At 34.8% G+C, this 57671-nt stretch carries 44 protein-coding genes and 1 tRNA gene (1 of these 45 running past the window's edge); 27 read left to right on the top strand and 18 right to left on the bottom strand.

Features of this window, described 5'->3' with window-relative positions:
* The 3 genes from FGF67_RS05850 to FGF67_RS05840 all read right to left on the bottom strand — a co-directional run.
* A protein-coding gene (locus FGF67_RS05850) for a phospho-sugar mutase (RefSeq protein ID WP_199240661.1) crosses the window boundary here: on the bottom strand, positions 1-128 show its 5' end (the start). The gene continues 1603 nt to the left of window position 1, outside the view; the window shows 128 of its 1731 coding nt (coding positions 1-128); it begins with the start codon at positions 126-128; its stop codon lies beyond the left edge, outside the window.
* A 119-nt stretch (positions 129-247) separates the two neighbouring features.
* On the bottom strand, positions 248-1198 hold the full coding sequence (locus FGF67_RS05845) for a glycosyltransferase family 2 protein (protein ID WP_139695670.1): 951 nt from the start codon (positions 1196-1198) through the stop codon (positions 248-250).
* Between the two features lie 40 nt (positions 1199-1238).
* Entirely contained in the window at positions 1239-1769 is a 531-nt protein-coding gene (locus tag FGF67_RS05840; protein WP_139695669.1) for a DUF4199 domain-containing protein, read from the bottom strand.
* 158 nt (positions 1770-1927) lie between these two features.
* On the opposite strand from FGF67_RS05840, the gene FGF67_RS05835 reads away from it, so the two are divergent.
* Positions 1928-2179, top strand: coding sequence for a type B 50S ribosomal protein L31 (locus tag FGF67_RS05835; protein ID WP_139695667.1), 252 nt, complete (start codon positions 1928-1930; stop codon positions 2177-2179).
* A 99-nt stretch (positions 2180-2278) separates the two neighbouring features.
* Positions 2279-3454, top strand: coding sequence for a GlmU family protein (locus FGF67_RS05830; RefSeq protein ID WP_139695665.1), 1176 nt, complete (start codon positions 2279-2281; stop codon positions 3452-3454).
* A gap of 22 nt (positions 3455-3476) precedes the next feature.
* On the opposite strand, the gene FGF67_RS05825 is transcribed toward FGF67_RS05830, so the two are convergent.
* Positions 3477-3908, bottom strand: coding sequence for a YybH family protein (locus FGF67_RS05825; protein ID WP_139695663.1), 432 nt, complete (start codon positions 3906-3908; stop codon positions 3477-3479).
* Positions 3909-4138: 230 nt separating this feature from the next.
* Between FGF67_RS05825 and FGF67_RS05820 the strand changes: the two genes are divergently transcribed.
* Positions 4139-4417: an STAS domain-containing protein gene (locus FGF67_RS05820; RefSeq protein ID WP_139695661.1), complete on the top strand. Its 279-nt coding sequence runs from the start codon at positions 4139-4141 to the stop codon at positions 4415-4417.
* 9 nt (positions 4418-4426) lie between these two features.
* Here the strand turns inward: FGF67_RS05820 and FGF67_RS05815 are convergent, their stop codons facing one another.
* The gene (locus FGF67_RS05815; protein WP_139695659.1) at positions 4427-5527 is read right to left on the bottom strand and encodes a DUF4407 domain-containing protein; all 1101 of its coding nucleotides are present in this window, start codon (positions 5525-5527) and stop codon (positions 4427-4429) included.
* Positions 5528-5781: 254 nt separating this feature from the next.
* Positions 5782-6642 carry a DMT family transporter gene (locus tag FGF67_RS05810; RefSeq protein ID WP_139695657.1) on the bottom strand — a complete coding sequence of 287 codons (861 nt, stop codon included), beginning with the start codon at positions 6640-6642 and terminating at the stop codon, positions 5782-5784.
* Between the two features lie 265 nt (positions 6643-6907).
* Here FGF67_RS05810 and FGF67_RS05805 point away from each other — a divergent pair, with 265 nt between their 5' ends.
* A complete protein-coding gene (locus FGF67_RS05805; RefSeq protein ID WP_139695655.1) occupies positions 6908-7666 on the top strand; it encodes a hypothetical protein in 759 nt (252 codons plus the stop codon).
* 43 nt (positions 7667-7709) lie between these two features.
* Here FGF67_RS05805 and FGF67_RS05800 read toward each other — a convergent pair whose 3' ends face one another.
* Positions 7710-9098, bottom strand: coding sequence for a dipeptidase (locus tag FGF67_RS05800; RefSeq protein ID WP_139695653.1), 1389 nt, complete (start codon positions 9096-9098; stop codon positions 7710-7712).
* A 102-nt stretch (positions 9099-9200) separates the two neighbouring features.
* Between FGF67_RS05800 and FGF67_RS05795 the strand changes: the two genes are divergently transcribed.
* A tRNA-Leu gene (locus FGF67_RS05795) sits at positions 9201-9282 on the top strand.
* Positions 9283-9394: 112 nt separating this feature from the next.
* Here FGF67_RS05795 and FGF67_RS05790 read toward each other — a convergent pair.
* The 4 genes from FGF67_RS05790 to FGF67_RS05775 form a co-directional block, all read right to left on the bottom strand.
* Complete coding sequence (locus tag FGF67_RS05790; RefSeq protein WP_139695651.1) at positions 9395-9835, bottom strand: hypothetical protein; 441 nt, start codon at positions 9833-9835, stop codon at positions 9395-9397.
* Between the two features lie 60 nt (positions 9836-9895).
* The gene (locus FGF67_RS05785; RefSeq protein ID WP_139695649.1) at positions 9896-10420 is read right to left on the bottom strand and encodes an Hsp20/alpha crystallin family protein; all 525 of its coding nucleotides are present in this window, start codon (positions 10418-10420) and stop codon (positions 9896-9898) included.
* Positions 10421-10567: 147 nt separating this feature from the next.
* On the bottom strand, positions 10568-11941 hold the full coding sequence (locus tag FGF67_RS05780; RefSeq protein WP_139695647.1) for an MBL fold metallo-hydrolase RNA specificity domain-containing protein: 1374 nt from the start codon (positions 11939-11941) through the stop codon (positions 10568-10570).
* Positions 11938-12789: an ATP cone domain-containing protein gene (locus FGF67_RS05775; protein WP_139695645.1), complete on the bottom strand. Its 852-nt coding sequence runs from the start codon at positions 12787-12789 to the stop codon at positions 11938-11940. The genes FGF67_RS05780 and FGF67_RS05775 overlap by 4 nt, the downstream gene beginning before the upstream one ends.
* A 342-nt stretch (positions 12790-13131) precedes the next feature.
* Here FGF67_RS05775 and FGF67_RS05770 point away from each other — a divergent pair, with 342 nt between their 5' ends.
* Together FGF67_RS05770 and fsa are read left to right on the top strand one after the other, a co-directional pair.
* Positions 13132-15180, top strand: coding sequence for a transketolase family protein (locus FGF67_RS05770; RefSeq protein ID WP_139695643.1), 2049 nt, complete (start codon positions 13132-13134; stop codon positions 15178-15180).
* 11 nt (positions 15181-15191) lie between these two features.
* The gene (fsa, locus tag FGF67_RS05765; RefSeq protein ID WP_139695641.1) at positions 15192-15848 is read left to right on the top strand and encodes a fructose-6-phosphate aldolase; all 657 of its coding nucleotides are present in this window, start codon (positions 15192-15194) and stop codon (positions 15846-15848) included.
* A gap of 88 nt (positions 15849-15936) precedes the next feature.
* Here fsa and FGF67_RS05760 read toward each other — a convergent pair whose 3' ends face one another.
* The 4 genes from FGF67_RS05760 to FGF67_RS05745 all read right to left on the bottom strand — a co-directional run bounded on the left by FGF67_RS05760 (position 15937) and on the right by FGF67_RS05745 (position 25089).
* A complete protein-coding gene (locus FGF67_RS05760) occupies positions 15937-18837 on the bottom strand; it encodes an alpha-amylase family glycosyl hydrolase (protein WP_139695639.1) in 2901 nt (966 codons plus the stop codon).
* A 65-nt stretch (positions 18838-18902) separates the two neighbouring features.
* A complete protein-coding gene (locus tag FGF67_RS05755; protein WP_139695636.1) occupies positions 18903-20426 on the bottom strand; it encodes a SusE domain-containing protein in 1524 nt (507 codons plus the stop codon).
* A gap of 17 nt (positions 20427-20443) precedes the next feature.
* The gene (locus tag FGF67_RS05750; RefSeq protein WP_139695634.1) at positions 20444-21997 is read right to left on the bottom strand and encodes a RagB/SusD family nutrient uptake outer membrane protein; all 1554 of its coding nucleotides are present in this window, start codon (positions 21995-21997) and stop codon (positions 20444-20446) included.
* Between the two features lie 11 nt (positions 21998-22008).
* Positions 22009-25089, bottom strand: a complete 3081-nt coding sequence (locus FGF67_RS05745) for a SusC/RagA family TonB-linked outer membrane protein (RefSeq protein ID WP_139695631.1) — start codon at positions 25087-25089, stop codon at positions 22009-22011.
* A 346-nt stretch (positions 25090-25435) separates the two neighbouring features.
* Between FGF67_RS05745 and FGF67_RS05740 the strand changes: the two genes are divergently transcribed.
* The 10 genes from FGF67_RS05740 to FGF67_RS05695 all read left to right on the top strand — a co-directional run bounded on the left by FGF67_RS05740 (position 25436) and on the right by FGF67_RS05695 (position 43506).
* Complete coding sequence (locus tag FGF67_RS05740; protein WP_139695628.1) at positions 25436-26509, top strand: LacI family DNA-binding transcriptional regulator; 1074 nt, start codon at positions 25436-25438, stop codon at positions 26507-26509.
* Positions 26510-26640: 131 nt separating this feature from the next.
* Positions 26641-27990, top strand: a complete 1350-nt coding sequence (locus FGF67_RS05735; RefSeq protein WP_139695626.1) for an MFS transporter — start codon at positions 26641-26643, stop codon at positions 27988-27990.
* Between the two features lie 14 nt (positions 27991-28004).
* The gene (pgmB, locus tag FGF67_RS05730; RefSeq protein ID WP_139695624.1) at positions 28005-28661 is read left to right on the top strand and encodes a beta-phosphoglucomutase; all 657 of its coding nucleotides are present in this window, start codon (positions 28005-28007) and stop codon (positions 28659-28661) included.
* 11 nt (positions 28662-28672) lie between these two features.
* Positions 28673-30982: a glycoside hydrolase family 65 protein gene (locus FGF67_RS05725; RefSeq protein WP_139695622.1), complete on the top strand. Its 2310-nt coding sequence runs from the start codon at positions 28673-28675 to the stop codon at positions 30980-30982.
* A gap of 141 nt (positions 30983-31123) precedes the next feature.
* Positions 31124-32968, top strand: a complete 1845-nt coding sequence (locus FGF67_RS05720; RefSeq protein ID WP_233244022.1) for a glycoside hydrolase family 13 protein — start codon at positions 31124-31126, stop codon at positions 32966-32968.
* A gap of 18 nt (positions 32969-32986) precedes the next feature.
* On the top strand, positions 32987-35047 hold the full coding sequence (locus tag FGF67_RS05715) for an alpha/beta hydrolase (RefSeq protein WP_139695617.1): 2061 nt from the start codon (positions 32987-32989) through the stop codon (positions 35045-35047).
* Positions 35048-37435 (top strand): glycoside hydrolase family 31 protein, encoded by a 2388-nt coding sequence (locus FGF67_RS05710; protein ID WP_139695615.1) that lies wholly within the window; start codon positions 35048-35050, stop codon positions 37433-37435.
* Between the two features lie 2 nt (positions 37436-37437).
* A complete protein-coding gene (locus tag FGF67_RS05705; RefSeq protein ID WP_139695613.1) occupies positions 37438-39321 on the top strand; it encodes an alpha-amylase family glycosyl hydrolase in 1884 nt (627 codons plus the stop codon).
* A 1-nt stretch (position 39322) separates the two neighbouring features.
* Positions 39323-40975 carry an alpha-amylase family glycosyl hydrolase gene (locus tag FGF67_RS05700; protein WP_139695611.1) on the top strand — a complete coding sequence of 551 codons (1653 nt, stop codon included), beginning with the start codon at positions 39323-39325 and terminating at the stop codon, positions 40973-40975.
* 149 nt (positions 40976-41124) lie between these two features.
* Positions 41125-43506, top strand: coding sequence for a GAF domain-containing protein (locus FGF67_RS05695; RefSeq protein WP_139695609.1), 2382 nt, complete (start codon positions 41125-41127; stop codon positions 43504-43506).
* Here FGF67_RS05695 and FGF67_RS05690 read toward each other — a convergent pair.
* On the bottom strand, positions 43503-44774 hold the full coding sequence (locus FGF67_RS05690) for a Pycsar system effector family protein (protein ID WP_139695607.1): 1272 nt from the start codon (positions 44772-44774) through the stop codon (positions 43503-43505). The genes FGF67_RS05695 and FGF67_RS05690 overlap by 4 nt on opposite strands.
* A 151-nt stretch (positions 44775-44925) precedes the next feature.
* On the opposite strand from FGF67_RS05690, the gene msrB reads away from it, so the two are divergent.
* From msrB to FGF67_RS05665, 5 genes are all read left to right on the top strand, one after another.
* Positions 44926-45384, top strand: coding sequence for a peptide-methionine (R)-S-oxide reductase MsrB (msrB, locus tag FGF67_RS05685; protein WP_139695605.1), 459 nt, complete (start codon positions 44926-44928; stop codon positions 45382-45384).
* Positions 45377-45913: a peptide-methionine (S)-S-oxide reductase MsrA gene (msrA, locus tag FGF67_RS05680; protein WP_139695603.1), complete on the top strand. Its 537-nt coding sequence runs from the start codon at positions 45377-45379 to the stop codon at positions 45911-45913. Before msrB ends, msrA begins: the two co-directional genes overlap by 8 nt.
* Entirely contained in the window at positions 45910-47472 is a 1563-nt protein-coding gene (locus FGF67_RS05675) for a protein adenylyltransferase SelO (RefSeq protein WP_139695601.1), read from the top strand. The genes msrA and FGF67_RS05675 overlap by 4 nt, the downstream gene beginning before the upstream one ends.
* A gap of 89 nt (positions 47473-47561) precedes the next feature.
* Positions 47562-51263 carry a metallophosphoesterase gene (locus FGF67_RS05670; RefSeq protein ID WP_139695599.1) on the top strand — a complete coding sequence of 1234 codons (3702 nt, stop codon included), beginning with the start codon at positions 47562-47564 and terminating at the stop codon, positions 51261-51263.
* 3 nt (positions 51264-51266) lie between these two features.
* Positions 51267-51956 carry an ion channel gene (locus FGF67_RS05665; RefSeq protein ID WP_139695597.1) on the top strand — a complete coding sequence of 230 codons (690 nt, stop codon included), beginning with the start codon at positions 51267-51269 and terminating at the stop codon, positions 51954-51956.
* An 11-nt stretch (positions 51957-51967) separates the two neighbouring features.
* Here FGF67_RS05665 and FGF67_RS05660 read toward each other — a convergent pair whose 3' ends face one another.
* The gene (locus FGF67_RS05660) at positions 51968-52993 is read right to left on the bottom strand and encodes a S1C family serine protease (RefSeq protein ID WP_139695595.1); all 1026 of its coding nucleotides are present in this window, start codon (positions 52991-52993) and stop codon (positions 51968-51970) included.
* A 255-nt stretch (positions 52994-53248) separates the two neighbouring features.
* Between FGF67_RS05660 and FGF67_RS17600 the strand changes: the two genes are divergently transcribed.
* The 5 genes from FGF67_RS17600 to FGF67_RS05640 all read left to right on the top strand — a co-directional run bounded on the left by FGF67_RS17600 (position 53249) and on the right by FGF67_RS05640 (position 56635).
* A complete protein-coding gene (locus FGF67_RS17600) occupies positions 53249-53383 on the top strand; it encodes a hypothetical protein (protein WP_262709369.1) in 135 nt (44 codons plus the stop codon).
* Positions 53384-53632: 249 nt separating this feature from the next.
* Positions 53633-54142, top strand: coding sequence for a hypothetical protein (locus FGF67_RS05655; RefSeq protein ID WP_139695593.1), 510 nt, complete (start codon positions 53633-53635; stop codon positions 54140-54142).
* Between the two features lie 147 nt (positions 54143-54289).
* Entirely contained in the window at positions 54290-55315 is a 1026-nt protein-coding gene (locus FGF67_RS05650) for a sensor histidine kinase (protein ID WP_158293182.1), read from the top strand.
* A gap of 5 nt (positions 55316-55320) precedes the next feature.
* On the top strand, positions 55321-56085 hold the full coding sequence (locus FGF67_RS05645; RefSeq protein ID WP_139695589.1) for a LytR/AlgR family response regulator transcription factor: 765 nt from the start codon (positions 55321-55323) through the stop codon (positions 56083-56085).
* Between the two features lie 127 nt (positions 56086-56212).
* On the top strand, positions 56213-56635 hold the full coding sequence (locus FGF67_RS05640; RefSeq protein WP_139695587.1) for a hypothetical protein: 423 nt from the start codon (positions 56213-56215) through the stop codon (positions 56633-56635).
* Positions 56636-56679: 44 nt separating this feature from the next.
* On the opposite strand, the gene FGF67_RS05635 is transcribed toward FGF67_RS05640, so the two are convergent.
* Positions 56680-57483 carry an SdiA-regulated/phytase-like domain-containing protein gene (locus FGF67_RS05635; RefSeq protein ID WP_139695585.1) on the bottom strand — a complete coding sequence of 268 codons (804 nt, stop codon included), beginning with the start codon at positions 57481-57483 and terminating at the stop codon, positions 56680-56682.
* Between the last annotated feature and the right edge of the window lie 188 nt (positions 57484-57671).

Below are 57671 nucleotides of genomic sequence, written 5' to 3'. Positions count from 1 at the left end.
AAGCTCTCTTGAATATCTTTCGGACTATTAGCGATGCTTTCTTTTATAGTGGTTTGGGTTTCTTCATCAAAAGTTGGAGTTAACCACGTGTTTATTCTTTCTAAAATTTTAGGTTCAATGTGTATCATAATGCTAAAAAAAAATGGATAACAAAAGTAAGCAATTCGTTCATTTTTCGCGGAATAAATCTTGAAAACCTTCGAAATCGTTATAGCTTACCAAGTTTGATTTTTTGTATTACTTCTGTTTATTTTAAATTCAATGTTTGTTTGATAAAATATCGTTGTTTGTCAGGTCGGTTTCTTAAAATGAGCTCCCCTAAAAATCCGGCAACAAAAAACTGGGTGCCAATAATCATAGTTGCCAGTGCGATATAAAATTGAGGACGTTGGGTGATGAGCCTTCCAAACGGATTAAAATAAAGTTTATCTATGCCCAAATAAGCTGAGAAAGCAAAGCCAATGGTAAACATTATAACGCCTAAGGCTCCAAATAAATGCATAGGTCTACGGGCAAAACGAGACAAGAACCAAATGGTTATTAAATCTAAAAAACCATGGATAAAACGGTCTATACCAAACTTAGTTTCGCCGTATTTTCTAGCTTGATGCTGAACCACTTTTTCCCCAATATTTGTAAAACCAGCATTTTTTGAAAGTACCGGAATATAGCGATGCATTTCACCATTAACATCAATATTTTTTACAACATCAATGTTGTATGCTTTTAGCCCGCAATTAAAGTCATGAAGTTTGACGCCTGATGTTTTTCTGGCAGCCCAATTAAAAAGTTTAGATGGTAAATTTTTAGCAATAACAGAATCATAGCGCTTTTTTTTCCAGCCCGAAACTAAATCGAATCCTTCCTGTTTAATCATTTGGTATAATTCAGGAATCTCATCTGGGCTATCTTGAAGATCGGCATCCATGGTAATAATCACATCGCCTTGCGCTTCATCAAACCCTGCATGAAGGGCTTGAGATTTTCCAAAGTTTTTTAAAAAACGAATGCCCTTTACGTTTGGGTCTTTTGCTGATAATTGGGTGATGGTATCCCATGATTTATCGGTGCTACCATCATCAATAAAAAGAATTTCATATGAAAAATGATTGGATTTCATAACGCGCACAATCCAATCATGAAGTTCTGTTAATGAGTCTTGTTCGTTTAGTAGTGGTATAACTACAGATAGGTCCATTTAGTATTTTGTCAAAAAATAATATCCAAAAATACTGAATTTATTCGGCGTCGGGGTTACTTTTTTTCATTGCAGCTGCTACAATTAATCCTATAATACTGAAAAATACTAAATAACCAGCTAAACCTTTTGCGATATTACCTAGCGCATATTGATTTTGAGATTCAATTTGTTTAACAGCTTCATCTATTTTATCTGATGGACTGTTAAAGCCTTCCATCATTTCAACCGTAGTTTCAATGGTTTTTTCTTTTAAAATCTCGGCTGCTTCGGTATCAATTATATTAAATAGTAGATAAGAGACAAATGTGCTGATTAAAAGCCCTATTAAAACGGTAATAAAATAAGCTGTAAAAGCTTTTTTAAAAGATGCAAAACCATTTTGGGCCTGTTTTACTTTAGCGACTGAAACAATGCCTAAAACAATAATAGCAATTAAAATGAAGATGCCAATCCACATATTCGTGAGCAATTCAATGTTTATGGCATATGATAAAACGGTGATTAGAGCCAGTAAAATGCCAAGATAAAGCCCGTAATTGGTTGCAATTGACTTTAAAGATTTTTCCATAATAAAACAATTAATTTGTTGGTTGCCTAGTTAGTATTCAAAGATATGAAAACGTTACAATTAGAATTAAAATAAAAAAAATTAAAAACTATTGTGCATTTGTAAAAAAAGCTTAAATTTGCACTTCCAAAATTGAAAAGAATAAAAAGCATTTAGCGATGAGAAAAGGTATACATCCAGAAAATTATAGAGTAGTGGCATTTAAAGATATGTCAAATGATGACGTGTTTTTAACTAAATCTACTGCTGATACTAATGAAACTATTGAGGTTGATGGTGTTGAGTATCCATTAGTTAAAATGGAGATTTCTAGAACATCTCATCCATATTATACTGGTAAATCTAAATTAGTTGATACAGCTGGTAGAATTGATAAATTCAAAACTAAATACGCTAAATTTAAGAAATAAATATAGCGCAAATAATATTTTTAAAAAGCCTTTCTTCAAAAGAAAGGCTTTTTTATTTTTACATCGCTATTAATTCAATACCAACTAACGCTATTTATTATGAACTACATTCTCTTTGATGGTCCTGCAAGAAACAGTTTGTTGCCTTTTACTTATACAAGACCTGTTGCTGATATTCGTGTGGGTATCATGACTATTAGGGAAAAATGGGAGTCTTATTTAGATTATACTACCACTACGGTAACAGAAGAATATCTATCAGATAAATTCCCTATGGTAGAGATGGAGGAAAATATCATGATTAATGCCTCTTATTTGCCAAACTTTGAGTTGGTAGAAATGATAAAAGACCTAAAGGAGAATCAAGCTATTTTTAAGGACGAGAATGTTGTCGCTTTTTTTACGAAAGAAGCTCAGGAAGATATTGATTTTGAGGCTTACGAAGCTATTGAATTTCATGAAGATGTTATTGAAATTAATAATACCTGGGATATTTTTTCAAAAAATGGTGAAGCCTTGGTTGACGATTTTAATTTTTTAACACAAGGTAGACGTTCGCAACCTATGCCGTCTAGCAATAACGTTATAGCTTCCGAAAATGTGTTTATTGAAGAAGGCGCGAAACTTGAATTTGTAACACTTAATGCAAGTAAAGGTCCTATTTATATAGGAAGAAACACTGAAATTATGGAAGGTTCCATCATTCGTGGCCCCTTTGCACTTTGTGAAGGCGCTATTGTTAAAATGGGCGCTAAAATTTATGGCCCTACTACTGTAGGACCTTTTAGTAAAGTAGGCGGTGAAATTAATAATGCTGTGTTGTTTGGGTATTCAAATAAAGGTCATGATGGATTTTTGGGGAATTCTGTATTAGGTGAATGGTGTAATCTTGGCGCTGATACAAATACCTCTAATTTGAAGAACAATTATGCCGAGGTGCGTCTTTGGGATTATGAAACGGAGCGTTTTGCACGAACAGGGTTGCAATTTTGCGGACTTATGATGGGAGATCATAGCAAATGTGGTATCAATACCATGTTTAACACGGGAACCGTTGTGGGGGTTAGTGCAAATATTTTTGGAAGCGGATTTCCAAGAAACTTTATCCCTAGTTTTAGTTGGGGCGGTAGTGGCGGATTTACCACATTTTTAACCAAGAAAGCTTTTGAAGTTGCCGAAGTGGTCATGTCTAGACGTCATCTTGAGTTTTCAGATCAAGATAAAGCCATTTTAGAGCATGTCTTTGAAGAAACAAAAAAATACCGCAGAGACTAGACTAATCTTTATATCATATGAATCAGGTTGAAGTGTCTGCAATGATTTTCCATTCCCCATTTATTTTTTTGAAGACCAGCATGAAAATGCCATCTGCGTTTCCAATCTCGCGTTTAATATGATATTCTCCCAAAACAAAATAGGCGCCGTCGTTAATCTTTGAGACATCATTGATTCTAAAACTTAATTTTCCAGTGTGCTCTTCACTGGGATATGCTTTTTGGTAGCGTTCTAAGGTGTTTTTCCAGCCATAGGTTACACCACTTTGACTATAAAATTTTAGTGAATCGCTTTTCCAATAGCCTTCCATATAGGTTTCTAAGTCGTTATTTGACCAAGCTATACGTTGTTTTTTCAAAACTTTGTTTATGGCTTTTATGTCGGCTTCTTCAGAACTTTGAGCATAATTTAGGGAGGCTAAAAGGAGGCAAATTATTAGAGCATGTTTTTTCATAATAAATGCAGGTATTTAATAGGTCATGGTTTTAGTTCTAGTAAATGTAGTAAAAACTATGTTTTAATTGCAATTCATCGATGAAATCCAGTTTAATATTTCGTTGGTCTGATGTTGCAATAGATTAATCGAAAAAAATGATTATTGTTTTATTTATTTTATACTTTAGTGAAAGTCAGAATGATGAACTCCCTAAAACTTCATTTATTTAACCTTTAAAATACATTGTTATGAATTTAAAAATTACTAATTGTAATAACTACTTTAAAGTTAAGGGTATACTTGACAAAGAAAGTGTTTCGTTATTTAACAGCGAATTTGAAAACATTTTTGAAAGAACCAATGCGATAACTATTAGTGTGCAATATGTTGAAAGTATGGATAAATATGGTGTAAACGCTATTGCTAAGTTATATGAGGAGGCTACACGTAAGAACAAAAGCTTATCTATAGTGGGTTACGGCTGTAAGGAGTTGTACCAACACTTTAATACCAATACGGCTGCATAATAGCTTGTATTATAGAGCATTTTTTTGTTGATTGTAAAACGCATCGGCTTGTAGTTGCATGATGACTTGTGACTTTTTGTGTTTGTAAGCATAAAGGGTGGCATCATGCTCAATATCTTGATAGATTTTGTCATTCATGGCATGATTTGTTTTTAGCATAAGATTGCGTTGATAAATGTTTTGTTTTACATGGGTTTTTATGGCTGTTTCCGCATCTTCTAATTTTAAATCATAGGCACTTTTTGGGCTGAGAAGTTTAGCAAGAATGGGTGCTGTTTCAATGGTTAAAAATAGCAGGAAAATAAAAAACGAAGGGAGCCAAGGGAGTTGATTTAAAGCGCTGATGCGAGCCATTAAGCCGTCAAAATTATCTATAACAGGTTGTGTGTTTTTTAGTTGTTGTTTAAAAGCATCTTCTAAGTTAGAAATTTGCGATTCAATGTCTGAAATTTTTAGATGGTTCTTAGCTTTTAATTGATTAAGCTCGGCTAAAAGCGCGTCATGCTTATCACGTTTTTCTTGGTAAACAGGGCCTTTTCCTAAACGTTTGGTTCCTGCGGTGCCTTCTGCTTCGGCAATATAAGTGTTGTATAGGTTGTTTACTACAGTTTCTTTTTCACTAATCTCTTGATTTAGTGTGACAATCTTGTTTTTCAAATCGTTAATGTCAGGCGAATATTGTGTTGCGATTTGCTGTTTATTTGCCAGTGTGAGTGTATGCTGTTTTTCTAGTAAAACCTGATTGATTTCTTTTTCAAAAATTTTCAATTCTAGAGGTTTTGATATGGTTACAGCTATAATGATAGCTAATACTATTCTGGGAGAAGCTTGGATACATTCAACAGAAAAGCGTTCAGACTTTTTTAATGTAGAAACAATATAACGATCTAGATTAAAGATTAATAGGCTCCAAATGAGTCCAAAAAACATAGAGGGAAGTATAGTGTTAAACACGGTGTTAAGGGCATAGCTAGCGGCAATGCAAGCCATTATTGCGGTAAAAAATACGGTAGCTCCTATACCTGCATATTTGTTTTGCTCACCTTTAGAGCAGTGTTCCAATATATCGGTGTCAGCCCCAGAGCAAATGATGAAGAATTGCTTTAACATGATTTGTGATTTTGATTGATGAACTATTAGAACGCAAATAGCACGGAATTGTTACATAATTTGCTGTTTAATTGTTTAGATATCATGTTTTTGTGTAACCAATGTTACGGTGTAAATTTTTAATTTTAAGTAGCTTTATGGCAATTACGTTTTTTAAAAGAGGGATGTACGCATAACGTCATTACCTTGAAAAAATGATATAGTTGGTTTTGGTTTGATTATATATAAGTCAGATTTAAGTTTTTAAATCTGGCTTATTTGTTTCTAGATCTTACACTCTCAATGACTACGGTAAGTAAAATAAGTGTTCCGCCAATAAATGTGTTGGTAGTAGGCATTTCATTAAGAAATAAAAAGGCAATGATGATACCAAAAATAGGTTGTGTGCTACCAATAATACTTGCGGTACTCACAGAAAAGTGCTTTAAACTGGTAATGAATAACGAGTGGCCAATGGCTGTGGTAATCAAAGCTAAAGTAATAATATAAGGGTATTGCGTAATTATATTACTGCTGTTTAAGAAAAACATGACGGGCAGTAACAATATCGCTACTATTAAGGCTTGCTGGGTCATAAGTACTGTACCGTTATAGTTATGTACATGCCGTTTTAAAATTAGGTTGCGCAGGGCGTAGCATAGCGCTGAGAAAATTCCGAATAAAATACCTTTTAAATGGGTGTTCTCAAAATTAAACTGTGGGGCTAGAATATAAATGCCTAAAAGTACTACTAGCGCTAAAAAAACATGAATTGGGTTTAGTTTAGATTTTGTAAAAAAGGGTTCTAGTAAAGCGGTAATTACGGGGAAGGTAAACATAGATAGCATGCCCAATGCAACGTTTGAAAACTTTAAAGCATAGAAATAGGTTACCCAATGCGCTCCTAAAAAAATAGCGCCCAATAGTATAGAGGGTAGGTCTTTTGGTGATTTTATTTTAATGCTATAGTTTTTGTATTTGCAGAAAATGAGTAAAAACAATCCGCCCAATGCACTGCGCCACCAAATAATGACAGGTGCAGGTAGATCAATAAATTTACCTAAAGCGCCGGAGGTGCTAATAAAAATAGTAGCTAGGGTAAGTAATAATAATTGACTGCTATGTTGATTTTTCATATTGAATACAAAGAAAAGATATTTATTGATTTGGTTTGTGTTTTTATCATTCTACCTTAGTAAGGTAGGGTTAATATGCTTTAACAGCATATTTTATAGGATATCAAATATGTTTTATGTAAATTTAAATGAATTTCATTAGTTGCATCTTCAATACTACCCCTAATAATTATTTAGAGCAACTATCATACTATCCTGTGTTTAATTAAGCAAATTGGGTTGGTAGAATTTTAAAATAAATTATTAACCAATTAATTAAATCAATATGAGAAAAACAATTATGATGCTATTCATTATTCTGGTGAGTGGCCAATTTATTCAGGCACAAGGTGCTTCTGTACACTTACATCGAAGAGTTGCAGATACAGATATGGAAGAGGTTTTAAAACGAGAAGTAAAGTATTGGAGCAAGTTTGCTCAAAGTGAAATAGATAAAGGGAATATGTATTTTTGGGGGGTATTTACCCGTATAGGAGGAACAGATTTAGAGAATGAGCCTAATGTTCTTATTGTTAATGGATTCACTGATATTGATAATGAAATTAATTGGGGAGGTATTCAAGAGATGTTTCCAGATGTTAAAATGGAGGATATAGACACAAGAGAGTTGAGTACAACAACCGATGTGGTAATCTTAAGAGATTTAAACAATCATATCCAAGTGCCTGACGCCACAGGTGAAGATTTTAATTTTGTTAGGATAAAGTATCATAATGTAAAAGACCTTCGTTGGCATATAGATTTTGAGGTTAATAAGGTAAAGCCTTTTTTTAAAGCGGATATGGATGCTCATAAATCTAAAAGAAAAGGTTGGGGGAATGCCGTTATTTTAGAGCCAAGGTCTGAGAAGTTTCCTTATAGAGCATATTCATATAATCTGTTTTCAACATTAAGTGATGCTGTGAATCCAAGACATGAAGAAGGTACTTCGTGGCCTGATGGTTTCTTTGATGAATATCAAAAGAATGTTGCGGGGCCTGATGATTCAAGATTGTATAGAGTGATAAAAGTGGTTAGTAAATAGAGATTTAAAAAAGGGGTTGAATATGTATTCAGCCCCTTTTTTATTATTGTGATAATTCTTTAAAATATTTATAAAACCATGGGATGGTTTCTATACCTTTTAAATAGTTCCATACCCCAAAATGTTCGTTAGGCGAGTGAATGGCATCACTGTCTAAGCCAAAGCCCATTAATATGGTTTTACTTTTTAACTCTTGCTCAAAGAGCGAAACAATTGGAATACTACCGCCGCTACGTTGTGGAATAGGCGTTTTACCAAAGGTTTCTTGATATGCTTTGCTTGCGGCTTGATAACCTAAACTATCAATGGGGGTAACATACCCTTGGCCCCCATGATGTGGTGTAACCTTTACTTTTACACCTTTTGGGGCAATACGTTCAAAATGATCTTTAAAAAGTTGTGTAATGTCTTCCCAGTTTTGATTGGGTACTAAACGCATGGATATTTTAGCATAGGCTTTACTTGGAATAACTGTTTTAGCACCTTCACCAGTGTAACCACCCCAAATACCATTAACGTCAAGTGTTGGTCTTATGGAGTTACGCTCATTGGTGGTGTACCCTGATTCGCCATATACGGCCTCTATGTTTAGTGCTTTTTTATAGTTTTCTAAAGAAAATGGAGCTTTACTCATTTCAGCACGTTCTTCATTTGAAAGTTCCTCAACATGGTCATAAAACCTAGGAATGGTGATATGATTATTTTCGTCATGGAGTGAAGCAATCATTTTTGCTAGAATATTGATGGGGTTGGCCACAGCGCCACCGTATAACCCAGAATGTAAATCACGATTTGGCCCTGTAACTTCCACTTCTACATAGCTTAGGCCTCTAAGCCCAGTGGTAATAGAAGGAACATCATTGGCAATCATTCCCGTGTCAGAAATAAGAATGACATCATTTTTAAGCCTATCACGGTTGTTTTTTACAAACGTTCCTAGATGAACACTGCCTACTTCTTCTTCGCCTTCAATCATAAACTTAACATTACAAGGAAGAGTGTTTGTACGTGTCATAAGCTCAAACGCTTTTACATGCATATACATTTGACCTTTGTCATCACAAGCGCCGCGGGCAAAAATGGCGCCATCTGGATGTTTGTCTGTGGGCTTTATAACGGGCTCAAATGGCGGGGAATCCCATAGGTTTATGGGATCGGGTGGTTGTACATCATAGTGACCATAAACAAGTACGGTTGGTAAATTGTCATCAATGATGCGCTCACCGTAAACTATGGGATAGCCCTCTGTTTTATAAATTTCGGTATGATTGCAACCAGCTTGTTTCAGGCTTTCTTGAATGTTGTTTGCCGTTTTTAAAACATCATTTTTGTAGCTAGAGTCGGCACTTATAGACGGTATTTTTAGCAATTCTATAAGCTCTTGTAAAAAGCGATCTTTATGTTCTGAAATATAGGATTGAATGTGATTCATAGTATTTATAATAGGATAAATTCAAAAGTATAAAAAAGAATACTTTTTTAGGGTTTTAAAGTTTGCATTTTAAAAATCTTGTTTATATTTGCAGTCCTTATTGCGGGCGTGGTGGAATTGGTAGACACGCTAGACTTAGGATCTAGTGCCGCGAGGTGTGAGAGTTCGAGTCTCTCCGCCCGCACAATTAAGAAAAAGGCTTCTCATAATTGAGAGGCTTTTTTTTTGACTTTGGTTTTGATACCTCAGCCTATGTTTAGTATAACCACCAATACATGCAAAAAAGGTACAAATACTTATTGTAGTAAATGCTTTTGTTTGCGTTCTTTTAAGATGCCTTTTATAAGTTTAAACAATCTTAATTTGAAATTTTTGTAGTCTTTTAGAAATACATTTACTTTTGATTCTAAAAAGGAATGCTCTATTTTATAGTTGTTGTCTTCTTCTTGTTCGTTTATGCTATTTAGTAGTATAGATAATCTTTTTTCGTGTTCAACGATAAGTCTAATAAGTTTGTCAGTTTTCTTTTCGTATGCAATTAAATAATCAATAACCTCTTTACTTTCTTTAAAATGTTTAGAGTCAATGAGTTGTAAGGTGTATGACTTGATGAGATCATTAAAGAATAATTGTTCGTCATGTACAAATCGTAGTTCAGATAACCAGTTAATAGACATGTTATGCATGCTTTCAGGTGTTAACCATGCTTTATACTGTTTTATTTGCTTAGTTTTCATTTTTGTAGATTTTAAAACCAAGCAGAAATCTATATGTTTTTGATTGCTGCTTGGTTTGAATTAGTCAATAATGATAATTTTTTTATTGCTAGCTACTTCTGTAGCTTTTTCCTTCAAGAGTTTTATATGTAAAATACCTCTTGTGTATGATGCTGAAATGTTAGTGTTAACATTCACAGTTTTTGGAAGTACAATAGAGCGCATAAATGATTTGTAGCTAAATTCTTTTCGGGAATAGCTTGTGTTATTTGGCTCATTGGATACTGCTTTTTCACCGTGAACATGAAGCATGTTGTCTTCCATACTAATTTCAAAATCACTTTTATCAAATCCAGGTGCTGCAAATTCAATTTCAAAGTATTCTTTATCTTCTTTTACATTCATAGCAGGCATTACGCTGCCTTCTTCGTAGAAATCGTTTCTGTAAGCATCTTTGACTTTTATAAGATTGTTCAAATCTTTGAATCTAGTATGGAAAAATCGGTCATTCCAAGGCCTAGCCAGACTGCTGGTCCAAGGCGTCAGCAACCTATTGTCAGAACCAGATAATAGATTCTTTCTTCGTTGTTTTAAGCGTGTTGTCATGACATGATACATTTTGCGGTTATTTGTATAACATGCAATAAATTAAGTATATAAAATGTAATGAACAATGATATTTGTTAGGAATAGGGTTTTTTTTGTGAAAAAATCGAAGAATAAATCATCGCTATTTAGTTTTGATTGAAAATTCTATAATTTGAGTTCGTATCGTTGATTTAGCTTCGGTATGGTTATATTCCAGTGGTAGGTATGTTTTATTTTTAATCGAAAAGCATCTAGGGCTTTAGGTTCACCATGAATAAGAAAGACCTTTTCTGGAATGTTTTTAATATTACTCACCCAATTTAAAAGATCTTGCTGATCGGCGTGTGCCGATAAACTTTCTATGTTTTTGATGCTTGCTTTTACGGTATAGTATTTTCCGAAAAAGCGGATTTCATGTGTGCCTTCCTGCAATTGTCTGCCTCGAGTGCCTTCGGCTTGATAGCCAACGAGTAAAATGGTTGTAGAGACTTTATCAATAAGTTGTTGTAAATAGGTTAAAACACGACCTCCAGTCACCATACCGCTTCCAGCTATTACTATTTTAGATTGTGGGTCATCAATTGTTTCCCATGTTTCTCTGTAAGACCTAATAGTGTTCACATGATTACACATGGCATGATATTCAGAGGGTGAGAGTTTATGCCATTCAGGAAATCTATGAAAGACCTCTAAAATGTTGTTGCCCATGGGGCTATCTACAAAAATGGGAATGTTTGGAATTTTATTTTTTTGGTACAGTTGCCAAAGTAAATATATAAGTGTTTGCATGCGTTCAACAGCAAAACTTGGGATGATTAAAGTGCCTTTTTTATTTAGGGTGTCTGCTATAATTTCGGCGAGCATATTTTCGGTATCGTTATCAGGATGCCGTTTATCTCCGTAGGTGCTTTCTATAAACAAATAATCTGCCCATTCTGGTTTTTGGGGTTTGTAGAGTAAGTAATCTTGTTCTCTGCCAATATCTCCAGAAAATACAAGGCGTTTACCATGCAGTTCTATTTCAATAAAGGAAGCACCAATAATATGACCGTTGTACTGAAACCTAAAGGACACATGTTCTGAAAGGAAATGCCAATAGTCTATAGGTTTCTCATGAAAAAGGCTTATCGTTTTTTCAGCTTCAGTTTTTGTGAAAAAAGGTAAGGCAGGCACATGCTTGGTGTATTGCTCGGTATTTGCTTTTTTAGCTTCTTCTTCGTGTATTTTTGCGCTGTCTCTTAATATAATTGAAGCAATGGTCAGAGTAGGGCCTGTTCCTATTATTTTACCAGAAAAGCCTTGTTTTAAAAGTCGCGGTAAATAGCCTATATGGTCTAGGTGACCGTGAGTTAGCAATACCACATCTACAGTTGCTACATCTATGGGTAAGTCTTCCCAGTTTAATGCTCTTAATTCTTTTAAACCTTGAAACATACCACAGTCAACGAGCATGTTTATATGGGCAGTTTCTAAAAAAAACTTTGATCCAGTAACCGTTCTTGCTCCTCCCAAAAAACGAATGTAGGCCTTGCTTGTCATAATGCGGAATGATTACATAAGGTGCTAATTTCCTTAAGGATTTTTTTCTTTCTAATTTCGGATATCTCTAAGTCATCTAAATAAAGATTATCTTCTAGTAATTCTCTAGCTAAAACAATATCCCTACTTAATAAAAATTGCTTTTCTCGTTGTGATAATAAGGTAGATACCGTTATGGGATATAATCCAAGACGATCTATTCTGTCTTTTAAGCCATTGTTTGGCGGGTAATTCCAACTTAGCAAATAGAGATGCGCACATTGGCCATATGCTATGGCATCTAGTGTGAATCTGGTATTGGTAACTACCCAGCCCTTAGTGAGCTTTGTTTCATACTTTTGATTTGTATTCCAGTGTTTTTTCACGTCGTTGTATCTAGAATGAATATATAATGGGATTTTAACATTACAATTAATACCCTCTTCGCCATGAAATTTACACTCTACAAGAATGGTCTTTTGGTTTTTATGAGCCAAAATATCTATTTCATGTGTAACACACTGTCCTTGAATAATTTTACCAACTTGGGTGGTGTAGCCAGAATACTTTAAAATAGCACTAATGAATCGCTCAAAAGGAAACCCTGTAGGACCTAATTCGTAAATAGCTTTTTTTAACTTGTATTTTGAGGCAAAGCAACTTTCTTCTTGCTTAAGTAAAGAAAACGCCCTATTATATATTTCTTTAGTTGAAATGCCATTGTATAATTCGTCTTTGACCTTGTCAATAATTTCTGAAATCAACTTATGATCGGCTCCCGTTCGACTTAAGGAAGCTTTAAGTTTTTCAAGTGAAAATTTAACTTTTTCTCCTGAAGTCTTTACAATATCAAACGTGTCTGTTTTCATGTTTGGTTAGTTTCAGATATTACAAGTCTTATAACACATAACTGTTACACTTAAGTTAGTTTTAATTTCTATCTCAAGTTAAACATAAAATCACTAAAAATTTATAACAAAGATCAGTTAGAGCATTTTTGTAGCGATTAACTATTTCTAAAAAAATAGTTTAATCTTTACGTTTCTTTTGGTCACTTAAACACTTTCGTTAATTTATGTTATTTTTTTTGATTTTTTAAACGTAACCGTTTAAAGATTATATATTTGCAAAATATTAGCTTTTTTGAAGGAAATGAGATCTCAATTAAAAGCCTTTTTATAGAACATTAAACCATAATCATAATTAAAAAAATGAACAAAAGATTAGATCAACAAGCGGCAGATAACATACGTGCATTAGCGGTAGCCATGGTAGAGAAAGCGAAGTCAGGGCATCCAGGCGGACCCATGGGAGGTGCTGATTTTATGCATATTCTGTATTCAGAATTTTTTAATTATGATCCATCAGATATGACTTGGCCTTTTAGAGATCGTTTCTTTATGGATGCAGGGCATTTATCCACTTTAATGTATGCCCAATATTATCTTTTAGGAAACTATGCCAAAGAAGATGTTGCCAATTTCCGTCAATGGGGTTCTATCACACCAGGTCACCCAGAAGTAGATGTAAAACGAGGTATTGAAAACACCTCCGGTCCCTTAGGGCAAGGACACACTATGGGAGTAGGTGCTGCCATCGCTGCTAAATTTTTACAAGCACGATTTGGTGATTGGATGAACCATAAAATCTATGGGTTTATTTCAGATGGTGGTATTCAGGAAGAAATCTCACAAGGAGCAGGTAGAATAGCAGGGCATTTAGGATTGAGTAATTTCATTATGTTCTTTGATTCCAATGATATTCAGTTATCTACATCGACTGATGAGGTAACCACAGAAGATACCGCTATGAAGTACGAGGCTTGGGGCTGGAAAGTGGTAACAATAGATGGTCATAACCACGATGAAATTCGTCAGGCCTTAAAAGATGCGAATGCTGAAACAGAAAAACCAACCTTAATTATAGGTAAAACCATTATGGGTAAAGGTTGTGTAACGGCAGAAGGTGAGATGTTTGAAGGCTACTGTGAGTTACATGGACAGCCTATAGGAGCAACAGGAGCCGATTACGAAAAGACGTTATTAAACTTAGGGGCTAATCCAGCATCTCCATTTGATATTTATGACGATGTTCAGGCCTTCTACACAGATATCATTGCAGAAAAAACAGCGCAAGCAGCTCAGAAAAAAGCAGAAATTGAGGCTTGGAGACAAGAGAATAGCGCTCTAGCAGAAAAATTAGATTTCTTTTTATCAGGACAGTTACCAGTATTAGATTTTGAATCTATTGAGCATAAAGCAGGCTTAGCCTCAAGAGCTGCCTCATCAAATGTATTAGGCTATTTGGCTGAGAATGTAGAAAATATGATTGTGTCTTCAGCCGATTTATCAAACTCCGATAAAACCGATGGGTTCTTAAAGAAATCTTCAGCCTTACAGAAAGGTGATTTTAGCGGTTCGTTTTTACAGGCAGGTGTTGCCGAGTTAACCATGGCATGTATTGCTAACGGTATAGCATTACATGGTGGTATTATTCCTGTAGTAGCTACCTTCTTTGTATTCTCAGATTATATGAAGCCAGCAATCAGATTGAGTGGAATTCAAGAGTTGCCAGTAAAATACGTATGGACTCATGATGCCTTTAGAGTAGGTGAGGATGGTCCAACCCATCAACCTGTAGAGCAAGAAGCGCAAATTCGTTTGTTAGAAAAACTTAAAAACCACAGTGGGAAACCAAGTTTCTTAGCCTTACGCCCAGCAGATTCAGCCGAAACAAGTGTGGCTTGGAAAATGGCATTAGAGAACACCAGCACGCCATCGGGATTGATTTTATCAAGACAAGGTATTAAAGATATTCCTGCACAAGGCGCATCAAGATATCAAGAAGCTTTAGGCGCTGAAAAAGGCGGTTATTTAGTAAAATCTGTAGACAATCCAGATGTTGTTTTAGTAGCCAACGGATCTGAAGTTGCTACTTTATGGGCCGCAGCCGAGATACTAGAAAACAAAGAAAATTTAAAAGTAAGTATAGCTTCAGTGATTTCAGAAGGCGTGTTCAGACAACAATCAGAAGACTACCAAAATAGTGTAATTCCTAGAAATACACCATTATTTGGTTTAACAGCAGGACTTCCAGTAAACTTAGAAGGCTTAGTAGGCGCTCAAGGTAAAGTATTCGGATTAGATCATTTTGGTTACTCGGCACCAGCAGGTGTATTAGATGAGAAATTCGGATTTACCGGTGAGCAAGTAAGCCAAGAAGTTTTAGCCTATTTAAGCAAAACTGTATTAACAAAATAATAAACGAAACAATGAAATTTTTTATAGATACCGCAAATCTTGATGATATTGCAGAAGCGCAAGCCTTAGGTGTATTAGATGGTGTAACAACCAATCCGTCATTAATGGCAAAAGAAGGCATTACAGGCGAAGAAAACATTAAGAATCATTACATAAAAATATGTGATATTGTTGAAGGTGATGTAAGTGCTGAAGTAATTTCAACAAATTTTGAAGGCATGGTAAAAGAAGGTGAAGCCTTAGCTGCTTTACACCCACAGATTGTGGTGAAATTACCATTAATAGCTGACGGAATTAAAGCATGTAAGTACTTTTCGGATAAGGGTATAAGAACTAACGTAACCTTAGTGTTCTCGGCAGGACAAGCATTATTGGCAGCCAAAGCAGGAGCTACTTATGTGTCGCCATTCTTAGGGCGTTTAGATGATATCTCAACCGATGGTTTAAACCTAATAGCTGAAATCAGACAGATTTATGATAACTACGGTTTTGATACACAAATTTTAGCAGCCTCTATCCGTCATACCATGCATGTGATTGACTGTGCAAAAATTGGTAGTGATGTAATGACAGGCCCGTTATCATCTATTACAGGTTTATTAAAACATCCTTTAACAGATATAGGATTGGCTAAATTCTTAGAAGATTATAAAAAAGGGAATTCTTAAAAAAAGAATTTGAACTTTATAAAAGTAAAAAGCTTCTCGCATCAAGGTATTCTTGAGTTGAGAAGCTTTTTCGGTTTAAACAAATAAACTATAATTTCACAAGCTTAACGGTGTTAACTTGTCCGTTGTTATTTTTTGCCTTAATAAGATAAATACTTTGTGGTAAGTTGGTAACATCAAAAACAAAATTCTTTGAAAATGTTCCTTTGAAGATTTTAATTACCTTTCCTGTGATATTATAGATTTCAACATGATTTACATCGGCATTTAAGCTGAATGTTCCACGTGAAGGGTTGGGAAATATTTGGAAGCTAGGAATAAATTCAGGACTACTATTTGATAAGGTAACCCCTTTATTACCGTATATTTTAAATTCTCCAGGACCTAAGTTAATGGTGTTTGTGTTTCCATCAATTAACGTGGAATTGCTTTCATCCATTAAATCATACCAAGAACCACCATAGGGAAAGTTTGGGTTTACATTTTGTGCTGTTACTGCAAAATTTGCTATAATTACAACATTTTTTAAATCGGTACCTTGGCTATTTTCGTTACCTGTAAAGATGCTAATTCTAGGTGTTTGGGTTCCAGATGTTATATTGTAATCACCTTCAAATACGGGTTCATTAATTTTTAAAGCATTTAGCCTTGCCCAATCTTTGTAAATTTGGTTTCTATTAGTGTTGCTTAACCAATTTTCCGTCCATTGTGGTTGCGGCTTAGTGTCTAATTTACAATCTCCTGGTATGGCATCATAATCTGTGTTTACTGACCCATCGCTACAAGTAAAAATGGAATTGTTCATACCTAATGCAGCAAAGTGCCATATCATTTTTGGTCCGGGAATAGGCAAAGAAACAGCTCCAATTGCAGACATACGTTTTAATGCAATATTTAATTCTTTCACGTTGTGAGATGGGTTGGTATCAACTCCAAATTGTGTCATTTCATACATTATTCTGTCTTTGTCATGACTTTCAGGGTAACCAATAACACGTTTTCCTGTAAACCCTGTATGAGCTTTATGTCCCATGCGGTCAATATTAATAGTGTTATTTTGACCTTGGCCAAGGTTTTTAAAGGCGCCCCATTCTTCACTCCACATCATTACACCTTTACCTTCATTTATACGATAGTTGGCCCATTCTTTTTCTTCATTATCAGACCCTAAGTGTTCAAAAATCACATAGTGCGTGGCATCTAAACTCCAAGAATAATCAGCGTACTCTTTCAAAACGTCTACGCGGTCTTGTTGAAAATTATTTGTACAGGTTTCGTCACCATCAGTACAGTTTTGTGTAAACCCTTTTGTTAAATCCCATCTAAATCCATCAATATTAAAGACTTCAATCCAATGTTTTACTACGCGTTTTGTGTAAGCTTGTGTTACGTCACTTGAATGATTAAAATCAGAACCTACATTATAGGCGTGTCTTGGTGTTTCATTGAAATAAGGGTTTTCGGCGCTTGGTTCACCCCAGCCATCACCATCGGGGTCGTTCATCCACATACGTACCATAGGGTTTCTTCCAAAAGCATGATTCAAAGCGATGTCTAATATCACTGCTATGCCATTTTGGTGACAAGTGTCTATAAGTTCTTTAAATTTATCTTCGGTACCGTAAAACTTATCTAAAGCCATATGAAATGAAGTGTTATATCCCCAGCTTTCATTGCCTTCAAACTCCATAACGGGCATAAGTTGAATGGCATTAATGTTGAGATTTTTAAAGTAGTCAATGCGGTCAATGATGTTTTGGTAATTTCTATTGGCATCAAAATCTCGAATTAAGACTTCGTAAATCACTAAATCTTCTTTTTTAGGTCTATTGAAATTTGTGACCTGCCAATTATACTGAGGTTTGTTAGTTTGCAAAACGGTAACCTCACGTTCCTGTCCAGCGGGATAGGTTGGTAAATTAGGATAAGTACTTGAAGGTATTCCAGGGTCATCAAAGGGGGATAATACTAGCGTAGAATAAGGGTCGGCAGTTTTAACTAGAGCCGGTGACCCAGCAATTGGATTTTTATCATAGACCCAATATTGATATGTGTAAATCTGACTAGGAGTGAGTCCTGTTAATTCTATCCAAAATTTGTCCGATCCTGTATCTTTTTTCATAAAATCAGAATTAGACGGATTGTAGTTATTGAAGCTCCCTGCAAGTTGCACATATTCTTTACCTGGCGCGTTTAATACTAAAGTTGCTTTTGTTGCATCAGAAGTGTTGTAATTAATACCTTCAGCTAGTCCATTAGGAAGTGCTTCTTCAATGGTTGGAGGTACTATAATAATAGCTCTTGTTGCTTCGCCAATATCAGAACCACTTAAAGGCGAGCCAACAACTTTTAATGTGCCGTTTTGAGTAATATTATTTATTATGCCCTGAGCGTTTGGAAATCCCATGCCTGAAGCTTTTTCTACACCATCCAAAAAATAAGTAAACTCGCCTGGTTCAATGCTGCCCTGAAATGACAGATTAGTTTTTACGGTTAGGTTTTCTCCGGCTTCAATAAATATTGGGTTTGATGTAGGTTCAACAATATTTATAATAACAATTCCTACGGCAAAAACAAAGTCTTTACAGCCTGATGCTTTTAATTCTTGATTACCGTCAGGACTTCTAAATACCATACCTAATTGAGTGGCATTTATGCTTTGCGTATCTGTTAATCCAAAGTACGTTTTTGGTGTTATTGTAATTGACCAAATACCTCCTCCTTGGTTTTGCATTTCTCCTACGCCATCATCTTGTCCCCAATTACCTACTACTTTGAATCCAAAAGCATCAGAATTATCACCAATTCCCGAATGCATGTAGACTTTTGAAGGATTAGTCAAACCGTTACAATCCGAAGCATTACTATTAATATCTACCGTAATAGTTATAGATTGATCAACTTCAAATGCATTTGGGGAAAGCGTTACTTGAGCTTTTGAGAAATGAAAAGCAAGTGCAAAAAGTAATATGAAAGTAATTTTTTTCATAATAAGAGTTTTTATTGAAAAAAAAAGGGCTATAAAATTATAGCCCTTTTGGAATGATTAAAGCATTATTGTCTTAAATCTATTATTTTATTTACGGTGTCAACTGTGAAGTAATAAATACCTGGTGTGCCATTAAATTTAAAATTGTTGTCTCCATCTTGTGCATCTTCCAATAGGGTGTCAATAGTATACCCATCATCAGCGTAGAAAGGATAATTTTGCCCAGAATCCCAGTTTCCTTCTTCTAAAAAGAACCTAAACGCATCATTTGTTAAATTGATACTTGCACTGTAAACATTATCAGTACATGTGAATTCTATAGGACTGTCCCAATTCCATCCAGCATCAACAGCACCAGCACCTACAACCCATACAGAATCACAGTTAGGTTCTTCAGGTCTAGGAATGCCTAAGGTGATGGTTTTGTTTACAGTATCTACAGTTAGTAAGTAGGTTCCAGGGGTGCCATTAAATTTGAAGTTGTTATCTCCATCTTGAGCATCTTCTAGTAAGCTATCAATGGTATATCCATCATTAGCATAGAAAGGATAGTTTTGTCCAGAATCCCAGTTTCCTTCTTCTAAAAAGAACCTAAACGCATCATTTGTTAATTTGATGTTGGTTGAGTACACATTATCGGTACAAAAGAATTCAATAGGACTATCCCAGTTCCAACCAGCGTCAACGGCACCAGCTCCAACAACCCATACAGAGTCACAATTAGGATCTTCGGCGGCAGGAGGTCCTAGTTTAATGGTTTTGTTTACAGAATCAATAGTTAAAGAATATTTTCCAGGAGTTCCTATAAAACGGAAGTTCTCATCCCCATCCATAGCATTTTCAAAATTAGGATCAATACTGTATCCTTCGTCTACAAAATATGGAAAGTTTAATCCAGAATCCCAATTGTCTTTTTCAGTAAAAAATCTGAAACTATCATTGGCAAGATTAATATTACTAGTGTATATCTGATCTGTACATAAAAATTCTATAGGATTATCCCAATTCCATCCAGCATCAGGAGCACCAGCACCAACTACCCACCATGATGGGCAATTAGGTCCTCCAACTTCTTCTTCCCCTTCTTGAAGTTCAATGTTTAAAGCCTGAATAGCCGAAAAGGATTCGAGGTTATCTTTCCCTATGGTTGCACGTACTCTAAAGTACAATTTACCCGTATTGGGAGCAGGTGTTTCTGGGTCGTTATCTAATCCTGCTATTTTTGCCAACGCCAGAAATTGTTTAACGGTTGCGGGGATTTCGTTCCCTCCAATGTTAGTGCCAAGATTATAAGCTTTATAATTGGAATCATCAGGATCATTTGTGTAATCACTAAAGTCTTCCATGGTTGCTGCTTGAAGCTCATACGTACGTTCGGTTGGTATGCCGAAATTAGCATCACGCCAGGTAAAACGTTCCGCTAAATTGTTGCCTAAACTGTTATTTAATAAGTAGTTCTCTAAAAATGATGTGCTAAACGTAAAATCTGTGGCTTCCTGAGCTATAAACTCAGAGGTGTCTTTTTCTTCGCATGAATTTAAGGCTATAATGGTTATAACCATCATGCATATATTTAGTATTTTTTTCATTTCAATTTAGTTTTTAATTAGTATCCCTCGTTTTGTGATAAATTAGGATTAGCTTGTAAGGCTTGTAGCGGAATAGGGAATCGTTTGTAATGCTCAGGGATAGATGTGCCTTCTGCAACATTACCTTTCCATGGCCATACATAACTACCTCCAGTAAACTTTTTAAAACGAATTAAGTCACTTCTTCTATGACCTTCAAGATTTAATTCTCTTCCTCTTTCATCAAGAATAAAATCAAGAGTTAACTGGGTTGAGTTTATAGGAGTGGCATTTGAGCGTTCTCTAACGTCGTTCACATATTTTAATGCAGTGGCTTCGTCTCCACCAGAGGCTTTTTGTAATACGCATTCTGCATACATTAAATAAGCATCAGCTAACCTAAACAAGGGAAAATCTGTGCTAGAAAAACTTGTAGCAATACCAGAGCCATCAGCATTAGAGTTTCTGAATTTAATTGCAGGATAACCATCTTTCCATTCTTTATAGTCGTTCATTTCATAGTTGTGACCAGAAGTCCAAAATAATTTTGCTCTGTCATCAGTAGCGCCAGGGCCTACGTTTGACTCTCCTCCAAATAAACCATACCATCCTTTTGTAGCTCTGTGGCCTGCCCAACCATCGGTAGCACCATAATCTGCAAGAGTCATTGTTTCAGAGCTTAAACATCCGTTTACAATATAGGTAGTGTTTCCGTAACTTTGGCTTACATCAGAATCTGCAATTAGAGGGAAGATAATTTCAGTAGAAGCAAAGTTATCTGCAGAAAAAAGGCTTACAAAGTTTTCATCTAGGGTGTACCCTCCATCATCAATTACTTTTTTTATGTATATTAAGGCATCAGTATAGTGATCTTCGTTAATATATACTTCAGCGTTCATATATAATTTAGCCAATAACATTTGTGCTGCAGGTTTACTTGCTTGACCATAATTATTTGTTTGTGGTAAAGCAGCTTCGGCAGCAATTAGTTCTTTTTCTACAAAATCATATAATTCTTTACGAGAAGCTTCTGGAAGAGGTGAGGAATTACCAAAATTTTCTTCCGTGGCTAACACGCCTTTTCCAAAGGTGTCAATTAAATAATAATACGCCAAAGCTCTTAAAAAGCGTACTTCGCTAATAATGCCTTCTTTGTTTTCTACGTCAATATTAGGTAAAATTGAAAGTAGGTTGTTACATTGTGGTACGGTAAAATATACGCGGTTAAATAAATATCTAAAGAATTTATTGTTTTCATCCCAACGGCTAGTTGTAGTTAATTGGTCTAAACCATCATCACCCCACCTATTTTTCATACCATCAGCGGTAAAATCCTGTAGATTTACAATACCTCTTAAAAAAGGAGATTCTCCCGCATTATCACTAATGTCTGATTTATCAGGGCCTTGTACGCCAGATAGAGCAAATGAGGCATAAAGTCTGGATAAAATTCCTCTTACGGCGTCAGGATCTTGTTTTAATAATTCGTCAAGGGATAGCTCAACAAGGGGTTTGGTGTCTAATTCGTCGATACAGCTTACATTTGAAATAAGCATTAAGGACATAAAAAAGTATATTATTTTATTTTTCATCGTCATAGTTTTTAAAAGTCAAGATTTAATCCGAAAGAATATATTCTTGGTCTAGGATAAAAGTTATTATCAATAGCTCCGAAATTTTCAGGATCCTGACCACTATATTTTGTCACTAAAAAGGCATTATTTACAGCGCCAAATAATTTAAGATTAGTTCCTTTCAAAATTTCGTTAAATGTATATCCTAAAATGATGTTTTCACATCTTAAGAAGGCCGCATTTTCTAAGTAATAATCAGAGAAAGGAATGTTTCCTTGAATATCTGTAAAATTAGGATCAGCAGCGCCGTTAGTAAAGTTGAGCGTATTACTTAAACTTTGGGTGTTGTTTGGTAGGGCGGCTTCTAGATAACCACGGTTCAACTTAATACCGTTGTATACTTGTCCATCTATTTGTCCCCTGAAACTAGTTCCGAAATCCCAATTTTTATAATTGAAATTAAGTCCGAAACCAAAAGTCCAATTCGGTCTAAGTGCTTTATAGTAGCGATCATTATTAGTGATTATACCATCACCATCTCTATCTACAAAAGCACCTGCAATTGGTCTTCCATCTTCGTCATATATTTGCTGAAATACCCAAGCTGAATAAGCTTCTTCTCCAACTTTGTGGTAAGCAATACCAACACCTGTTCCTGTTGGAATTTCACCTCCAGCAGGAATGGTGCTTACATTTTTTAGGTTGGTAATTGTTGTTTTGGCGTATGCTATATTACCGTTTAAAGAAAGATTAGTATTCTCATTTCTTATAGCATTTAAGTTTAGGTTGAATTCAAATCCTTCACTTTTAGTCTCTCCAATATTTTGTGGAAATAGGTTGGTTAAACCTTGCCCTGGTCCAACGGGAGCGTTTACTAATAAGTCTCGTGTTTGTCTTCTAAAGATGTCAAACGCACCAGATAAAATGTTGCTTTCAAATAGCCCAAAATCAATACCAGCATTATAGGTAGTTGTTTTTTCCCAAGTTAAGTCAGGGTTAAAAGCCTTAGCATTGTAAATAGTAACACCAGGAAGGTATTGCGCAATATCAGAGCCAGGTTCAAATAAAGGAATAGAAGGGTATTGACCAACAACTCCTGTGATATCTTGTTGGCCTGTTTCACCCCAACCAACACGAACTTTTAAATCATTGAAAAAACTAGCGTCTTTTAAAAAGGATTCTTCTTTAACTTTCCATGCCAATGCACCGGCAGGGAAATAACCCCATCGGTTTGATTTTGTAAATAACGAGGAACCATCAGCTCTTAAAGAAAGAGTAACAAGATAGCGGTTGTTAAGATTGATGTTAGAGCGAGCAAAAAACGATTGCAAATTCAAAACATTATAGTATCTGTTTGTAGGATTTGCTGTGTTTGGTTGAATTTCTCTAAGTCCAGTTTCTGTGTTGTATCTGTAAATTACTTTATTCCCATCATTTTTAAAATTTTGATAAGAATACCCACCTTGAACGTCAAAGCTATTAACAAATGATTCGTCATATTCTTTTCTGTATTGCAAATAACCGTCTAAAGTAGTATTTGTTATGTCCTGATTTTCTCTATAGTTTTCACCTGGATTAAAAACAAAAACTTGATTACCAGGGGTAGAATTTGAATTGTCTAATCTGTAAGTTGCAATGGCATTTTCAGAAAAGGTTTCAACGATTTTTGCTTTAGAAGCTTCCAGTCCTGCATTAACAACAAATCGCAATTCAGGAAGAAAATGGAATTTATAATCTAACTCTATGTTTCCTAAAATTTTACTAACTTTTTCTGGTCTTCTGCGTTGTTTAAGTAATGCTAATGGGTTACTTTGACCATCAATAGCGTTTTGATCATTTAAATTGGTGTAATACCCGCCAAAGGGAGAATTATTGTTATATACAGGTTTGGTTGGGTCAAATGATAAAGAGCCACCAAGAGCACCTCCATCATCAATAGTATTTTTGTCTACAAATATACCCTTTGCATTAACATCCACTTTTAGGTGATCATCTAAAAGCATTGGCGTTAACTTTAACGAGGCTGTAATTCTTTCATAATCATTAGTTTTAACAACACCTTCTGTATTGTTGTAACCAATAGAAGCTCTAAAAGGTAAAACATCAAAAAGATTCGCTCTTGCGCTGAAGTTAAGGTCTGAAGCAAAGCTTGTTCTTAAAACAGCATCTTGCCAATCCGTATTATAGATGGCTCTTGGTCCTTGAGATGTATTAATTATTTTAGATATTGGCTCTGAAGTGTCAACCGTATTTAAAGGAACGCCCAGTCTGAAATCTTGATTAGGAAACGTGCTTTTAATAAAATCAACATATTCATTACCTCTGTAAACATCAATAGTTTCTTGTACAGTAGAAGAAGATGTGGTTGAACTAAAATTAAATTTAACTTCCCCAGAAGTCCCTTTTTTAGTGGTAATAATGATTACCCCGTTTGATGCTCTAGATCCATAAATGGCGGTTGCAGATGCATCTTTTAATACACTAAAGCTTTCAATGTCATTTGGATTAACCAGAGAAAGTGGGTTGGATACTCCCGCAGGATTAGTGTTGTCAACTGGAATACCATCAATTACAATTAAAGGATTGTTATTGGCTGATAAAGAGGCACCACCTCTAATTCTAATATTGGGTGCTGCATCTGGTTGACCACCAGCAGAAGTTATTCTTACCCCTGGAGCCTTACCATTTAACAATTGATCAGCCGAAACTACAGCTCCTTTGTTAAAATCTTTAGAAGACACAACATCTACAGATCCTGTTAAATCTTCTTTTTTAACACTGCCGTAACCAATAACCACCACTTCATCAAGTTGTGCGGTGTCTTCAATTAACTGTACATCAAGTCTCGCTTGACCCGTGTAGGTGACTTCAAGTGGCTGATAACCAATATAAGAGAATACAACAATATCACCTGTATTCACTTCCAATTCAAAATTCCCATCAAAATCTGTAGCTGCTCCCGTGGCTGTATCTTTTATTAAGACATTTACGCCAGGCAGCGGTTCAGAAGTTGATAGTTCTGTTACTGTTCCTTGCACTGTTGTTTGTCCAAACATAAAAACAGGCAGTAATAACATTAGGAACAACAATTTTTTAGTAGTCGTTTTCATTCTTACCGTTTAGTTTAAATTTTTTTTGCTTTTTTAACTATATTTTCACTTCTCCGTTCAAAACTAGTTAAAGAAATCAGAAATAAGTTATGTATTATTACGAAATTCCTAGCGAAAACGTTTTCGTGTTAACAACTTGTGGTAAAATGATTAGTAAAATTAATAATAGCATAAAGTATTTGTTTCAAATTGATATTTGTAAACTTTTAGTTTACTATTTTTACATATTCATAATTTTAGCTTATTTTATTAATGAATTGATAAAATGAAAATTTTAAGCTCATCTTTAAGATGTAATAGTTATTTGATGCGTTTTTATCTAAAAGTTTGGTCAGATTTTTAATCCATGAAAAGAAAAATAACCTTAAAACAAATCGCTAGGGAGTTAGATGTTTCTATTTCTACGGTATCTAAAGCCTTGAGTAATAGCCCTGAAATAAGTCAGGATACCACACAAAAAATTCAGGCTTTTGCTAAATTGTATAATTATAGACCCAATAATATTGCCTTAAGCTTAAAAAACAGGAAAACGAAAACTATCGGAATTCTTATCCCAGAGATTGTTCATCACTTCTTTTCTACAGTTATTAGAGGAATAGAGTTAATTGCTAACAGGAGGGGTTATAATGTTATTGTTGGGTTATCCAATGAATCGTTTACAAAAGAGGTTATTAACATGGAGCTACTGGCTAATGGAAGTATAGATGGGTTTATTCTGTCTATCTCTAAAGAAACGCTTTTAAAAAAAGATTTTCATCATTTTAATGAAACCATGAGTCAAGGCATGCCTATTGTTATGTTTGATCGGGTTGCCGATGAAGTAGATTGTGACAAAGTTATTGTTGATGACTTTAATGGTGCAGTAAAAGCTGTTGAAAAGCTAATATCAAAACAAAGTGAAAACATAGCACTGATTAGCACTATGGATTATATTAGTGTTGGGAAGCTTAGAACAGAAGGTTATATGTATGCGCTTCAAAAGAATGGGTTGCCTGTAAATCCAGATCTTGTTTTAAAAATAGATGACGGGCTAGATGTAGAGAATCATCTTGAGATATTAGAACAAGAAATAGAGCAATTCCTTAAAAGCAATATTGGTATTGATGGCATTTTTGCAGTAAATGAGTTATATGCTGTGAGTGCTATGAAAGTAGCAAAGAAATTAGGATATAGAATTCCTGATGATGTACAGGTGATTGGTTTTACTGATGGCGTATTATCTAAACACGCATCACCAAGTTTAACTACGGTTAGTCAACATGGTCAAAGAATGGGTGAACAAGCGGCTAATCTTTTAATAGATAGATTGGAAGCTCAAGAAGCGGAAATAGATCAATACATTATTAATAATGATAGAAAACCAGACTATATTAAAATGGTGATTGAAACAGAAATTATTGAAAGAGAATCAACTAAATAAAAAATAGTTAGGATAAATTAAAATCTTTTATATCTTTGTGACTTAATCAAAACTTATATTTTCTCTTCTCACTTTAAGTTTTGATAAGTATATCGCTTATCAAATAGTATTAATTTAAAATATACTATTTAATGGAAAAGCGTAGATTAAGTTTCATGGAAATCTGGAATATGAGTTTCGGATTCCTTGGAATTCAAATGGGATTTGCCCTTCAAAATGCCAATGCTAGTAGAATTCTTCAAATATTTGGGGCTGATGTGCATCATCTGTCTTGGTTTTGGATTATAGCGCCTTTAATGGGTTTAATTGTGCAACCTGTTATTGGGCATTACAGTGATAATACTTGGGGCAGGTTTGGAAGAAGAAAACCCTACTTTTTAGTTGGAGCCATTTTGGCTTCAATTGGGTTGGTTTTAATGCCACAAGCCGATATTTTTATTGCGTTCTTACCGGCCTTATGGGTTGGTGCAGGCATGCTTATGATTATGGATGCATCTTTTAATATTGCTATGGAGCCTTTTAGGGCGCTTGTTGGTGATAATTTAAGAACTGATCAAAGAACCTTAGGTTTTAGTGTGCAAACGGCTCTTATTGGTTTTGGTGCCGTAATAGGTTCGTGGTTGCCTTATGCTCTAGCAAATTGGTTTGGTGTTTCCAATGAAACCTCTCAAGGCGTTGTACCAACTAATTTAATCCTATCCTTCATTATAGGAGCCATAATTTTGGTTATTTCAATTTTAGTAACGGTCTTAACTACAAAAGAGTATTCTCCTGAAGAATTAGCTAGTTTTGAAGATCAATCAAATGAAAATGACGAAGTACAGCAAACGGAAGAACAATCTAGTTTATTAGATATTTTTGAAGACTTCAAGAAAATGCCAGTAACTATGCGCCAACTCAGTTGGGTGCAGTTCTTTTCTTGGTTTGGTCTTTTTGGGTTGTGGGTATTTGCAACACCCGCTATTGCACAACATGTTTATGGCTTGCCACATACAGATAGTAGTAGTGCTGATTATCAAAATGCAGGTGATTGGGTGGGAATCCTTTTTGGGGTGTATAACTTGATATCCGCATTTTATGCCTTTGCACTACCCTATATAGCAAAAAAAGTAGGAAGAAAAAAAACACACTCTATATCGTTAATCATAGGAGGTTTAGGAATGCTTTCTATATACATTATGCCAGATAAAAATTGGCTAATACTTTCTATGGTTGGGGTAGGAATGGCTTGGGCTAGTATTTTAGCTATGCCCTACGCTATTTTGGCAGGATCAATTTCACCAAAAAAAATGGGTGTTTATATGGGGATCTTTAATTTTTTCATTGTGATTCCGCAAATAGTAAATGCATTAATTGGTGGTCCGTTAGTAAAATATGCATACAGTAATCACGCCATTTTTGCTCTTGTAATGAGTGGTGTAAGTTTTTTAATAGCAGCGTCTTTGGTGTTTAAAGTGAAAGACGTTGATGATGTCGTTTAATATAAATAAGAAAAATGAGTACAATAGGAGTAATTTTTGATTTGGATGGTGTGATAGTAGATACGGCAAAGTATCACTTTTTAGCATGGAAAGATTTGGCAGATGAATTAGGTTTTGAGTTTACTGAGGCTCATAATGAATTGCTTAAAGGCGTTAGTAGAGTAAGGTCTTTGGAGATTTTACTAGACATTGGCAATGTAAAACTATCTGAAGAAAAAAAGCAGGAATATCTTATCAGTAAAAATGAGGTGTATCTTGGTTATATTACTAAAATGGGGCCAGACGAAATACTTCCTGGAGCAGAAGATTTGCTTAATAACTTAGATGCGCTTGAGGTAAAATACGTTCTGGGATCTGCAAGTAAAAATGCTCCTTTAATTTTAAAACAGGTAGGATTGTTAGATCGTTTTGCAGCCATTGTTGATGGTAACAGCGTATCTAAAGCCAAACCAGACCCTGAAGTTTTTTTAATAGGCGCTGAAAAATTAGGGCTTCCTCCTGAAAAATGTATCGTTTTTGAAGATGCCATTGCAGGGGTTGAAGCGGCTAAAGCAGCCCATATGGTTTCTATAGGTATTGGTGATCAAGAAACACTAAGCCATGCAAACTTTAACTTTAACAACTTAACTGAAATACCAGAAGATTTCTTTGCTCAGTTTATTTCAGAATAAAATAGAAAATAATGAATTTAGATTATATAAAACCAAACAATTGGTCAATCATTGAAGAAGGATTTGAGCCAAGTCATGTAGAAGCTTCTGAGAGTATTTTCAGTATTGGTAATGGTGCCATGGGGCAACGTGCCAATTTTGAAGAACAATACTCTGGGGCAACATTTCAAGGAAGTTACATCGCTGGGGTGTATTATCCAGATAAAACACGCGTAGGTTGGTGGAAAAATGGTTATCCAGAATATTTTGCTAAAGTACTTAATGCACCAAGTTGGATAGGTATAAACGTAATTGTTAATGGGGAATCCTTAGATTTGAATACCTGTAAATCGGTTGATGATTTCAGAAGAGAACTCAATATGAAAGAAGGTTGGTTATCTAGAACTTTCAGAGCCACCCTTCCTAATGATATTGAAGTAGAAGTAAAATCGGTTCGCTTTTTAAGTTTAGATTTAGATGAGGTTGGTGCTATTCGCTACCAAGTAACTCCTTTAAATGTTGATGCCGAAATTACCTTTCAACCATATTTAGATTCAGGCATCATGAATGAAGATTCTAATTGGGATGATAAATTTTGGGATACAACTAAAATAAGTGAAACCAATCAACAGGCTTTTATTGAAGCCAAAACCATGAAAACAGGTTTTCACACTTGCGCGTTTATGACATCGCAATTGTTGGTTAATGGCATTTCAAAAGATTTTGAGCCTGAGACCAAAATTGAAGACCTTAAAATTACCTATAGTTATACCGCTCAAATTAAGCAGAATGAAACCTTTACCATTCATAAATTTGGTGGCTATACTGTAGACAGATATTACGATAAATCAAAATTAGTTGATACCGCTAAAGAGGTGCTTCAGAAAGCTACGGCTAAAGGGTTTGAGAAAATGTTAGCAGATCAAGCGCAAGCATGGGCTGGAATTTGGGACATGGCAGATATTGTTATTGAAGGCGATGTAAAAGCGCAACAAGGTATTCGTTTTAATATCTTTCATTTAAATCAAACCTATTTAGGTAAAGATGCCAGATTAAATATTGGTCCAAAAGGATTTACAGGAGAAAAATATGGCGGAAGCACTTATTGGGATACCGAAGCCTATTGCATACCTTTCTATATGGCCACAAAAGATCAGCAGGTGGCTAGAACACTTTTAGAGTACCGTTATCACCATTTAGATAAAGCTATTGAGAATGCAGGTAAATTAGGGTTTACCAATGGAGCTGCTTTATATCCTATGGTTACCATGAATGGTGAAGAGTGTCACAATGAATGGGAAATTACCTTTGAGGAAATCCATAGAAATGGCGCCATAGCATTTGCTATTTATAACTACCACAGATATACGGGAGATTATAGTTACATCCCTGAAAAAGGACTGGAAGTACTTATAGGTATTGCGCGTTTTTGGCACCAAAGAGCTACGTTTTCTACCGATAAGGATAAGTATGTTATTCTTGGTGTAACAGGGCCTAATGAATATGAAAATAATGTAAACAACAACTGGTATACCAATTATTTGGCAAAATGGTGTATTGAATATGCTTTAGAAAATATCGCAAAAGTAAAAACCAATTATTTTACCGATTACGACAGAATCAACGCAAAAGTAAACCTTTCTGAATCTGAATTAGAAGCGTGGAAAGCAGTTGCCCAAAACATGTATTTTCCATACTCAGAAAAGCATGGCGTATACTTACAACAAGATGGGTTTTTAGATAAAGAATTAATCACTGTGGCCGATTTACCTAAAAGTGAACGACCTATCAATCAGAAGTGGTCTTGGGATAGAATTTTACGTTCACCCTACATTAAACAGGCAGATACTTTACAAGGGTTTTACTTCTTTGAAGATGATTTTACAACAGAAGCACTTGAAAGACATTTTGATTTTTACGAACCATTTACGGTACATGAAAGTTCATTGTCACCTTGTGTACATAGTATTCAGGCGGCAAAGTTGGGTAGAATGGATCAGGCCTATACCTTTTACTTACGCACTTCTAGATTGGATCTTGACGATTATAATCATGAAGTTCATGAAGGCTTACACATTACGTCTATGGCAGGCACTTGGATGAGTATTGTTGAAGGCTTTGGAGGCATGCGTGTTAAGGATGATTTATTAGCCTTTGCACCTAAAATTCCAAAGCAATGGCAGGGGTATTCTTTTAAAGTAAACTTCAGAAATCATGTTTTAAAGGTAAATGTTACTCAGAGCAACACAAGTTTTCAAGTTGTAAAAGGCGAAGCACTAGATATTTTAGTGAATGGTAAGTTGACTAAATTGGAGTATACACCTTTAACTGTTGAACACTAAGACTAAAATCAAAGCATTTTCAAGTCTAAAAAACCTTATTAAGATTAATAGAAAATAAAAGGAATCATGAAATATGAAACAAATACGTTATTGTTAAAACGACATCCTATATGTGTTATTCTAACCTTATTTCTTTTTAGTATGACTGTAAATTCACAAATTAATCGTGTTGAACCAGCTTACTGGTGGATTGGTTTTAAAGATACCTCACTTCAGTTACTAGTGCATCATCCAGATATTTCATTGGCTACGCCAGTTATAAACCATGAGGGTGTTACTATTGAAAACATTCATAAAGCTGATAGCCCCAATTATATGTTTATCGATTTAAATATTCATGCATCTACCAAACCCGGGTTCTTTGATATTGTTTTTAATCAAAAAGGAAAAGAAACACTCACTTACAAGTATGAACTCAAACAAAGAGAACGCTTGGCTGAAGCGTATCAGGGCTTTGATAGCAGTGATGCCATTTATTTGATAACACCAGATCGATTTGCCAATGGTAATCCTGAAAACGATATTGTAGAGACTTTGCTTGAAAAAACCATTGATAGATCTGATGATTATGCGCGTCATGGGGGTGATATTCAAGGAATTATTAATCATCTTGATTATATTGATGATTTGGGTTTTACGGCCATTTGGTCTAGTCCGTTGTTAACAAATAATATGGCATCAGGGTCATATCATGGTTACGCCATTACAGATTATTATGAAATTGATCCGCGTTACGGAACATTTCAAGACTATAAGTTGCTATCAGATCAAATGGCTAAACGTGGGATGAAATTAATCATTGATCAGGTGGCCAACCATTGCGGTTTAGAGCATTGGTGGATGAAAGATTTGCCGTTTAAAGATTGGGTAAATTATCAGAAAAATTACGAAAAAAACAAGGATAACTGGAATTCAGAAATAACAAAGCGCTCTAATCATAAAAGAACAACCAATCAAGATCCGTATGCGGCAAGTTCAGATAAAGACGGTATGGTAAAAGGGTGGTTTGTTGAAACCATGCCAGATTTGAATCAGCGTAATCCGTTTATGGCCAAATATATTATTCAAAATAGCATTTGGTGGATAGAAGCATGTAACCTTGGAGGCATTCGTCAAGATACCTATCCGTATCCAGATAAGGAATTTATGAGTGTTTGGGCAGGAACCATTATGAATGAGTATCCAAACTTTAGCATTGTAGGTGAAGAATGGAGTTACAACCCGCTTATCATAGGGTATTGGCAAAGAGGTGCTAAAAACCATGATGGGTATGAGTCTAATTTAAGATCTCCAATGGATTTTGCCATGCAGGCCACTGTAGTTAGCGGTCTTAATGAAGCTGATAACTGGAATGAAGGTTTAATTAAAATATATGAAGGTTTAGCCAATGACTTCCATTATACGAGCGCCCAAGATTTGATGGTTTTTCCAGATAATCATGATATGAGTCGCATTTATACACAACTCAAAGGTGATGTAGCAAACACAAAAATGGCCGTAAGCTATTTGTTAGTCATACCAAGAATACCTCAAATTTATTATGGAACAGAGATATTGATGGATGACTTCAAAAATCCTGGAGATCATGGTTTGGTAAGAACAGATTTTCCAGGAGGATGGGATGGTGATACTGTTAATGCCTTTACCGGCGAAGGCTTAACTGAAACACAAAAAGGCATGCAATATTTTCTAAAACAAATACTGAATTATAGAAAAAACAGTAAAGCCATTCATAATGGGAAAACTGTTCATTTTTCACCTGAAAATGGTGTTTATGTGCTGTTTAGAGTTTTTGAAGACGAAATAGTTATGCATATCATTAACAAAAATGAAGCTCCTGTTTCTTTAGAGTTAAAACGTTTTAAAGAAATGAACGTATCGGGTAAAACCTTTAAAAATATAATAACTTCAGAAGAATTGGTGTGGAAAGATGTTTTAGAACTTACTCAAAAAGGAAGCGTGATTTTAACAACAAAATTGAATTAATAAAATAGATTTAAAACCATGTATAGATGGTGTGTTTTAGTATGTAGTGCTCTGTTTTTATGGTCGTGTTTTGGCAAAAAAAACGATAAAGACAATCCTATACTTGGTGATGAACTTGTAACTTTTATTGTTAAGGGCTTGCCTGAAAGTCATGATTTTAACAATGATTTGTTTATTTCAGGCAATTTTGAAGGTTGGTCAGGTGGGCGCAATCTATTTAAACTTAAAAAATTACGGAATCAGTATCAAATTACAGTACCAAAATACAAGGAACACATTAGTTTTAAGTTCACCAAAGGCGATTGGAATTCAGTAGAATGCGCGTCAGATGGTAATCCCATAGAAAATAGGGTTTATTCCTTTAATAAATTAAATGATACTGTAAATATCCATATAGTGAATTGGCAGGATTCGGGACATGTTAATTCTTCTACAGCGGCTGCAAATGTCACTGTGTTTGCTGAAAATTATAACATACCTCAATTAAAAAGAACGCGAAAAATTACTGTGTATTTACCTCCAAATTATGAAAGTTCAACCAATTACTACCCTGTGTTATATCTGCAAGACGGACAAAATGTTTTTGATATAAAAACATCTTATAGTGGGGAATGGGAAGTTGACGAAACCCTTAATAAATTATATGAAAAATTGGGTTTTGGTTTAATTGTGGTGGCTGTCGATCATGGAAATGATAAAAGACTGAGTGAGTATGCCCCTTGGGATGCAGAACGTCATGGAAAAGGTGAGGCTAAAGGCTATTTAGATTTTTTAGTAAATACACTTAAGTCAGAAATAGATCATACATTTCGAACAAAATCAAATCCTGAAAACACCGCTATTATAGGAGCTTCAATGGGTGGTTTGTTTGCACATTATGCAGCGTTTGAAAGACCCGGTGTGTTTGGTAAATCGGCTGTGTTTTCACCCTCGTTTTGGTATTTTAATCAGGTTTATGATTTTACAACCAAACGAGCTCATGCAGCTAACAAGTCTAAGGTGTATCTTTTAGGGGGTGGTAAAGAGTCTAGTGATATGGAGACCCATGTCACTAAAATGTATACGCTTTTAATTAACCAAGGTTTTAACAGGCAAAATCTAAAAATGAAAATAACTCCTGAAGGCACTCATAGTGAATCGTTTTGGAAAAATGAATTTGAAACAGCTATTAAATGGTTGTTCAATATGCCAGAAACCACCATGACATTTAAGCCGTATAGGGGCATTAATGTATCAAATGGGAGTTTAATGCGATTAGAGGGGTATACCTCAAAGTATATAGTGTCAAGACCTGTTGATGTTTGGCTTCCTGAAAACTATTCCGAAGATAAAAAATATGCGGTATTATATATGCATGATGGACAAATGCTTTTTGACCCCGCCAGTACTTGGAACAAACAAGCATGGAAAGTAGATAAGGTGGCTACAAAACTGTTGAATAAAGGGGTTGTAAAAGATTTTATTATAGTAGGCATCCATAATATAAAAAACTTGCGTTGGCAGGATTTATTTCCTCAGAAAGTCTTTAAAAACTTAAGCCCAGATATTCAAAAAAAGGCCTTGGCATTAAAAGCTGATCCCAACTCTGATAAAGCTTTACATGGTGATAACTATTTACGATTTATAGTTCAAGAACTCAAGCCACTTGTTGATGAACAATTTTCAACCTACACCAATCTTGAAAATACATTTGTAGCTGGATCAAGTATGGGTGGTTTAATGTCTATGTATGCTATCTGTGAGTATCCAAATGTATTTGGTGCGGCGGCATGTCTCTCAACGCATTGGCCTGGAGTAGTACCAGTTTCAGATACGTTTTCAACCGTGCCTCATGCCATTCTTAATTATATGGAAACGCATTTGCCCAATCCCAAAACCCATCGTCTGTATTTCGATTATGGCACAGAAACCCTTGATAAGCATTATCTGCAGTATGCTTTACAGGTTGAAAATATTTTAAAACCAAACGGCTATACCAAACCGCAATATGAAAATTTTAAGTTCCAGGGTGCAGATCATACAGAGAGCGCTTGGAACAAACGTTTACATATTCCATTAACATATTTATTAAAAAAGTAGATGAAATTAAGATTAGTTGTATTAGCCCTGTTTGTCTGTGTTTTTGGGTTTACTCAAAATGAAAATCGGGTATTTAAAAGCGCAAAGGTAAATCAAAATGAGGTTTTAGAGATTACTGTGAGTGATGGTACTTATTATGTTCAGTTTTACACACCAAAAATTGTAGAAACCACTTTTGTACCACTTTCAGAAACAAAAATTAAAAGCTCACATGCTGTTGTTATGAATCCTGAAAGGGTAAAGGTTGCCTTAGAGGAGTTTGAAAATAAACTTAGCTTTTCTTCAAAAGGCATACATGTTGCTATTCAAAAAGCACCCTTTCAAATCTCGTACCAGTATGAGGGAAAACCACTGCTTTCTGAAGAAGAAGGCTATGTGAAGACAGATGAGTTTGAAACCTTAGCCTTTAATTTGACAGACGATGAAGTATTGTATGGTGGCGGTGCCCGTGCCTTAGGTATGAATCGCCGAGGGTATCGCTTGCAGCTTTATAACCGCGCACACTATGGTTATGAAGATCACAGTGAACTCATGAATTTTACTTTACCCATTGTAATGTCTTCAAAACGATATATGGTTCATTTTGATAATGCGCCTATTGGATATTTAGATTTAGATAGTCATGACAACAATACCTTGACTTATGAAACCATTTCAGGAAGAAAGACCTACCAAATCATAGCGGGAGATTCCTGGTATGATATTACCAGTAGTTATACCAATCTTACAGGAAAACAACCCATGCTACCACGATGGGCTTTGGGGAATTTTTCTAGTCGATTTGGATATCATTCTCAAAAGGAAACAGAAATGACAATCCATAAGTTTAGAAAAGAAAAGATTCCCGTGGATGCTATTATTTTAGACTTGTATTGGTTTGGAAAAGATGTGCAAGGAACTATGGGAAATCTTGAAGTCTATAAAGATTCATTTCCTGATTTTGTTGGCATGGTAAGAAAGTTGAAACGAAACAATGTAAAAACCGTGGTTATTACAGAGCCTTTTGTTTTAACAACTTCTAAGCGATGGGATGATGCCGTGGCTAAAGAAGTTTTGGCAAAAGATTCGTTAGGGAATCCATACACCTATGACTTCTTTTTCGGGAATACGGGATTGATTGATATTTATAAACCCGAAGGCGAAAAATGGTTTTGGAATATTTATCGTGATGCTATCATTAGTAAAGGTGTAGAGGGTATTTGGGGTGATTTAGGAGAACCTGAGGTTCATCCGTCAGATTTACTTCATGCTACAGGAACGGCTGATGAGGTGCATAATATTTATGGAAGCGATTGGGCACGCCTAGTATTAGAAGGGTATCAAAGAGATTTCCCTGAAAAGCGTCCGTTTATACTCATGCGCGCTGGGTATTCTGGAGCACAGCGTTACGGTCTTGTGCCTTGGTCTGGTGATGTTAATAGAACTTGGGGAGGTTTACAAAGTCAACCAGAAATCGCTCTACAAATGAGTATGCAGGGCTTAGCCTATATGCATTCAGATTTGGGTGGATTTGCAGGCGCTAATCTAGATGATGAATTGTATACACGTTGGTTACAGTATGGTGTTTTTCAGCCTATATACAGACCACATGCTCAGGAAGAAGTGGCTAGTGAGCCTGTGTTTAGAAGTAACAGTGCTAAGGCTCTGGCTAAAGAAGCTATTGAATTACGGTATAAACTTTTGCCGTATAATTATAACTTGGTTTATGAAAATAACCAGTTTGGAAAACCACTCATGCGTCCGTTGTTTTTTGAAGAGCCTGATAATAAAGAACTTCAAGACTACTCAGAAACCTATTTGTGGGGACATGATTTTTTAGTGGCACCAATTTTAAAGCCAGGTCAGCAAGCGCAAAATGTTTATTTTCCTAAAAATAATACATGGTTTGATTTTTATACCAATACATTGTATAGCGGTGGACAAACCAAATCTATAGCAGTTCAAACAAGAAGCATTCCCACTTTTGTGCGAGCAGGCGCTTTTATTCCTATGGCATTACCAATGCAGAGTACAGAATCATATAATGCAAATACATTACAACTGCATTATTATCATGCCGATTCCGTTAAGAATAGCTCGAGAGCTTATTATAATGACGATGGAACAACACCTAATGCCTTTAAAAAAGGATTGTATGAAATAGTAACATATAAGGCAGCTTATTCAGGTGAGTTTTTAGAGTTTACATGGCATGCTGAAATCGGAAACGCTGAAAAAGCAAGTAAAAAGAAGTTAGAGTTTGTTGTGCATAATATTCAAAACGAACCAAAAGGCGTTTTTGTTGAAGGAGAAAAAAAGCGCTTTAAATGGAACGCCTCATCAAAAAGTTTGACGATGACATTGGTTTGGAAAACAAATGAAATAAAAGATATTCAAATAAAACTGTGAAAATGAAATTAGTAAAAATTATATTCGTAGTACTATTTAGCTGTTTCTTTGCTTGTAAGGAAACTAAAAATGAGTTGAACGTTAATACGAATTTAACAATGAAAGATGTTAAGAAAAAGGAAGTAGTCTATCAGGTTTTTACAAGATTATTCGGGAATACCAATACCACCAATAAACCTTGGGGCACTATTGAAGAAAATGGCGTTGGAAAGTTTAATGATTTTTCAATGAAAGCCTTAAAGGAAATTAAGAATTTAGGGGTTACTCATATTTGGTATACAGGTGTGCCACACCATGGGGTTATTAGAGATTATACTGCATATGGTATTTCAAATGATGATCCAGAGGTAGTAAAAGGAAGAGCTGGTTCACCTTATGCCGTAAAAGATTATTATAACGTAAATCCGGATTTAGCTGAGAATGTTGAAAACCGATTAGAAGAATTTCAAAGCTTAATAGAGCGTTCTCATAAAGCTGGTTTAAAGGTTATTATTGATATTGTGCCAAATCATGTGGCCAGAAATTATGCGAGTATTACGAAACCTAAAGGTGTAAAAGATTTTGGAGAAGATGATGATACTAGTGTGACTTATCATGTAGATAATAATTTTTACTACAATCCGGGCGAATCGTTTCAGTTGCCAGATTGGCACGATAACAATAAGCCCTTAGGTGGCGAAAAGCACCCTTTGATTGATGGTATATTTGAAGAGACGCCAGCTAAATGGACAGGCAATGGCTCGAGAGCCTCAAAACCAGATGTGAATGATTGGTACGAAACTATAAAAGTAAATTACGGGGTGTCTCCAGAAGGTCATAAAGATTTTGATACCTTACCAGAGGACTTTGATACTAAAGATTATAAAGCGCATTTTGAGTTTTGGAAAAATAAAAAAGTGCCGAATTCATGGATTAAATTTAGAGATATAGCACTGTATTGGGTTGCTAAGGGTGTTGATGGCTTTAGGTATGATATGGCTGAAATGGTACCTGTTGAATTTTGGAGTTTCATGAACTCGGCTATAAAAATGAAAAATCCAGAAGCCTTTTTACTGGCTGAAGTTTATAACCCGTGGTTATATAGAGACTATATAAGAAAAGGGAAAATGGATTATTTGTATGATAAAGTACAGCTTTATGATACGTTAAAACATGTCATGCAAGGTCATGGTAAAACCACTAATATTCCTCCAATTCTGAATGAGCTTGCTGATATTGAACATCATATGCTTCATTTTTTAGAAAATCATGACGAACAGCGTATTGCTAGTCCTGATTTTGCCGGTAATGCAGATAAAGGGAAACCAGCTATGGTGGTTTCTGCAACGTCTTCAACAGCGCCAACTATGATATATTTTGGTCAAGAAGTTGGTGAAGATGCTTCTGAAAATGCAGGGTTTGGTTCAGCAACCAGAACATCTATTTTTGATTATGTAGGTGTGCCAGCACATCAACGTTGGGTCAATGATAAAAAGTTTGATGGCGGTCAACTTACCAAAGAAGAAAAAGCGTTAAGAGATTTTTATAAACGATTACTAAACTTTACTATACATAGTGAAGCTTTGATGGGCAACTATGCCGATATTCAATTGTTTAATGAGCACTACACTGAGTGGTATAATGACAAAGTATTGTCTTTTGTGAGGTGGAGCGAAGATGAAAAATTAATTATTATTTCAAATTTTGACACTCATGATACATTCGGATTTGAATTAGGCTTACCAGAGGAAATTGTACAGGAGTGGCAGTTGACAGATGGTAAATATGTTCTAAAAGACCAACTTTATAAAACGTACACATCAACGTTAAAAGTTACAGGGAATCAGGCACGTGTTCGTATAGATATTAAACCGCTTGAGTCATTTATTCTTAAGCTGAGCAAATAATATGAAACGAGCTAAAATCTTCTTAGTATTATTAGGTGTTTTTATGCTTTTTAGCTGTCAACACAAGGCGCCTAAGCCAAAAATACAGCCTTTTATTTGGGAAGGCGCAAATGTCTATTTTTTATTAACCGATCGCTTTAATAATGGAGATGCGTCTAATGATGTGAACTTTAATAGAACGGACTCCACGGCTGTTTTGCGAGGTTTTGAAGGAGGCGATCTAAAAGGGGTCATTCAAAAAATAAAAGAGGGTTATTTTTCAGATTTAGGAATCAATGCTATTTGGATGACGCCTTTAGTAGAACAAATTCAAGGCGGAACAGATGAAGGCACAGGGTTAAGTTATGGGTTTCATGGCTACTGGGCAAGTGATTGGACAAGCCTTGATCCTAATTTTGGAACCAAAGAAGATTTACATGAATTGATTGATGTGGCTCATCAGCAAGGTATCAGGGTATTACTTGATGCAGTTATAAACCATACAGGACCCGTTACAGATCAAGATTCGGTGTGGCCTAATGAATGGGTACGCACCGAACCTACCTGTAATTATGAAACGTACGAAAGTACAGTAACCTGTACTTTGGTAGAAAACCTTCCAGATATTAGAACCGAAAGTAATGAAGCTGTAAACTTACCGCCGCAATTATTAGAAAAATGGAAAAAGGAAGGTAGATATGAGGAAGAACTAGAAGAGCTAGATGCTTTTTTTAAAAGGACGGGATACCCAAAGGCGCCAAGATTTTATATAATGAAATGGCTGTCTGATTATATTGTAGAGTTTGGCATTGATGGGTATAGGGTAGATACCGTTAAGCACACAGAAGATTATGTTTGGCAGGAGTTTAAAAAAGTATGTGATGCGGCGTTTGCAACATTCAAAAACAATCATCCAGAGGGTGTGCTAGATGATAATGAGTTTTTTCTTGTTGGCGAGGTTTACAACTATAACTTAAGTGATAAAAAAGCCTTTAATAATGGAGGTAAACGCATCAATTACTACGATAATGCCTTTAACAGCCTGATTAATTTTGAATTGAAATGGAAGGCGGCACAAGAAACAACGGCACATGTGTTTCAAAATTATTCAGATGTGTTACATGGCGACTTAAAAGGGTATACGGTGTTAAATTATTTAAGTTCTCATGACGATGGTTCCCCTTATGACGCTAAAAGAGAGAAACCTTATGAGTCCGCTATAAAACTATTGTTATGTCCAGGAATGTCGCAAGTTTACTACGGAGATGAGTCGGCAAGAGTGTTAGACGTTGAAGGTGCAAAAGGTGATGCAAAACTGCGTTCCTTCATGAATTGGGAGGCTATAAAGCAAGACGCTGAAACCAAACAAATACTGCAGCACTGGCAAAAACTGGGTAAGTTTAGAGCCAATCATCCAGCGGTTGGAGCAGGTATTCATAATGAATTAAGTAAGGATCCGTTTATTTTTTCAAGACAATTTTCAAAAGATAACTATAATGATTTAGTCTTGATTGGTTTAGGAATGGCTAAAGGTGAAAAGGAAGTTAATATTTCAGATGTGTTTAAACAGGGTGATGTGTTACGCGATGCCTATTCTGGAGTTGAGGTTACTGTTGATGATGACAAAATACGTTTAAATACACCATTTAACCTGATACTTTTAGAGCGTATTTAGTTTTTTGGTCTTTGAAAAAATTAAAAGAGAAAGGATTTTTCGATGAGGAAAGTCCTTTTTTTTTATGTAACAAATGCCATGTTAAGAAGTCGTACAAATATCGACTAACCCAATATTTACTAAATTTGTATTACAAGCAATTACATAACATGGATATCAACGAGTGTATTGAATCACCTTTAGAATTGAAAATAAGCTTCAAAAAACTGTTTGAAGCGTATGAGGTGTTGTTAAAAAGTGACGATGTGTTCGTAAAATCTAAGGCGAAACGTATTTTAGATATAGCACAGGTTTACCCTGAGTTAAAGGCAGGTTTTAGAGATGTAACTATTTTAAAAACAAGAAAGAAAGAAATAGAAATCATCTTACAAGATACTTTCTCTCCCTTATTAACAAAAAATGAGATAAAAGCGGCATCAGTGCCGTTTCATAATTTTGTGTTTAATAGTTCAGAGCGTTTTAAAAGTATTATAAGTCAAGCAGGTGATGGCTATGAACTTGAGATGAAAAGCTTACCAAATGATGAGTTATATATTATTGCTTGTACCGTAATTCTTAATGTGTGTTACGGGTATAATATAACGTTTAAAAGACCTTTTTATTACGAAATACCTGATGCCAATGGTGTGCTTCAGTATTATAAAATTTTATATAATGCCGATTTCTGTGAGATCGTAGCTACAAATGAGGCAAAGAAAATAACCAAGGAGGATTATTTTGAGTTACTTGATAATTTTGAAAATATAGAACTTTGGAAGGAAAAGTTTCCGCCAAACAGCTACCAGTTTAATGGGTTTGTTATTTCTAATATGTTTAGTGTAACTGATGATCAAGCTATTTCTCAAATCAAGTCGTATTTAATCGATGAAGATAGCAGCGACGAAGAACATTTTATGAATGAATTTGAAGAAGTGTTTCGTTCGCTTTTTGGTTTTAGAGATTTAAACATTGGTTTTTGCTTATATTCAAAGGAAGAAGGCATTTTTGAAGATCTTAATATCTACAATATAAAAAGTTTTCTGCTCCAAGACAAAGAACTCTTAGGATGTACCGAGGCGCTTTGTGATTGGTCATATAACAGAATTATAAATCAGCAGAAATTCTATTCTATATCAGACATAAAAGAGCAGCATAAAATAAGTAAAGGGCGTGCGCCACATATTAATGCCTTGCACAAACAAGGTTTTGGAAGTGCTATTTTAGTGCCCATATCAAATGAAGAAGGACTTATGGGGCTTCTTGAGTTAGTTTCAACAGAACCGAAACGCTTAAATAGTGTTAATGCCAATAAGTTGAATGATGTTATGCCTTTTATATCGGCTGCTTTTGAGCGCTCAATAAAAGCAAAAGAAAATTTAATTGAAGCTGTAATTCAGCAGGAATGTACCTCTATTCACACTAGTGTTTATTGGAAATTTGTTGATGCTGCTAAACAGTTTCTTAAAGATAAAGCAACATTAGGTAAAAAAGCATCTTTCCAGTCTGTTGTTTTTGAAAATGTATATCCGCTTTACGGACAAATTGATGTAAAGGGGTCTTCTGAGGCAAGGAATTTAGCAACACAAAAAGACCTGCTGCTTCAATTATCGTTATTAGAGAAAATCATGAAGGATATTGTAGATCATGAGGCATTGCCTATTTATGAGCAATTACAATTTCAGCTAAACCAATATAGTAAAGAATTGAAAACCAATTTTAAAGTAGATAGTGAACACACTGTAGTTGCTTTCTTGAAAAAGGAAATAGATCCGTTACTTAAATTTCAGCTTGGAAAAAATGTAAAATTGAAGCCTGAAATAGAAGATTATATGAGTAAGCTAGATGAAGATTTAGGCTTAATTTATTTTTATAGAAAAAACTACGACGAAACCATCATGCGGATAAATAAAAACATGTCTGCCCTTTTAGATGAAAAACAGATAGAGGCTCAAACCATGTATCCGCATTATTTTGAACGTTACAAAACAGATGGTGTTGAGCATAATATGTACATTGGTGAAAGTATAACCAAAAGAGATGGTTTTAATCAAGTGTATCTTTATAATTTAAGGCTTTGGCAGCTTCAGGTGATGTGTGAAATGGAAAATGAATACTATAACACACAGCACAAATATCCAATATCTTTAGATGTAGCGTCCATGATTTTAGTGTTTAATCAGCCACTATCCATTAGGTTTAGAATGGATGAAAAGCAGTTTGACGTTGATGGTACCTATAACGCGCGATATGAAATAGTAAAAAAGCGGGTAGATAAGGCTTTCATAAAAAACACAGAAGAGCGTGTAACACAAAAAGGTAAAATTACTATTGTGTATTCACAAAAGGCAGATGAACAAGAGTATTTAAGGTATGTGGAGTTTTTACAATCAAAACATTATTTAGATGATGATGTTGAAATTGTTGAACTTCAAGATCTTCAAGGTGTAACAGGATTAAAGGCTATTCGGGTAAGTGTACTGTATCATAGAGAAGAAGATGACAATAAATCTTTTTACACTTATGAAGACCTTATGAAAGAATTAAAACATTAAAGGTTGTAAACTTTTATGTTATTCTGTGTTAATGGTTGAAAATTATCAGATATAGGAGATTCTTCGGGTAAAACATCTTTTAATTCAGCACCGTTCTTTTTTAAAGCAATTCCAAAGGCAATAACAGATATTATCATGCCAATCATAAAAATGGTATACGTATAACGCAATATTCTGTACTTACGTTCTAAAACCTTACCTAAAAAGTACAAGTCTTTAGTGAGTGAATTATACACATAGTCTTTGTCTTGAATGAGTTCTTTAACAGCCCATTCAAACTCATTCAATTTCATTTTATGAAAGTTTCCAAAAAAAGTGAGGTTTACATCTTTATTAGCAACATCTTCTTTTGTGAACTCTCCGCTTGTTACATTAGGTCTTGTTGCTATGATGGAAAGCACCATAGATACAACGCAAGAAAAAGTAAAAATAGCTGTTGGGTATATCAGGTAAGTGTTTGAATCTAGTTTTGAAATTAAGTTAGATAAAACCAAGGATATAATAATAGCATTAACAGAAAGTAAAATATTGGCTTTGGTATCTGCAATATCACTTAGTTTTGTGTGATTTCTTAGTGCTACACGGTAAAAGGTTTGAATACCACGTTCGGGGCTTTCATTTTTGTATTGTGCTTTATACTTTGCCTTTATCTCTTCTTTTTTTAGTCTACTTTTCTTTTTCTTTTTTGATTTTAAAAGTTTGGCAAGGTTTTTTTCTTTTGTGGGCTGCCAATTTTTAAGGGCATAGTCTGTAAAATACTCGTGTTTTTTAGTGAGTACGTTTATGTTCTCATTAAGCCATTCTGTAGGGGTATAATTTGCAATGCCTTGAATTTCTAGTTCTTTTCTTAAAAACTCACTGGCTTCAGGAAAATATTTTTTTCCAAAATGAGAGGCATCAGCATCTCGCATGATTTTACCAAGTTCACTGTCTGGAACCCCCTTAAACTTGGTGGCTAAAATGCATTGTGCTACCTTGTCAATTAACGGTTTGTCTGCTTTTTGTTCTTCTAAAAATTTGGAGGCTATTTTAACACTTTCAGCTTCATGTTCTTCTATGGTTTTTGTGTAGCCTGTATCGTGAAGTAATGCGGCTAGCTCAAGAGCCTCAGCATCCTCTTTACTAATATCGGTGTTTTCAATAATCTCTCGAACACTTTTTACCACTCTTTGGGTATGCGTAAGATTGTGATAAATAAAAGAAGCATCGAGTTCGTTTTTAAACAGGTCAAACACGAAACGTTCTGTATTTTCAATCAATTTGGACATAAATAGTAGTTTATTTGGTACACATGGTCTAAAATATAACAAAATTATCAGAATTCATACTTTATGCTAAGTCATAAGGAATTTGGAAAAATAACGACTACTTTTACTATTCAAGATATTTAGGTATATTATATCTGTAATAATTTTAGTTATGTTAACTTGGAAAGATATTGTAAGATTTTCAGTAAATGGTAATGCAGAACCAGACCAACGGGTTGAAAAATCTCCTGCACAATGGAAGGCAATATTAACGCCAGAACAGTTTAGAATTACAAGGCTAAAGGGTACTGAACGCCCGCATACAGGCGCTTTGTGTTCTACCTATGATGCTGGGAAATATAATTGTATATGTTGTGATACACCTTTGTTTGATTCTAGTATAAAGTTTGGGTCAGGTACAGGTTGGCCAAGCTTTACACAACCTATAAAAGAAAACGCTATTAAATATGAAAAAGACAATTCTTATGGGATGATGCGTGTTGAAGTGATGTGTAATAGTTGTGATGCACATTTAGGGCATGTGTTTCCTGATGGACCTGAACCTAGCGGGTTGCGTTATTGTATTAATTCAAGTGCGTTGCGTTTAATAAAGGAAGATAAAGATGAGTAACAAGGTGCAAGCCACTTTTGGAGGCGGTTGTTTTTGGTGTACTGAAGCCGTTTTTCAAGAGGTAAAAGGTGTAAATAGTGTGGTTTCTGGATATTCGGGAGGTCAAGTACCAGGGCATCCCACATATAAAGAGGTTTGTTCTGGTTTAACGGGACACGCTGAGGTTGTTCAGATTACCTTTTGTCCAGACGTGATTTCATATTATGATCTTTTAGTAATTTTTATGACAACACATGACCCTACAACCTTAAACAGACAGGGTGCCGATAAAGGTACGCAGTACAGATCGGTGATTTTTTATCATGATAATGAACAAAAAGCCGTGGCTGAACATGTTCTTGAAGAGCTGAAACCTCATTTTAATGAGCCTATTGTAACAGAAATTAGTCCTCTAGAGGTTTTTTATGAAGCTGAAGATTATCATCAAAATTACTACCTAAATAATCAAACACAGGGGTATTGTAGTTTTGTTATTACACCAAAACTTGCAAAGCTTAGAAGCATGCACGCCGAAAAATTACAATCATGAAACTAAATATAAAAGATAAGTTTAATTTAGAGTTGCCTGCTGATACACATCTTGAAAATTCGAGGCGGCAGGTTTTTAATGCTTGTTTTTCATATGTAACACCAAAAAAAACGACAAGGCCAGAGTTGATTCATGTGGCACCTGAAATGCTTGAAAACTTAGGGATATCCAAAGAAGATAGTACGTCTAATCTGTTTTTAAAGGTGTTTTCTGGAAATGAAATATGGCCAAATACAAGGCCTTATGCGATGTGCTATGGCGGACATCAATTTGGAAATTGGGCAGGACAACTAGGTGACGGACGAGCTATTAATTTATTTGAAGTAGCACATGAAGCAAAAAGCTGGATGTTGCAGTTAAAGGGGGCAGGAGAAACACCGTATTCTCGCTCTGCAGATGGCTTGGCCGTATTGCGTTCTTCCATTCGAGAGTATTTGTGTAGTGAAGCCATGTATCATTTAGGGGTGCCAACAACTAGAGCATTGTCATTGGTTTTGTCTGGTGATCGGGTTTTGAGAGATGTGATGTATGATGGCAATCCAACCTATGAAAAAGGAGCTATTGTTTGTAGAGTAGCACCATCATTTTTACGTTTTGGAAACTATCAAATTTTTGCTGCAAGACAGGATGTTGAAAATTTGAGAACCTTGGTAGATTATACTATAAAGCACCATTTTTCACATTTAGGAATACCTAATAAAGAAACGTATTTGAAGTTTTTTAATGAGGTTACCCAACGCACGTTAGGTATGATTATACATTGGCAGCGTGTTGGGTTTGTTCATGGAGTTATGAATACCGATAATATGTCGGTTTTAGGCTTAACCATAGATTATGGGCCGTATGGTTGGCTAGAAGGCTTTGATTTTGGTTGGACACCCAATACTACAGATAGTCAGTATAAAAGATACCGATATGGTAATCAGCCTAACATAGGGTTGTGGAATTTGTTGCAGTTAGCCAATGCCCTATATCCATTAATTGAAGATGCTCCAGCATTGGAGGCTATTCTAAATCAATATAAGGTTGATTTTGAAGACGCTTCCTTGAAGATGATGCGGGAAAAATTAGGACTGCAAGTAGAAAGAACAAAAGATAAACTATTAGTTCAAGATTTAGAGGATATTTTGTGTCTCACAGAAACAGATATGACGATTTTTTTTAGATGTTTAGGACGTTTCAAAAAGTGTAATCCACATGAAGGGTTACCGCTCATAGAAGAAGCATTTTACACTCCTAAAGAACTTTCTCATGAGGTTAAAACAAGATGGTCAGCGTGGTTTGAGGCCTATGCTAACCGTTTGCTGGAGGAGTCTGTTTCAGATGAAGCAAGGGCTAAGGGTATGAATAAAGTGAATCCTAAGTACGTTTTAAGAAATTACATGGCGCAGTTAGCTATTGATGAAGCCGATAAAGGGAATTACGCGTTAATAGATGAGTTGTTTCAATTATTAAAGTATCCTTATGATGAGCAGTATAAACAGGAAAAATGGTTTGCGAAACGACCTGAGTGGGCCAGACATAAGGTGGGCTGTTCTATGCTTTCGTGTAGTTCATAAACGTTGTATTACAACAAAGTGCCATAGTATGATGCTATTTGTTTTAAATAAAAAAATAGAATATATTTCTAAGTAGAAATTAATAAAACATGCCATTGAAAAAAACTATACTTATTGTCATTTTAGTCTTTCTTTTTCATGCCTGTGCCACTTATACGGCTCAATATGCAGATGAAAATCATGCCGAAACAAAATTGCCTCAAAAAGAAGTTGATAAAGTGTTTTATTTAGTAGGCGATGCAGGAAAATCACTCATGGGAGGCATGTCAAAAGCATTAACGGCGTTTAATGCTTACATAAAAGAAAAAAAGACAAAAGACGACTATACTCTTTTTTTAGGAGATAATATTTACCCAGCTGGACTGCCTAAAAAACATGAAAAAGGAAGAGCTGAGGCTGAAAACGCCCTCAAAGCTCAGGCTAATGCGGTCAGCAAATTTAAAGGAAATGTTGTTTTTATTCCAGGGAATCATGATTGGTATGCTGGTGGTGTTCAGGGTCTTCGGCGCGAAGAAAAATATGTAGATAATCTTTTAGGTAAAAATACGTTTCAGCCCGAACACGGTTGCCCTTTAGAGAGTATTGACGTGAGCGAGAGTATTCAACTTCTCATCATTGATACCCAATGGTATTTAGAGAACTGGAATAATCACCCCACAATAAATGACGCATGTGAAATAAAAACTAGAGAACGCTTTTTTGAAGAAGTAGAAGGAGAACTAAAAAAGGCTCAGCATAAAACGATTGTTTTTGCTATGCATCATCCTATGTATACCAATGGGTCTCACGGTGGAAAATATGCGGCTGAAAAACACCTTTACCCATTTCAGAATAAAATACCGTTACCCGGCATAGGCTCATTAATTACTCAAATAAGAACACAAGGAGGTGTGTCCGTTCAAGACAGATATAATGAACGCTATCATAGGCTTATGAATAGGTTAGAAACATTAACGCTTGATACCGATAATGTTATTTTTGTTTCTGGGCATGAGCACACCCTTCAGTATATTGAAAACAAAGGCATAAAACAGATTGTATCGGGATCAGGTGCCAAAGAATCTTTTGCCGAAATTGGTGAAAATGGATTGTTTTCGTCGGGAGAACAGGGTTTTGCTGAGTTGACTATTTTTAAGGACGGTAGTAGTTGGGTGCGTTTTTTTGGTGCTGAAAATGGAAATCCTAAGGAGTTGTTTACTACTGAAGTCTATCCACCAAAGTTACATTATGATGTGTCACATTTGCCAGAGAGTTTTCCTCAGGAAATAGAAGTGTCTGTATATTCAAAAGAAGAAACTGAAGCGTCTGGTTTTTTTGAATCAGTTTGGGGAGATCATTACAGAGCGGTGTACAGTACAAAAATTAAGGCGAAAGTAGCGACGCTTGATACGCTTTATGGCGGACTGGAAATTGTTAGAAAAGGAGGAGGCCATCAAACACGGTCATTACGTTTAAAAACTCAAGATGGTAGAGAGTTAAATATGCGGGCGCTTAGAAAAAGTGCTACCCAATATCTGCAAGCGGTACTGTTTAAAAACACCTATATTCAGGATGAATTTGAAAGAACCGCCGTTGAAGGTTTGATTTTAGATTTTTATACAGCAGCACATCCCTATGCATTTACAGTAGTTCCAGATTTATCTGATGCAGCCAAAATATACCATACCAATCCGAAATTATATTTTATTCCTAAGCATAAATATTTAGGGGAATACAATGAAGAATATGGTGGTGAATTATATATGATTGAAGAACGCCCCGAGGAAAACTATGCAGACGACAGAAATTTTGGTTTCGCTGATGATATTGAAAGCACTCATGATATTATTGAAAAGACACGTGAAGATGAAAAACATAAAATTGATGAACACACCTTTATTAGGGCGCGTTTGTTTGATATGCTTATAGGCGACTGGGATAGGCATCAAGATCAATGGCGATGGGCTCAATTTGATCAAGACAATGGCGATAAGTATTATAAGGCTGTACCGCGTGATAGAGATCAGGTGTTTTCAAATTTTGATGGTGCCTTGTTAGATGTTATGCGTATTATTTCTGGTTCTACAAAACAACTTCAGGTGTATGATGAGGAACTAAAGCATATTGATTGGATGAACAGTGCTGGAATAAAATTAGATAGAGTTTTAATTCAGCAAGCAGGTGAAGATATTTGGATACAAGAAGCAAAATTTTTGCAGGATAATATAACTGATGAAGTTATTGAAAAAGCATTTTCAAAAGTACCCAAAGCAGTGCAAGACGAAACATTAGAAGAGATAAAAACAAAACTAACGGGAAGAAAAGCCAATCTTCAAACTATTGCCAGCAGATATTATAATTATTTAAATAAGTTGGTAATATTAACAGGTACAGATAAAGATGATTATATAGAAATTAAACGAACAAGAAACAAAGAAACGCATGTCAAAATATCAAGAATTATTGATGGTGAAAAAGGAGAGATTATTGTTGATAGAACCTTTAATCGTGATATTACAAAAGAAATTTGGATTTATGGTTTAGATGATAAAGATGTTTTTGAAGTTTCAGGAAAAGGTGATAACCCCATTTTTATAAGACTTATAGGGGGCCAAGAAAATGATTCATACATCATAAAAAAAGGAAGAAAAATTAAGGTATATGATCATGAGAGTAAACCCAATACCGTGGTTGAAAATAAAGGTGCAAAGATACGGTTTACTGATGTTTATAATTTGAATCTATTTGATTTCAACAAGCATATCGTTAAAACAAATTTGATAACGCCGGCTATAGGATTTAATCCTGATGATGGGTTTTTGCTAGGGGTCTCCTATGTGTCTACTACCAAAGGATTTCAGCGCAATCCATTTTCACAACAACATCGATTTAAGGGCGGATATTTTTTTGCAACAGAAGGCTTTGCTTTAAAGTATGATGGTGAATTTGCAAATATTATGAATGATTGGAATTTGCATATTGGGGGGCAATATACCACTGAAAATTTCGCAAACAACTTTTTTGGTTACGGGAATGAAACGAGTAATGACGCTGATGATTTAGATTATAACAGAGTAAAAACGAGTATTTATGGCCTGAAAGCAGGAATACTAAAAAAAGGAAATTTTGGTAGTGATTATGGTGTTCGGGCTATTTTTGAAGGCATAAGAATAGATGATACAGAAGATAGGTTTATTACTGAAGAGTTTGTTCCACCAACAAATGAAGCATTTTATGATAGGCGTTATTTTGGAGGTTTAGAGGCTGACTTTCATTATGCAAGTTTTGATGACGTATTAAATCCCTCAAAAGGGATGACATTTAAGTTAGAGCTTGGAGGAAAAACAGAGTTTAAGGAAACTAAAAACACCTATGGTTATCTTAATGCAGATATGGGGTTTTATAATGCATTATCTGAAAACAGGAAGTTTGTTTTGAAAACCGATATAAGAACCCAATTAAGATTTGGATCAGATCTAGTGTTTTATCAAGCGGCCAACATTGGAGGAAATAATGGGCTAAGAGGATTTAGAACAGAACGGTTTACAGGAAAAAATTCCTTGGTAGGAAGCGCCGATTTACGTTATAGTTTTCCTCAATTTAAAACCAGTGTATTACCTTTACAAATAGGATTGTTTACAGGAACCGATGTTGGTAGAGTTTGGTTACGGGGTGATTCTTCCAAAAAATGGCATAATGATTACGGTGGTGGTTTTTGGGTGACAGCCGCAGATAGTTTGTCCGGAACATTTAATTTTTTTAATAGCTCAGAAGGCTTTCGGTTTTCTTTTGGCTTTGGGCTAAAATTTTAAAATATGCTAGATACATTGTTTTCTAAATTGTACAAAAATAGATTTGAACTTTTTTTTACAGGACAGTTACTTATCCTTTTTGGAGCTTTGTTGGTTCCAAGAGAGGTTTATGGAACGTTTCTTATGCCTACTCTGTTTCTGTTTAGTATAGTTTCAGGGATTATTTTGATAGGGAAAAAGAAGTTTTATGCGCGTATATTTATTGCTATATTTTTTCTGTCATTAATTTTATTTGCTGTTGAACTGGCTAATGATAGTGAGAAAAATATCGTGTCTTTAATTAGATTTGCGGCTTATTTTGTTTTCTATATTATTGCTACTGTTGAGGTTATTTCTCAGGTTTGGAATGCCAAGTTTGTAAATAAAAATGTAGTGGTAGGGCTAATGAGTGGTTATGTGTCTTTGGGGTTGCTTGCCTTTTTTATTTTTGCAAGCATTGAGTTATCATACCCCGGAGCATTTCAAGGTTCTATAATTGATGATACCAGTTTGACAAGTAAAGGAGATACCTTACTTTATTTTGGATTCATTACCTTGTTAACTATTGGTTATGGCGATGTAGTTCCCATGATTCCAGTGGCGCAAAAGGCAACCATATTAGTGGGGCTTTGTGGGCAATTTTATATGGTTATAATTACTGCTGTTGTGGTTCAAAAATTTATGTCACATCGGGAAATGAAGCCGCCTATATAATTAGTGACTGACTAATATTTTGTTTTTAGCTTTATCATCTTACCTGCTCTTAAAACGGTGATTTCAAACGAAGTATTATAATCAATGGTATTAAAAAGGTCTGCCAATTTTAGTAAGGCTTCATCAGTAATGTCAAATGGAATATCGTTAAACGCTAAAATAATATCGCCTCCTACAATAAGTTTTTGGTTGCCTATAACAACTTCTGTGTCGCCTTCTATCACTCCCATTTTTCCAAAAATTGAAGATAAAACAACACGTTGTACCAATAAACCACTTTTTTGAGGGAGGTTAAAAAGTTTGGCTTCTTTTCCTGTTAAGGCGTGAAAATCGGCACCAAACCAAGGCATTTTATTGTTTAATAGCAATTTTTGAGCTAGGTTACTACTACAAGCAAAACCTATACCGTTTGAACCTCCTGATACTGTAGTAATATGGCTAACAATACCTATAACCTCGCCTTTCATATTGAACATAGGTCCTCCCGAATTCCCTTGATTTATGGCCGCATCTGTTTGAATAAACTCGGTGTCGGTAAAGGGGTTTGTTCCTGTTTTTTGTCGTTTAAAGCCACTGATATAGCCTGAAGACAATGAAAATCCAACCCCCAAGGGTACTCCAATAGTAAAGACCTGCTGACCAATTTTCATCTTATCGGAGTCTCCAAATTTTACAAGGGTAGGATTAGCTTTAGGTTCTGTTAATCCAATTAATGCAATATCTGCACTTTTAAAAGAGGTGATAACTTTGCCAGCTATGGTGGTACCATCAGAAAATTGAACAAAAATGTTTTGAGGAGCTCTTACCACATGGGCAGCCGTTACAACCAGTTGGTCTGTAACCATAAAACCCGAGCCTAATCCTTTGTTTGAAACACGTTGAAAATCATTGTTTTCAGTAGTTACAATGGTGTTTTCTTCGGTAATAATAGCCACAACAGAAGCACTTACTTTTTCATAAACTCCTGAGATGTCTTGAGCTGTTGTAATGTTAACGCAGAAAATAATTACAATGAGGTTATGTATAAATTTGTTCATGTTTTTAGGTTGTTTAAATCACAAAGTTAAGATTTATATTAGGAAAACCACTGAATTAAGAGTTCTTATAAAGCTGAAATAAATAGAATATTAACCACCTAAAATTCGCTTTGTGTTACCTCAATACTATTTTAAGTCGTTTTAATGGTTGTTTGGTTCAATTCACTTATAATCTAACAGATTTCAAAGTTATAGCATACTAAATTTGGGTATCCAAAATCAGGTTTGGTGTTATATAAATTTAAACATAAAAGTATGAAAGCGATAAAAACATTAATAGAAAAACAATTTTCAGTAGATTGGGAACATATTGAAGAATTAGAATTAGATGAGTCAAAAAGAGTATATTCTCAAAATGACTACAACGAATTTTCTATGTTATTTATATAGATTTAAGTAGCATAGTACAAACTGCCAAAATGATTTTTCGTTTTGGCAGTTTTTTTATGCTTGTGTTTTAAGTGTTTATAGTTTTATATGTTGCTAAATGATGTGAAATTTTGTATTTCAAATAACTGTCAGTGAGTAAAATAGATGCTTCACTGAGCCTTTAGGACGGTTCACCTAGAAACAGGGCTAGTAGGTTGAAATGAGGCTATACATTTGTGTCAGAAGTAATAACTAATAAAAATAAATAGTATGAAAAAAATGTTCAAAACAGGAGTTAGTTTATTGGTAGTTTTAGTATTGACAAGTACTACACTAAGCGCAAATAACAAATTTGATAAACCAGAATCTAAAGTGTTACCAGTTAGTGATATTAAGGTATATGAATTAGATGAAGAGGTGAATTTAGGGTTTGATACTACGGCATATTTACCTTCGGAGTTTAATTATTTTGAGGGGTTAAATCAGCATGAAATCAATCAAGCTGCAAATGCTATTCTTTTTGATTGGGAAGATATGTCCACGCATGCTTTAGAAGTTGATGATATTGAGGTGTATGAGGTTGAAGAGGTTTCAGAATTAGAGTTTGATACTTTAGAATATTTACCGGCAGACTTTAATTATTTTGAGGGTCTGAGCAAGGATGAAGAATTAGAAATAGAGGGCAGTTTGATTTATGAAATGGTTTTTGGAGAAGACCCTATAGCAACTGTTGAAGAAGTAGAACAGATAGGTTTTTATAGAGCTAAACATTCTATGTAAGGTATCCCAGCCCCTTGTGATGATTAATAGCAAGCTTTGAATTGAGACTATCTTCTAGGGGCGAGATAGTCTCTTTTCGTTTTAATGAATAATCGTTTTAAAATTGTAACTTTGGTTTTTTCGTGTTTAAATAAGTATACTATTATTTTGAAGTTTAAAAAAGCCAAACAATACTTGCTTATTGGTATTGCCGTACTAATATCTTTTCTTATCAATTTGCCTAGGTTTTTGGGATCGTACGAGGTTATTGAGAGGTTGTCAAATCCCTTTTCGGAGGTTACCGTTAAAGATATTATTTTAAGAACACTTTTTTTAATTCTATATACTTGGTTTATACTTCAAGTTAATGCAAACTGGAAATTACTCTATTCAAAAATTAATGTATATCTCAAAAACATAATTTGGGTTTTTTCAAACGTTTTTATCTACCTTATTGGGGTTTATTTGTTAATTTATTTTAGAGCTACCTTTACAGGCGAGTATTTAAGTGAACTAAATATAACCTTGATTTATATTGTTTATGCCGTTATCACCTTACTGGGTATATTTATAGCTAGAATTATACGGTATCAAATGGAGCATCAAGGTTACTTGGCCGAAAAAGAAATACTAAAACAGCAAAGTTTACGAAATGAATTAGATGCACTTAAAAATCAAATTAATCCTCATTTTTTATTCAATTCTTTAAATTCTTTAAATTCTTTAATAAGAGAAAATAAACAGGCTACAACCTTTGTGAATAAATTATCTTTTCTGTATCGCTATATTTTACAGAGTGAGAGTGGCCAGTTAGCAACTTTAAAAGAAGAATTGAAGTTTTTAGAAAGCTATATCTACCTCATAAAAACACGATATAGAAACAGATTTGATATTGATATAACACTCAATGAGTCGGTGATGGAGAAAAAGATAGCTACCTTGGCTTTGCAATTACTTGTTGAAAACGCTATAAAGCACAATGAGATTTCAGAAACAAATCCATTATTAGTGAAGGTGTATGCAAAAGATGATTATATTGTTGTTGAGAATACAGTAAGACCCAGAACAACGTTTGTTGATAGCACAGGTAATGGCCTGCCTAATTTAGATAAACGCTACCAGATTCTGTTCAAAGAAAATATTGTTGTAAGCCACGAAAACCAAACATTTAAAGTGAAACTACCTCTAAAATAAATTATATGAAAGTTGTTATTGTTGAAGATGAGATTGCTGCTAGTGAAAATCTTACGTATCTCATAAATAGTATTGACTCAAATATTGAGATTGTCAAGGTTTTAGATTCTGTAAAAGCGTCTGTTGCATTTTTTGCAACCAAACCTCAGGTAGATTTGGTATTTATGGATATTCATTTGGCCGATGGTATTTCTTTTGAAATTTTTGATCAAATAACATTAAACCTTCCAGTGGTATTTACAACGGCTTATGACCAATATGCTATGAAAGCTTTTAAGGTAAATAGTATTGATTATTTACTCAAACCTATAAGTGAAGAAGATCTTAGCGAGGCTATAAATCAGTTCAAAGCTCAACAAAAACAAGAAGCTACACTTGATGAAAGCCAGATAAGGGGTATCATGCAATTAATTCAATCAAAAAATAAAACATACAAGTCTACTTATTTAGTGCATCATCGTGATGAATTAGTTCCCTTAAAAACAGAAGATATAGCTTATTTTTATATTGAAACAGGTATTGTAAAAGCCGTTACCAACACCAATAAACCTTATATTATCGACAAAAAGCTTGAGGATATTGAAAACGAACTGGATCCCGAGTATTTTCATAGAATCAATAGGCAATTTGTAGTTAATAAAAATGCTGTAGTAAATATTAAATTTTATTTTAATGGTAAACTTATTTTAAATGTAAATCCATCATTTAAGGAACGCATAGTGGTAAGTAAAGCTAAGGCATCAGAGGTTAAAAACTGGATGAATATGTAAGTTGTAAAACTTCAGGAGAAATTAAGAACGGTTCACTAATCTATTTAGGCGGTTGGATTTCTATTTTGTTTTATTTTAAGTGATGCACAGTAATTTTGGTGTATAATAACAAACAAAACAAAAAACAATGCAAACTTTAAAAACACTTAACGTATTAATCTTATTGTTAGCTACTTCATTTATTAGTGCTCAAAATTTAACCCCAAAACAACAGGAAAGACAAGAAAACAAAGTGTATTTTCTGACTCCTGAGGAACGAGATGAGATTCAATTATGGTTTTATCAGGCCAAACAAAAAATGAATATTGATGCCGATACTTTAGCCGAATATGAGGCCATAGTGAATATGTACACGTCAAAGATGGGGCGTTTAAATGATAAAGATGTTAATTATTCAAATGACGAAATGCAAGAAGCATTTGAAAATTACATAGAAAGGTTAAACGCGAGTGCTAAAGAGTTACTTAATGATGAGCAGTATAGCTTGCACGAAAATAATGCTAAGGTATATAAAAGTTATATACTCCTTCGATTAAATAAAGATGCCTAAAAAAACTACTTTAAATCATGGGAATACCTTTAAACTGGCTATATTTAATCAAGTTTAAAGGTATAGAGCTTACCCCCATTGCTTTTATTTTTTTCATCGGTAATGTAAACCGTTGATTGGTTTTTAAACGTGATGCCCTCCTTTTGCGAATCATGCTTAAAAGGCATTTCAGAGATATCACCTTGAAAAACATCATCCGACTCGAAATGGGTGATTTTCCAAAGTTTATCGTGATTTAAAAGTACTATAGTTTTGCTATCGGCACTAATATCAGCCGATGTAATTCTATTATGCTTACCTTTTAAGTTAAATTCGGTAACCAGTTCTGCGGTATGTTTTCCTATGGTATTAGGAATTTTAACAAGAATGCTTGTTTTGTATTCCTTACTAAACACATAGAAATGGTTCTTGTAAAGAAAAAAAGCCTCAAAATCTTTTGATTTTATTTCTTTTGGAAGGACAAAGTCTATGCGCTCTGCGGTAGTGTTTTTCTTTTTTAAATCTGATATTTTATAAATAGTAAATATATCTCGGTTTTTACTGTTATTACCAAAGTCGCCAATGTATAAATTGCCTGCAGCATCTGAGGTTAAATCTTCCCAATCTTCATTAGTAGCATTACTAATATTAATGTTTTTTATTATTTCTCCTTGCGTGTTAATACCGTAAACATTGTTTTTATTACCATTGTCTTCAATAGTCCAAAGTAAATCAGAATTTGGTACTTTTTCAATAGCAGAAGCCTCTTTTAAGCTAGAAGGTAAATGTGCTACGAGGTCTAGCTTTCCTGTATGGCAAGCTTGTAATATAAAGGATAAAACCAGTAGTTTTTGAATTTGGTATAGCATATTTTTCTTTTGATTTCAAAATAATAAGTTTATTTGCTATTCAAAAATTTAATATCTTAAACTATTTCTAAGTTCAATTAATAAGTGCAACACGAATATTTAAAATAGATGGGGCTAGCCCCATCTATTTTAGGCTCAATATTTATATTCGTTTTGGATGAAACATTATAAACAATTGACCTTACCAC

Origin of the sequence: Allotamlana fucoidanivorans (genome assembly GCF_006265225.1) — a bacterium.
Taxonomy (GTDB): Bacteria; Bacteroidota; Bacteroidia; order Flavobacteriales; family Flavobacteriaceae; genus Allotamlana; species Allotamlana fucoidanivorans.
Note: the sequence above shows the minus strand (reverse complement) of the source record. Positions and strands in the feature narration are given on the sequence as shown.

Excerpts from the sequence above, each read along its gene's own strand:
- FGF67_RS05745 (WP_139695631.1), bottom strand. The coding sequence starts at position 25,089 with ATGAAAACGACTACTAAAAAATTGTTGTTCCTAATGTTATTACTGCCT.
- FGF67_RS05755 (WP_139695636.1), bottom strand. The coding sequence starts at position 20,426 with ATGAAAAAAATACTAAATATATGCATGATGGTTATAACCATTATAGCC.
- pgmB (WP_139695624.1), top strand. The coding sequence starts at position 28,005 with ATGAGTACAATAGGAGTAATTTTTGATTTGGATGGTGTGATAGTAGAT.
- FGF67_RS05705 (WP_139695613.1), top strand. The coding sequence starts at position 37,438 with ATGAAATTAGTAAAAATTATATTCGTAGTACTATTTAGCTGTTTCTTT.
- FGF67_RS05780 (WP_139695647.1), bottom strand. The coding sequence starts at position 11,941 with ATGACAAGCAAGGCCTACATTCGTTTTTTGGGAGGAGCAAGAACGGTT.
- FGF67_RS05805 (WP_139695655.1), top strand. The coding sequence starts at position 6,908 with ATGAGAAAAACAATTATGATGCTATTCATTATTCTGGTGAGTGGCCAA.
- FGF67_RS05790 (WP_139695651.1), bottom strand. The coding sequence starts at position 9,835 with ATGAAAACTAAGCAAATAAAACAGTATAAAGCATGGTTAACACCTGAA.
- FGF67_RS05775 (WP_139695645.1), bottom strand. The coding sequence starts at position 12,789 with ATGAAAACAGACACGTTTGATATTGTAAAGACTTCAGGAGAAAAAGTT.
- FGF67_RS05635 (WP_139695585.1), bottom strand. The coding sequence starts at position 57,483 with ATGCTATACCAAATTCAAAAACTACTGGTTTTATCCTTTATATTACAA.
- FGF67_RS05715 (WP_139695617.1), top strand. The coding sequence starts at position 32,987 with ATGTATAGATGGTGTGTTTTAGTATGTAGTGCTCTGTTTTTATGGTCG.
- FGF67_RS05835 (WP_139695667.1), top strand. The coding sequence starts at position 1,928 with ATGAGAAAAGGTATACATCCAGAAAATTATAGAGTAGTGGCATTTAAA.
- FGF67_RS05830 (WP_139695665.1), top strand. The coding sequence starts at position 2,279 with ATGAACTACATTCTCTTTGATGGTCCTGCAAGAAACAGTTTGTTGCCT.
- FGF67_RS05770 (WP_139695643.1), top strand. The coding sequence starts at position 13,132 with ATGAACAAAAGATTAGATCAACAAGCGGCAGATAACATACGTGCATTA.
- FGF67_RS05760 (WP_139695639.1), bottom strand. The coding sequence starts at position 18,837 with ATGAAAAAAATTACTTTCATATTACTTTTTGCACTTGCTTTTCATTTC.
- FGF67_RS05710 (WP_139695615.1), top strand. The coding sequence starts at position 35,048 with ATGAAATTAAGATTAGTTGTATTAGCCCTGTTTGTCTGTGTTTTTGGG.
- FGF67_RS05695 (WP_139695609.1), top strand. The coding sequence starts at position 41,125 with ATGGATATCAACGAGTGTATTGAATCACCTTTAGAATTGAAAATAAGC.
- FGF67_RS05720 (WP_233244022.1), top strand. The coding sequence starts at position 31,124 with ATGACTGTAAATTCACAAATTAATCGTGTTGAACCAGCTTACTGGTGG.
- FGF67_RS05785 (WP_139695649.1), bottom strand. The coding sequence starts at position 10,420 with ATGACAACACGCTTAAAACAACGAAGAAAGAATCTATTATCTGGTTCT.
- FGF67_RS05725 (WP_139695622.1), top strand. The coding sequence starts at position 28,673 with ATGAATTTAGATTATATAAAACCAAACAATTGGTCAATCATTGAAGAA.
- FGF67_RS05845 (WP_139695670.1), bottom strand. The coding sequence starts at position 1,198 with ATGGACCTATCTGTAGTTATACCACTACTAAACGAACAAGACTCATTA.
- FGF67_RS05840 (WP_139695669.1), bottom strand. The coding sequence starts at position 1,769 with ATGGAAAAATCTTTAAAGTCAATTGCAACCAATTACGGGCTTTATCTT.
- FGF67_RS05645 (WP_139695589.1), top strand. The coding sequence starts at position 55,321 with ATGAAAGTTGTTATTGTTGAAGATGAGATTGCTGCTAGTGAAAATCTT.
- fsa (WP_139695641.1), top strand. The coding sequence starts at position 15,192 with ATGAAATTTTTTATAGATACCGCAAATCTTGATGATATTGCAGAAGCG.
- FGF67_RS05655 (WP_139695593.1), top strand. The coding sequence starts at position 53,633 with ATGAAAAAAATGTTCAAAACAGGAGTTAGTTTATTGGTAGTTTTAGTA.
- msrB (WP_139695605.1), top strand. The coding sequence starts at position 44,926 with ATGTTAACTTGGAAAGATATTGTAAGATTTTCAGTAAATGGTAATGCA.
- msrA (WP_139695603.1), top strand. The coding sequence starts at position 45,377 with ATGAGTAACAAGGTGCAAGCCACTTTTGGAGGCGGTTGTTTTTGGTGT.
- FGF67_RS05670 (WP_139695599.1), top strand. The coding sequence starts at position 47,562 with ATGCCATTGAAAAAAACTATACTTATTGTCATTTTAGTCTTTCTTTTT.
- FGF67_RS05820 (WP_139695661.1), top strand. The coding sequence starts at position 4,139 with ATGAATTTAAAAATTACTAATTGTAATAACTACTTTAAAGTTAAGGGT.
- FGF67_RS05825 (WP_139695663.1), bottom strand. The coding sequence starts at position 3,908 with ATGAAAAAACATGCTCTAATAATTTGCCTCCTTTTAGCCTCCCTAAAT.
- FGF67_RS05665 (WP_139695597.1), top strand. The coding sequence starts at position 51,267 with ATGCTAGATACATTGTTTTCTAAATTGTACAAAAATAGATTTGAACTT.
- FGF67_RS05675 (WP_139695601.1), top strand. The coding sequence starts at position 45,910 with ATGAAACTAAATATAAAAGATAAGTTTAATTTAGAGTTGCCTGCTGAT.
- FGF67_RS05735 (WP_139695626.1), top strand. The coding sequence starts at position 26,641 with ATGGAAAAGCGTAGATTAAGTTTCATGGAAATCTGGAATATGAGTTTC.
- FGF67_RS05810 (WP_139695657.1), bottom strand. The coding sequence starts at position 6,642 with ATGAAAAATCAACATAGCAGTCAATTATTATTACTTACCCTAGCTACT.
- FGF67_RS05800 (WP_139695653.1), bottom strand. The coding sequence starts at position 9,098 with ATGAATCACATTCAATCCTATATTTCAGAACATAAAGATCGCTTTTTA.
- FGF67_RS17600 (WP_262709369.1), top strand. The coding sequence starts at position 53,249 with ATGAAAGCGATAAAAACATTAATAGAAAAACAATTTTCAGTAGATTGG.
- FGF67_RS05740 (WP_139695628.1), top strand. The coding sequence starts at position 25,436 with ATGAAAAGAAAAATAACCTTAAAACAAATCGCTAGGGAGTTAGATGTT.
- FGF67_RS05640 (WP_139695587.1), top strand. The coding sequence starts at position 56,213 with ATGCAAACTTTAAAAACACTTAACGTATTAATCTTATTGTTAGCTACT.
- FGF67_RS05690 (WP_139695607.1), bottom strand. The coding sequence starts at position 44,774 with ATGTCCAAATTGATTGAAAATACAGAACGTTTCGTGTTTGACCTGTTT.
- FGF67_RS05815 (WP_139695659.1), bottom strand. The coding sequence starts at position 5,527 with ATGTTAAAGCAATTCTTCATCATTTGCTCTGGGGCTGACACCGATATA.
- FGF67_RS05750 (WP_139695634.1), bottom strand. The coding sequence starts at position 21,997 with ATGAAAAATAAAATAATATACTTTTTTATGTCCTTAATGCTTATTTCA.
- FGF67_RS05660 (WP_139695595.1), bottom strand. The coding sequence starts at position 52,993 with ATGAACAAATTTATACATAACCTCATTGTAATTATTTTCTGCGTTAAC.
- FGF67_RS05700 (WP_139695611.1), top strand. The coding sequence starts at position 39,323 with ATGAAACGAGCTAAAATCTTCTTAGTATTATTAGGTGTTTTTATGCTT.